The organism is Paenibacillus anseongensis (genome assembly GCF_009757995.1).
Classification (GTDB): Bacteria; Bacillota; Bacilli; order Paenibacillales; family NBRC-103111; genus Paenibacillus_E; species Paenibacillus_E chondroitinus.
The window spans coordinates 230,687-288,357 of sequence record NZ_WSEM01000039.1 but is presented as its reverse complement, the minus strand read 5'-3'; the positions used below and the strand labels follow the sequence as shown (position 1 = coordinate 288,357).

Here is a 57,671-nt window from a genome sequence, read left to right as displayed (position 1 = left end):
AATCATTATAGTTATTTTTTATTGGCGGACGATAAAAGTGAGTGATTTTGACAAGCTGCAACGACTCATGATACGTTACTTTTCAAGTCGATATATCTTATGGAAGCGGTGATTGTATCCCATGTATGAACAAAAGACGAAGGAAAACGATATAAGCGTTTTAGCGTTTATTGAGGATGTCGATAGTCCTAAGAAACGTGAAGACGCCTATAAGCTTCTGGATATCTTTACGGAAACATCCGGCTATCCGGCGAAGATGTGGGGGCCTAGCATCATTGGTTTTGGATCATATCATTACAAATATGCCAGCGGACATGAAGGCGATGCGCCGCTTGTTGGATTTTCGCCAAGGAAAGGCAAAATTAGTTTGTATTTCGCAACAGGTGACTCGCAGCGGGAATCACTTTTGCAGGATTTAGGGAAACATACGACCGGGAAAGCCTGCGTTTACATTCATAAAGTGGATGACATCCATGTAGATGTTTTAAGGTCGTTAATCAAGCAATCGATACAGTTCCTGAAAGAGACATATCCGGATTAAATAGGGGATGAAGCACGTTCTAGCGATGCTTCATCCTTTATTTATATTCATTAGAAATACGAGAATGATCGTTATAAAACAATTCTTTACTGATCGTTCTCAATATGCTAAGATACTTTCAGTAAGGACGACGTCATCCTGTTTCAAAAAAAAGAAACAGAGCGTGACTGTTTTTTTTGATAATTTAAGAATGATCATTCTTAAATAAATTATATGCTAAAGGAGAGATACAAGATGGGAAAATTGAATGGGAAAGTTGCTTTAATTACAGGTGGAAGCAGCGGAATTGGTTTTGAAACGGCGAGATTATATGTGGCCGAAGGTGCGAAAGTGGTTATTACCGGTCGTAATCAGGAAGCGTTGGACGCGGCAGTGGAGAGGCTTGGTGCATCTAACGTACTTGCCGTTCAGGCAGATGCGACTGATCCAACAAGTGCAGAAGAAGCTGTATCCAAAGCGGTCGAGACATTCGGTCGTCTAGATGTTGTTTTCGCAAATGCGGGTATTTCCGGTTATACGCCTGTTGGAGGGACTGAACTTACTCTTTTTGAGAAAATTATGCAAGTAAACGTGACTGGCGTATTTTTCACCGTTCAAGCTGCTTTGCCTCATCTGAAATCAGGAGCTTCCGTGATCTTAAACGGCTCCGTACTGGCTAAAGGAGGAAGCCCGGGTTATGCAGCTTATGCCGCAAGTAAAGGTGCAGTGACCAGTATGGCCAGAGTGTTTGTTTCAGAATTATCACCACACGGTATTCGAGTAAACACGATTGTCCCTGGAGCTACACGGACGCCAATTTGGGGTCAACCAGAGGGATTGTCAAAAGTTGAAGCCGCGTTAGCGCCTAAGATTCCAATGAATCGCTTAGGTGAACCTGTGGAGATCGCCAATGTGGCTTTGTTCCTGGCTTCTGATGATTCTTCCTTTGTTCAGGGGGCTGAAATTAGCGTAGATGGTGGCGCGGGATCATCCCCGATGGGCGCACCAGCTTATCGCCAGGCTTAATTGTATTGATTTTTAAAAATGAGTTTGTTATACTTTATTTAAATTTTCAGGAGTGGAGTTGAAGGCATAATGTAGGTTTTCTTGCTAACGGTAAAACATTAAAGCGATTTTTCGCATGTTTTATTTCGTATGCAAGAAAGTTACATTATCTTTCACTCAAACGATACAAGATATCCTTATTTAACTCCGTCCAGGGGTTAATTAACTGTATTTATTTGAGCTACAAGAATGTAACTTTCTTGTAGCTTTTATTTTTTTTATACAGGAGGATCTATCTATGTCATTAATAAACGTTACAAACTTGACGTTCGCTTACGAAGGAAGTTATGATAACATATTTGAAAACGTCAATTTCCAAATCGATACCGATTGGAAATTAGGCTTTACAGGAAGAAACGGAAGAGGGAAAACAACGTTTCTCAATCTGCTGCTTGGTAAACTTGAATACAGTGGATACATTTCCGCTAATGTAAGCTTCGAATATTTCCCGTTTCCCGTTGAGAACAAAAGCAATAATACGATAGATGTCATCAATGACATTTATCCCGACTATATTCACTGGCAGTTGATGCGCGAGCTTTCACTTCTAAAGGTTTCCGAGGATGTTTTGTATCGGCCATTTGACTCCTTATCCAACGGAGAGCAAACGAAAGTGCTGCTGGCTACGTTGTTCATCAAAGAGAACAGTTTTCTTTTAATTGATGAGCCGACCAACCATCTCGATATGAAAGCAAGAAAACTCGTTAGCGATTATCTCAAATCGAAAAGTGGATTTATCTTGGTATCCCATGACAGATCCTTTCTCGATAACTGTGTAGATCACATTTTATCCATCAATAAGACCAACATTGAAATTCAAAAAGGTAATTTTTCAAGCTGGTGGGAAAATAAGTCGCGGCAAGATCACTTCGAGCTGGCAGAGAACGAAAAACTTCGAAAAGACATCAAACGATTGTCAGATTCCGCCAAAAGAACGGGGAACTGGTCGCACGAAGTGGAAAAAACAAAAAACGGAACAAGAAATTCCGGTTCCAAGGTAGATAAAGGCTATATTGGCCATAAAGCTGCTAAAATGATGAAACGATCTAAAGCCATTGAGCAAAGACAGCATTCGGCTATCCAAGAGAAGTCGAAACTCCTCAAAAATATCGAGAGCTCAGAAAGCTTAGAGATTTCGCAGCTTGCTTTTCACAAAAACCAGCTGGTTGAGCTTGATCATGTTTCCATTTATTACGGCGAGAAGACCGTATGCTCAGATATAAGTTTCACGATTGATCAAGGTGAGCGTATTGCGCTTTCAGGTCAAAATGGCTCTGGAAAATCAAGTATCATCAAGCTAATTTGCGGCGAGGATATGAACTACACAGGCAATATTCGAAAGGACAGCCAGTTAAAAATATCCTACGTGTCGCAAGACACATCGCACCTTCATGGAAATCTATCTGACTATGCTGCCGAATGTGGGATTGATGAAAGTCTTTTTAAATCCATTCTAAGAAAGCTGGATTTTTCCAGAATTCAGTTTGACAAGGATATTTCATCGTATAGCGGCGGACAAAAGAAAAAAGTATTAATTGCAAAAAGTCTGAGTGAGCAGGTACATTTGCATATTTGGGATGAACCGCTTAATTTTATAGATGTCATTTCTCGGATGCAAATTGAAGACTTGCTGCTCGAATATTCACCGACGATTCTGTTTGTAGAGCATGACCGGGAATTTTGCCATAACGTTGCAACTAAAATTGTAGAGCTCTAGATCTTAAGCTGCCGTGCCTAGAAACGGCAGCTTTATTAGTTCAAATGCAATTCTCATTTGAAAAATGGGATGTCATCGAATTTTTGTGTGGCTCAAACCCATCATTCTATGTTATATATGAAATGACTCAAATTTGACGAATGGAGTGATAGGAATGAGAATCGCCGCGCAACTGTATACGCTTCGCAACTTTCTGAAAACACCCGCTGATATTAGCGAAAGCTTGAAAAAAGTTAAGCAATTGGGTTATAACGCTGTACAAGCTTCCGGTATTGGACCAATCGACATTCAAGAATTTAAAGCGCTTGCAGACCAAGAAGGATTGACGATCTGTGCCACTCATATCGGATATAACGACTTGTTGAATGATATGGACGGCGTCATTAAGAAGCATCAAGCATGGGATTGTAAATATGTCGGTTTAGGCGGACTCCCGCCAGAGTTTCGGGAGAACAGCCAAGGCTATGCCACATTCGCCAAACAAGCTTCGGAATTTGGCAAACAGTTGAAAGATGCCGGGCTGCAGTTTATCTATCACAATCATGATTTTGAGTTCGCCAAATATGATGGGAAGACAGGCATGGACATTTTGTTTGAAATGTCAGACCCTGATAGCGTCGATTTCGAATTGGATGTTTACTGGGTACAAGCAGGTGGGGCAGATCCCGTGGAGTGGATCCGTAAAATGGATGGACGTATGAAGGTCGTACATTTTAAAGATATGATTGTGACTCCGGATCGGAAACAGCGTTTCTCCGAGGTCGGTGAAGGCAATATGAATTTCAAAGGAATCATTCAAGCCTGTGAAGACATTGGCGTGGAGTGGGCAGCGGTTGAGCAGGATGATTGCTATGACCGGAATCCATTTGAAAGCTTAGAGATTAGTTTTGCTAATTTAGCTAAACTAGGGGCAAAAGCTTAGTAGTTAACTACAAAAAGAACGGCTGCTTTGCACAGCCGTTCTTTTTTATTTAAACGCTTAAACGGTACGTCCTTCTAGATGCTTTACTTGATTCGTTTGACTCAGCGTGCCAGCTTTTTGCCTTTTGTGATAATACATATAGGAACCCGCGATAATAATATAGCCTGGAAGAAAGCCTAAACCGGCCATAAAGCCATCCACAGCGATGGTTGAATACACAGCTCCGGTTAAATCGAAGATCAAACCGGCATATGCCCATTCTTTGATTCGAGGAAACCCGGGAATAAGGATAGCTATGACACCTAATATCTTGGCAATTCCAAGAAAGGGAAGCAGATAATCAGGGTATCCCAAATGCTTGAAAAGTTCTACCGCAGACGCTGCTTTTACCGTATCACCGATTGCGCCCATCCCCATAAATAACACAACTAAAGCAGTAAAAATCCAGTAAGGAATCGTAATTTTTTTCATTGCTTTCAGCCTCCTAGGATCGCATCCATTTGATTTATGTTATGAATATACCCTATAAGGAATATTCCTGTCAAGGAATATATTATGCAGGCATAGTGGAAAAGACTTATCTCTAAGACAGAAAAGGGCATTTCAACGAAGTTGAAATGCCCTTTTTCCTAGAGTGTGATGGGGGTGTCAGAATCACTCTACAATCTGTTCTCCACCGGAAGCCATCGGCTCAAACGAATGGCGGACGGAAGCTTCTTCAATGTCATGAACAGCCCAATGACTGTCGGGTACATCAGTCCATGGCGAGTGGACGATTCCATGAAGTGGTCCACGGCCGAGTACCCGATTGATCACGGTAACAGCTTCTGCTCGAGTGAGCGGATTAGCTGGTCCGAAGGAGCCATCTGCATAGCCGTTCAAGTACCCTGCAGCTTGTGCAGCTTTAATTGCGTCTTCGGCCCATAGACCGGACGTATCTGTAAAGCCTGCTCCGGATCCTGCGGGACCCACCGCAAACCGGGCGGCAAGAGCTGCCATTTCCGCCCTGGTGATCGGCTGGTCCGGTCTGAAGGTACCGTCTGCGTAACCTTGCATCAGACCCATGCGTGACACTTGGGCAATCGCATCATAAGACCAAAGTTCCGGTTTCACATCAACGTATTCGCTGCCGCTGGCTAGTGCCGGTTTGGCAGCAATACGCGAGAGAATCATTGCCATTTCTGCGCGGGTAATGCGATTGTCCGGACGGAACAAGTTGTTGTCGTAGCCTTGAATGTACGGCTCATGCGAGAAGGACAATGTCCGGCCATCGACTTTCAAAAGGGCAAATGTACTAAATTTGGTTGTCGTGAATTGGATCCCGCGGCCGCTTTGGAGCGTGGTCACAGTGCCTTTTTTAAACTCCTTAGTTCCGTCACTATGTTCGATATAGACACCGATTTGTTGCAGCTCCGTATCGCTCAAATCATCTGGAAGCGGGAGAACGAGGGTAACCTCTTGATCATGCAGGTTTGTCGTAATGTCTACCGGCCGGCCAACCAACGAAGTTTTTGCGCCTCCGGTAACGCCTAGTACAACTGTCGCCGCGTTCGCGCGACGTTCCAAGTCCTGGCCGGCAGCCGAAGCTTTCACTGGAATAAGATTGAAATAACTATCATCTTTCATGTTTTTGAGTGAATGGTTAGCCATCAGGACTTTTACGTTAGCCGTATCGAGAACAAGATCAAGACCGCTGTCGCCAAGCAAGTTGAGCGACTCTTTACTCAATTGCACAGTTGTCATGGATACGTCATCTTTGGCATCCGGTAAGGAGATAATAGCCGAATTGGCGTCAGCAGATTTGGACTTCTGAATCAACGTTTTCGCATTATCACCTGAGATCTTAACTTCTTCTTTGCTTGTTCCGTCAGTTTGAGTAGTACGCAAGACATTCCATGCGTTGGTGTTCACAATCGCGCCTCCATAACCTCCTCCATAGCCGCCTCCACCCATCTGGGGAGTGGAAGGTGTACCGCTATTCGCGGCAATTTCATATTTGAACGCGTCTACAAGCATGTAGCTGCCTGATTTTTTGACCGCTTTCAATGTATGAGTGCCTTTCGAAAGTGACGAGATGCGGTAAAGACTTTGACCGGCATTTCGAATGGCTGAATAGGCATTGATCGTTTGCTTCAACTCCCCGTCGATATAGATGTCGATGTCACCCAGTTCCGGACCCGTTGGTGCGAGGAGCTCGATCCCGGTTCCTGTGAACGAATAGAGGTAGGAGTCTCCATTCATGGAAGTGGCATGGACATCGTCTGCATAGTCACCTGCGAAAGAAAAGGTAAGCTTCAAGCTGCCGACAGGCTGAGCAGCAAGATATTCTTTTTTAATCGTCACTTGGTGCCCGGTGATGACATAATCAACAGGACTCACGAGCTTGCTCGCGCCGTTTGAAATGCTTTGCAGGCTGTCCGGGTTGCCCAAGAGGTTAACGCTCACATCGGCAGCCGTCGTTTTATTAAAATCAGCGGCAGAGATATCCATCATGTCGGGCTGCTGGACTTTAAGCGCATCAATCAGCATGAACTGCCCTGACTTTTTGACTGCTTTCAATGTATGAATACCAGGTGTCAATTGACTAACGGTATAGACTTCTTGCTGAGCTACGTTGTGCGAATTCGCTCCGAACGTATGAGCCGTTCCATGTAGTTGACCGTCGATATAGATGTCCACATCGCCTTGGCCTTGATCGACTTCTGTTATATAAGTAATGCCAGTGCCATTAAAGGTATAGGTGAAAAAATCGTTGTTTTGCTCGACATAATGAACGTCCTTGCCATAGTCGTTAAAAGGCCGGTTCGTGCTGCGGTTCCAAGCTCCGGTGTAGTGGATTTCCGAGTTGTCGTCATTGATATAGGTGAACCTTCCGGGAGAGGCGGAGTTGCTAATAGTAATGGCGAACGTTCTCGGATTGCCTGATAGGAAATTGAAGGTCAAATTCGTAAGACCAACAGGCTGTTGATTCAAGTAGGATTTTGAGATTTTCACAACATCATTCGTAACGGTATAGTCCTGACCAGGGGTTAAGCTGTCTGTGCCGTTCATAATGCCAGTCAAGCTATTTGCGCTACCTAGCGTAAGCGTTGTAAGGACGTCCGCTTGTGCGGATGTTTTTTTGTCAAAAGCAGCAGTTACAGGATTGAGGGACGTTCCAGTGATCGCGATAGACAGGGATTGCGAGTCGCCACCAGCAAAAGTGAACGCCAGTTGGACAGGTTGCCCCGATGGCTGCTGGAGGAGGAATTCTTTCTTAATCGTTACAAGATTGCCTCCGCTTATAGTGTAGTCCGTATTTGGCTGCAGGGAAACTGCGCCATTATTGATGCCTGTCAGCGAACTTGCGCCCAGGAGGAGATTCGTCGTGATGTCTGCTGGTTGATCTTTGTCAAAGCTGTTCGTAGAAGGTTGGCCAAGAAGCGTTTCCGTCGTCACCTTTAAAGCATCCAGGATGAAATAGTATTGGCCGGTGCCGTTTCTTAGCACTCTAAGCGTGTGCTGACCTTGCGGAAGATCGGCGATACGATAGACCGAGTATAAGCCGGATTGCTGAGGACCTTCGGCATCGACAGTGCCTTTCAGCTGTCCATCGATATAAACGTCCATCCGTCCATTGGATGTGCCCTGCTCAGAGAACAGTTCAATGCCAGTGCCCGTGAACGTGTAGCTGAATTCCGGCTGCGTCCCGTTGTCCGGCTCACCGTAATGAACATCATCCAGATAGTCCCCGAAAGGTCTTCCGCCGCTGTGACCCCACTTATTCGAATACTGAATGAGTGGATCCGTATCGTTAATATAGACCGAATGAGAGACTGTAGAGCCTAATGAATTCACTGGCTGCAATGCATGAGTTTCGATTTGACTAGCAGGAGAGGGGGAGGAGTCCGTAATCGCAATGGACAAATCCTGTGCATCGCGAACCAATTCTTTGCCGCCATTACGTGTCCAAGTTCCCGTGTATCGCACGCCTGTGTCGTCGTCATTGACGAAAGAAGTACCGCTTTGAGCTGTTACTTTGAATAGGCGAGAGGCGTGTGGCTCCAAGGAAACTGGGCCATAGCTTGACGAGTAAGTGCCAAGTTCGGTATGGCTCCACAGGTCGCGAACGGAAGCAGGGCCATTCAGGCCGATGTCGTTCCAGTTAACAGTGACAGGCGCTGCTTTGTTGCCCAGATTGAAAAGCGCAACCGTGTACGTACCGTCACCGTTATTCGCATACCATACTTGCTGATTGGTCGATGTTGAAACCGGATGAACGGGACGTCCAGCCTGATTAACCGCGATGACTTCGTCATTCGTCAGCAAGTCAAGACCATAAGCGTCGAGGTTGGACAGGTCGTCGCCTGTATAAAACTGCGCGGCCGAGGCGGCCCACAGCGTAGCTGCTGTTTGCCTTTTGTCCTTGGTCAAACCGGAGGTTGCGCCATTGCCGACATTCAAGGAGTCGAAATCATTCCAACCTCCCGGTCCGGCATCGCGCCACCACAGGGCTGCGTCAGGGAACAAACGTGCAATGTTAGCCCATTGCGTCATACCGACCTCACGGTCATAGGACTCCACGTCCCAATCGACCCGCCAGCCGTTCGCGTATTTTTTCCAATAGTCCACGTAGTTGTGGTCGAGAGCCCAAGATAACTCAAACCAAATATTGTGTCTGCTAAGCGCCGTTGACCAAGCTTTGACATCGTCACGCGCATCGATACTGACATCATTATGCCCGGAGCCTGGCGTTACGCTGTCGAATTTGACGAAATCTACGCCCCAGGAAGCGATGGCGTCCGCGACGGAATCGATATACTTTTGCGCGCAAGGATTGCTGAAATCAATTTTGTATCCGATGTTCCAATAATCCGCGAATTTGTAAGGTTTTACGACGATATCACCGATGTTACAGCCAGGGGCATTATAAATAGGTAAGTTCTGAGTGACCGCATCAGGCGAAACGCCGGGAATTAAATATAGGCCGACTTTTTGGCCGTTACCGTGGATGTAATCAACGAGATGCTGAAAACCTCCCGGATAAAGCGCAGCGCTGGGCACCGGTCTGCCGTATTCGTCCATGCTGCCGTTCCAGCCCGCATCGATATTGATATATTTGTATCCATGAGCCTGCAATTTCTCATGCATGGCGTCCGACATCTTCTTGATCTTGGCTTCGGAAATCCAGTTGCCGGACGGACCATCGTAGACCTGCATGCTGTAGCTGCTCCAGCCCATATACGGCTTCTGTGCCAAGCCATTGTCCGCGGCTTTGACCGTCCCTACTCCGGAAGGGATGTAGCCGATCTGCGCAATGACAACGATAGCGAGCAGCAATCCCAGCCATACCTTCCTTCGGCGTTGCAATCTGCTTTTCATCTTCACTTGTCTCCTTTGTCGTTGATATAACTACATTTATGTAAGCGCTACCGCACTCGCACATGTCCGATTATATAAGATCATTTCTGAATGAGGATAGGTACACTTCTGCCCGAAACCGTACCAAATGCCCGTTTTTTATTAGAAACGGGCCATCCCTTTTTGCACTTTACGAACCGTTGAGCAGTCCATACCTCGGAACCTCTCAGAGGGGATATAAAAAAGAAGCTGTCCCCTAGTAGCTATAACTACAGAGGCAGCCTCATGGATGTGTTTCGGTAAATTTTAATTTTCGATCAAACTGTGGAGAGGTACTTCTTGTTCTTGATCAGGTTGATCTAACGGATAAATTCTTGCCGTTTCATTCGCTTCATCGACATTTTGAATATAGATAGGAACACCGTTGCATGAAACGTTAGCCATAACCGGAGAAGCAGCGATTTGTGAGGCACGTAGTTTGTTCATGTCAATTAATCTCCTTCAGGTAGTATAAACACGAAACATATTGTTTCCTCTCTAGCGCTTAATTATTTGAGAGCATATAAAAAAGGAGCTAAGCACAACAAGTGGCTTAGCTCCTCATTCAATGGACTATTTAATCACACGTCGCGCTGTCATGTAGTGAGAATTCCAATAGGAATTAATCGTAGTGATTTTCACGCCGCCAGCACCGTAAGTATTAAGCATCTTGTTATTCCCAAGGTAAACGCCTACATGACCGACTCCTGATCTGCCAGGAACAGAGAAGAATAGCAGGTCGCCTTTCTTCCAATTGCTTTTTGAAACGAAACTACCAACTTTGGATTGCTGAGCAGCCGTTCGAGGCAATGTGATGCCGTATTTACCGAAAATGTATTTCGTCAGTGTCGAGCAGTCAAAGTTTTTCGTTTGCCCAACTGCTGCACCGAACTTATAAGGTGTGCCCAGATATCTTTTACCTAATGCAATAATTCTATCCGCTTTCGACGTACTTGTAATTGTAGCGTCAATAGTGGCAGTACCATTATCCGTAGCAGCTTGAGTAGGCTGTGGACTACTAATTACCCCTCCTGAGATAGCAACGGTCGCTCCAATTGTCATAATAGCCAATCGCTTGCTCCATTTATGATGTAATTTCATAGTTATTGTCCTCCTCCTTGTTGTGAGCGCTAATTTCTTAGCTGAGCCTAGTATAGCAGACTGGAAGTCTCCTATAATTTGCTAGGAGAGGGGAAAACCGTGGGCTGGCAAGGGTCAAGCCTGCTTTATTAGAAAACCATGAGAATCTTCTAAAAAAATTATTCTTGACTAGCTAAATCATTATGAAACCCTGTTAAATCAACAGTTTTGCCATGCAAAACAATGATTTTTCTATTCAGAATTGGTTTAATTGTTCATAAAAAAAAGAGCAGTTTAAACTAAGTGCTAGTTTAAATTGCTCTTTATGATTGATTTGATCATTGCGTAGGCAAGCCATTCGGAACATAGTACGGTGGAATCTTAATCCAGCCGCGTTTCCGCATTAAGGTTTTTAATGAAGCTCCATACTTCAACTTCTCCGCCTGAAAACCGGCAAACATGAACCCTACATCATTGCGCACGGATTGAACGGCACCGGTTGCACACATCATGTAATTGGCGACAACTTTAATGGAAAGCGCATTGGCAATCTCATCATCCGTTAATTTGACACCCATTGGGATGGTCTGTGGGTCGGACTGGGGCTTTTTTTCGGATACCGGAGGGAGACTTACGCCTTCTCGCAGCATAAAATCCCTAATTAAATTTGATTGCGCGGTTGCTATCTCCATAGATCCATGAAGGGCGTCTAACAATTCGATATCAGTTGTCGTATTGAGTCCAATTTGTACGCTTGCTATTTCTTCTTCGAGCATGGTTAAGTACGTCCAACAAGTCATGGCTTCGCCTATATGTAAAGGTGGTTTTGGTTCGTTATCAACGAGTGTTTTCATCACATCAAGTACTGTTTCAAGTATGTTTGTCAATCTAATATCATCCTTTGTTTTATTTGTTAGTTTGTTTAATCGTACAAAAATTATTCGGATTTGCTTTTTTCTATTCCATATAACTCGTTCATATGCGCTGCATGAGACATTCCCCAATCGTTTATTGCTTGTAAAAGAGGTATCATTTTTTTGCCATATTTGGTTAAGGAGTATTCCACTTTTGGAGGGATTTGAAGAATGATTTCACGGTGCACGATATCATGAAATGCTAACTCTCTTAATTGCGCGGCCAGCATTTTTTTCGTTATATCCGGGATTGCTTTATGAAGTTCACTAAATCTCATCGTTTCATGCTTAAAAAGGTGTAAGAGAATAACGGGTTTCCATTTGCCGACCAGAATTTCAAAAGCAGCTTCGACACTAGAACCATCAGGCAATTGATGTCCTCCTTTTATAACGCGAATTTCATTTGCCGTATATGTTAATAGATGATTCTAAATTAAAAACCAGAACAAGGCGGCCGAATAAGGTTGCTTTTTTTGTGCTGCAGCGTTATGAGTTGCCATAGGTGTGAGTACGTGATACAATATCCTGACGAACGTTCGGAAGGGAGAGGTAATATGACTGCTGATCGAATTAAAGAGATTGCCCTTAAGCATTTTGCCAGTAATGGATACGAAGGTGCCTCACTCGCGGATATTGCAACGGATGTAGGGATCAAGAAACAATCGATATATACACACTTCAAAGGGAAGGATGAACTTTTCCTTGCACTACTTGACGATGTGTTGGGCCGGGAATTGGCGTTTGTTCTTGATTATCTAGAAAGCCACAAAGATCTTGCCATTGACCAGCTGCTTTACGGTTTCCTTATTCAATATCAGGATTGCTATGAAAAGGATGATAATACGAAGTTTTTCTTGCGTGTAGCCTTTTTCCCGCCGACTCATCTCTATGAGGTCATTGTCAAGAAGGGTTATCACTATTTAGATACCTTGGACACGATGTTAATCCCGCTATTTGAGCAAGCCATTGCAAATGGAACCATAAGCAAAGAAGTCAGCAGTAGCGCGGCGACCGTTGCTTTTTTAGCGGTGCTGGATGGCATGTTCGTAGAATTGCTGTTTGGCGGAGTTGAAAGATCGATGAAAAGAATAGAAGCTTCTTGGTTTGTCTATTGGCGCGGCATCAAGAAGTAAAACAACAAGAGGAGGTTCACACACCATGAATCGCAATTGGATTTATATTTTTATAGGGGCCTTTTTTGAAGTTTTATGGGTCACAGGTTTAAAACATTCGCATACAACGATGATGTGGATAGGCACAATCATTGCGATGTATATCTCGTTTCATTTGGTTATTAGCGCATCTACGAAACTGCCGGTGGGTACCGTCTATGCGGTCTTTACGGGAATGGGGACTGCAGGCACAGTTTTGGTAGAAATGCTGGTCTTTGGAGAACCGTTCAGGTTTCTCAAAGTATTTCTCATTCTCCTGCTTTTATCCGGTGTATTCGGACTGAAATTTGTCACAAAGGAGAATGATAAGAAAGGAGCTGCCGTCTAATGGGTTGGATTTTTCTGATGTTTGCCGGTATTTTCGAAGTTGTAGGCGTTGTGGGCATGAACCAGATTAATAAGTCGAAAAATATTCGCTCGTTTAGTCTTTTCATCGTTGGTATTGTTATGAGTTTCTCGCTTTTGAGCTTGGCAATGAAAAGTTTGCCGATGGGCACTTCTTATGCCGTCTGGACAGGGATCGGTACAGTGGGCGGAGCCATCGTCGGTATGCTTTTTTATGGTGAGTCGAGGGATTGGAAACGTTTGATGTTCATTGCGATGGTATTGGCTGCGGCCGTTGGTTTGAAATTAATTGCATAACCACATAGACATCGATTTACAAAAAAATTGCATGAATAAGACGCTATCGTTCGTGAAGAACCGTTTCCTAAAAAGAAATCCTATGTAATAATAGACATAAAAAAGTAAGAGGTAAAGGAGTACATCTTCAATGAAAATCAATTATCATGGTCATGCCTGTATTCAAATTCAAACGGGGGATAAATCTCTCATTATCGATCCATTCTTAAGTGGTAATCCTACGGCCAAAATTAAGCCAGAGGACATTAAGGTGGATGCCGTGCTGCTAACGCATGCTCATATGGACCATATTCTCGACGCAGCACCTATTGCGAGCGCTAATAACGACGCACCGGTTGTTTCTATTGTCGAGCTTGCGTCCTATATGTCTTGGCAGGGTGTAAAAAATACCGTCGGCATGAACATGGGAGGCACATGCGATTTGGGCTTCGCTAAGGCGAAAATGGTTCAAGCGTTCCATAGCTCAGGCATCGTTATTGAAGAAACGAAACAAATTCTGTACGCGGGCATGCCTGCCGGGTTCCTTGTGTTCGCAGAAGGCTTAACGATCTTGCACGCGGGAGACACCTCCTTATTCAGCGATATGAAAATGATTGGCGAGCGCCATCCGATCGACGTTGTTTTCTTGCCGATTGGAGACTTCTACACCATGGGACCGGAAGATGCCCTTCAAGCCGCGGAATGGTACAACGCGAAACTGACCGTGCCGATTCACCACAGTACATTCCCAGGTATCAAGCAAGACGCGGAGAATTTCGTGAAACAGCTTGAAGCACGAGGGTTGAAAGGCAAGGTCATGGCCCCTGGCGATGAGATTGAGATAGCGAGTCGCTAAGATGGGTCTAAGGTAGGATATATTGATGATTTTGTCGAAAGTATAACTGAGACTTCAAGCATTTCGAAAAACCGCGAGGGTTATATGCTCCGCGGTTTTTTTGTTTTTTTATTGATAAAATATTTCACAATTTGTAGTGGTGGTCATGGTATAATCGAACTATTATTCGACAACATGAGCGTATTTTTTCAAATAATAGAGAATGGTATGGATTTATTGTAGCTAAAGGGGGGGCTTAGTTGTGAGTGAACATACATCCGCAAGTCGGACAACTAGCAGCCAAACATCTGCTCATGCTCAACCGGTCAGGTCCGAGACGGAAGTTCCAAGCACATTGGATACTCGTCAAATGACACCTGCAAGTATTATGCAAATGCAGAGAACGCTGGGGAACAGGGCGGTTCAGGGTATGGTTCAAAGGATGGGGAATACGCATCCCGTTATTCAAAGAGCGGGAGGAGCGAGTGCAACCCCAGCTCCTGCCATTTCTCAAGAGCAGCAGCAGCGAAATGCTGATCTAGTAACTGCGCGTGACGCGAAAGTTACGACACTTGTTGATAGTTCTTATACGGAAATAAGCGAGAAACTGAAGCGAACGATCGATACATACCTGACTTCAGATTCCCAAGCGGATCCGATTCGAAAAAATGTGAAAGAAAAAGTGAAATCAGAAATTCGAGCAAGCATGGGGTCAACGGGTACAGCAGAACAGAGAGAAGATGCCTATAAGTTCGCACAAGCAAAAGCAGATGGTATTATGATAACCAAACTTAAAGAATATGCTATTGAAGTAGCGGATAGCGAGTTTGCCGTTAGCAAAAAAACAGCCATGAAGGATGAAGCGAACAAAGCCTATCTGATTACGCCAAATCTAAACAATGCCACATACGAAAAACAGAAAACAAAAGCAGCAGGGGATGCAAAGAAAAGGCTGGATACATATTCCAAAACCTTATTCACTAATTCGGTTACGGCATCTAAAAGAGCCATTGCCTTGAAGTTCGCTCCCCCAACTGCAGCTGGAGGTACCTCTGGTTTTGATTCCATCAGTGTTGGAAGGGCAGGAACGGATGAGTTAACCAAGCGAATTGGACTTGAAAGTCAACTGGTCGACTTGGACGTTGTGAGGCAAGAAACTATTGACGGGACGACTAGAGACATTAAAGATATGGAAGAAATTTATCTAAACATCCTTTTCGCTCCTATGAAATCAGCGGTTTTATCCAAATTAGGTGTAGGCCGAAGGGCGTTCAGAAGATCGGCGGAGTTGAATGCGTATCGTGAAGATCTTAAAAAAGCAGCGCGAACCAAAGTTAACGCACAGATCAATAACGAGATTGATAATCCATCAAGTACTTCAACCCCAACTAACTCTGCCCCTACAGGAACTACTCCGACAAGTGGGACACCGACTGGCGCAACCCAGTCCTCAACAAGCACTTCGACTCCGGGGCCCATGCAAAAAGAATATCTGAAAACGGCTACGAAGGCTGTTGCCTACAAGGAATCCAAAGTCCTAGTAGACGATGTGATGAGGGATGAAGCTAATCTCATTCTGGAAAGGGTCATTCCTAAAGCCCTTACCATTGAAGAAATGACAAAAGTAGCAAAAAGCTCAGCATATGAAGTGGCTAGATTACCTGCAGCACAGGCGGATAAGATTCGTGCCGCAAGCGTCAAGGCGGCAGAAGAACACGCTGCTAAATTACTGAAGCTGAACAAAGATAAAGCTGTACTTGAAGCTAGGAAGCTCACAAAAGGAACAAAAGCGGAAGGCACTACTGCAGCGACATTACCGGATGCAGCTAAAACCACGCAAATTAAAGAAGCTGTTCAAAATGATGAAAAAACGAAGAAACTTGCCAAAACGATTGTCAGGTCCGTAGAAGCAAGTGATTTATCTTCCGGTTTAACGAAAGTCGGCCATCTAATCGATATTTCAACACCTAATCCAGGGGATTCAAGTTCATTAGAATTAGAGCTGAAAATTCCAGTTGCCTCCGCAGCAGGCGGCGGTAATGCCTACTTCCTTTTCGGTTTCGCTGGGGAGGCGGAGCGTGAAGCGGATGAATTAAGTGTGAATTCCCAACTAACTTTTGGAGCAGGATTTACGACCTTTGGTTTTGATGCAAACGCACGTTTTGGGCTTTTCCTTGAAGGGAAAGGTAAAGATACAGCTACTGTCATGAATTTACTTTCCTATGGGTTATACAGACAGATGCCGGAAAGCGCACAGGCATACTTCTGGGGCAAAGGCGGTAAATCCGGCGAGTCAAGCTTGATTGAGGCTGAGAAGTGGGCCATGATGATCGAGGAAATGCATATGGGTGATGACGAAGCCGAGGTTAATGTTGGTTTCCTTACGAAATTAGCAATGGAAGCTAATGTAGGTGTCGCATCATTTTCTGCTGAGCTGGCTTTCAAACGCCTCAGTAAATATAACAAAGAGATTATTGAAGCGAAGGGCAAGGATGCAGCTGGTAATGTGATGTCTGCGGCAGAGCGTTTAACGGCTGAGAAGTCCGGTAAAGGCATTGGCAAAGGCGAAGTCAATACAACCGTAGAAGCGGGAACTGAAATAGAAATCGAGTTCGGTAAAGACAAGGTTGCGTTTGGTCTTGAAGGTTCTGCAACTTTCTTAAACGGGGACGAAACCAAGCTCAAAGAATTGAATCTGCAGCTATCGGCAAGTATCCCTTCGCAATTCGGAGAAGAGGGTGGAGATTTCACCAAGTATGCATCCAAAATTGTCACTGCTGCGATTGGCGGAGGTAAAAACCTTACTGCACTGTTCAAGAAGGGGATGGCTTCCAAGACAGATAAAGCAAAACAAGTGACTGGATCTTTAGTTGATGCTGGAACCGATGCGTTATATACGGGAAATTACTTCGATGATATTGGAGCAAGCTTTGCAAGTAAAATCCAAGGCGATGAAACGGTTAACGATACCATGCGATCCTGGCTGCCTGGCCAAGATTCAGAGGCATCCGATATTGAAACGGTTGATAAAATTGGATTATCCAATGCGCTTAAACTGGAAATTGGTTTCCAAAGGGAATATGATGGAAGAAGCGTACCAACCTCACCTTGGGTAATCGCAATTTCAGCTTCTCAAGTAAAATCGCTGGAAGTTGACGCAGAAATTGTTAAGGTTGCTGTAGAGAAGTCCAAGCGACTAGGGCAATTAGAATTCCGGAATGATAAAACCATGAAGTATGAGTTTATCGGTTTTGAGGGCGGTGGCCAAGACCGACCGGCGCCGACGCCATCTACAAGCACGGCCACGGCAGGAACGACCGGTGCAACGGGAGCGACAGGAGCGACAAGTACGGGAAGTACAACGAGTACAGGAAGTACGTCGAGTACTCAAACAGCACCGGTTCAAACTCCATCGCCGAGTACAGCTAGTACACCTACTCAAGTACCCGTGGTCACGCCATAAAATAGATGTGTAGAAACAACATGATTTAAAGGAGGTATGTAGATGGTTGATCTGAGAGCTAATGGCGACGAAGCGAAGTCAAGTTTGGATTTTGACATCGAAATCGTATTTCTGACCCTCGTTGGTGACGCATTGAAGGCTAATGCGAAGCGAATAACCCTTACTGAATCTGAGGAGAAGTCGCATTGTGTGCTTTATCTTGAAGTGGAATGGGGCGTATATCAGCAATTGTTAGCCGGCGAATGGATGGGGCTGTTCGCACAAGGAAGCAATCGAGATTTAGAAGTAAAATTCGATGAGCATCAACCTGTCGAGCTTCAAGTGATGTTAAAACAAAGCCTTATGAAAACTGCACTTCGCAAAGGTTCAGAGATCGAAAATGTGCTGCAATCCTTCGTTGAGGACTCGGAAGAATCGCGACCTCTGCGCCAAAGCGAAAGCTGGCTGATCACTGAAGTGAAGCAGCAAATGAGTTTGCCGGATGGACTAGATGGGGGTACTTTGAGAGTTGGCTACCGTACCCAATGGGCCGAGCCTGCGGTTTCAAAGGGAGCGTCCACCATCGTTAAATCTACTTTAAATGAGGTCGTGGACGACTATCTGAAACGGATGGAATTACCATTTGAATGGGTGGATGAAACCATTGCCCGTTTATCATTCTCAGGAGAGAATGGCGAATGGATCGTGTTGGTTCGTACAGATGAAGAGAAGCAAATTTGTATTGTATTTTCCATTTACCCAGCGTTAGTCCCCGAAGAGCAGCGGACGGAAGTGGCGAAATTCCTTTTCGAAGAGAATTATGACTTGGTGATCGGTAACTTCGAGATGGATGCAACAGATGGGGAGCTGCGGTATCGAACAAGCATCGATGTAGAGAACGACCGATTGACGATGGAGCTTTTCAACCAGCTTTTTACTACCAATGTCGTGATTATGGATCATTACTATCATGTGATTGATGACAGCATTCAGAACGTATAGTTTCAACAAAGTCCGCTAAATAGCGGGCTTTTTTTTCTGAGTAAATTGAAAGAAATTGGAGTTTACTATTATAGTAATGCCTATCGTTTGTTTCTATAATAAACTAAAAACACAACGAGGTGAGCTAGATGGAAACAACAATTGTAACCTCAACAACCAAACGTCGGTCTACAAAAGTAAAACGATGGGATTCCTTTATTACCGGGCATTTGTTTATCTCGCCTTGGTTAATTGGATTCTTATTGTTAACGCTTTATCCGATGATTCAATCCCTTTATTATTCATTTACCGATTTTTCGTTACTTGAAGAGGCGAATTGGGTAGGGGTCAGGAATTACGAGAAAATATTCACGGTAGACACTAGATTCTATCAATCTGTCAAAGTAACTTTCCTCTATGTGCTTGGTTCCGTTCCTTTAAGACTGATTGCTGCATTATTCATTGCTATGCTCCTTGCCAAGAGCCTTAGAGGGATATCGGCCTATCGAACGATGATTTACTTCCCTTCATTAATTGGAGGAAGCATTGCCGTATCGCTATTATGGAAAAATATTTTTGGCAGAGACGGGTATATCAACGAAGTTCTTGGTTTATTCGGTATCCAAGGCATAGGCTGGATCAACAATCCAGACACCGCTTTGAGCACATTGGTTCTGCTCGTCGTTTGGCAATTCGGCTCAGCAATGGTTATCTTTCTGGCAGGATTGAAACAAATCCCACAAGACCTGTATGAAGCTTCCTCTGCGGATGGAGCAGGGAAGGTTAGACAGTTTTTTAACATCACTTTACCGATGCTTTCCCCAACTATCTATTTCAATATTATTATGGGAATCATTGGTGCCTTTCAAATGTTCACGCCGGCAATGATCATCACACAGGGTGGACCAATGAATTCTACGTATGTGTACGCTTTATATTTATATGAGCGCGCTTTCAGTCAACTGCAAATGGGATACGCCTCCAGCCTTGCTTGGATTATGTTGATCATTATTGCACTTTCGACTTCCGTCATCTTTCTTTCGTCCAAGTATTGGGTTTTCTATGAATCTGAAAAGGAGGAACAGAAATGAGTACCTCTTTACAACGTAGACATATATTTACTCACGTCATTCTAATATGCTTGAGCGTAGCCATGATATATCCAGTCCTGTGGTGGGTCGGAGCTTCCTTAAAGTCCAATCAAGAGCTGAGCATGCCCGGACTGTTCCCGGCACATCCATTATGGAGCAATTTCTCGAAAGGTTGGAACGCCATTCCCGGCCATTCGTTTACTGATTTTTACATCAACAACTTTGAACTCATCATTGGACTTCTGTTTACGACGGTCATTTCTTGCAGCTTGGTTGCTTTTGGGTTTGCTAGATTGCAGTTTCGGCTGCGAAATTTCTGGTTTGCAATCTTAATGCTTACCTTGATGCTGCCAGGCCAAGTAACGATCATTCCACAATATTCGCTGTTTCATCATCTCGGCTGGGTCAATACCTATTTACCATTCATTGTACCTCACTCTTTGGCTGGGGGAGCAGGAGGAACCTTCTTCGTCTTCTTGCTTGTCCAATTCATTCGGGGGATTCCTAGAGAACTGGATGAATCAGCGAAAATGGATGGATGCAGCTGGTTCGGCATCTATTGGCGCATCGTGATGCCACTCACGAAACCCGCTCTTCTAACAGTTATTATCTATTGTTTTTTATGGAATTGGGACGACTTTTTTGGTCATCTGCTCTACATCAATTCGGTCGATAAGTATACCGTAGGACTGGCCTTAAGAATGCTCAATGATTCGCAGTCCGCTCAGCAGTGGGGACAACTATTGGCGATGGGGCTTGTTTCCATCATCCCGTCGGTGATCATTTTTACATTTGCGCAGAAATATTTCGTCGAAGGAATCGCCACAACAGGGATTAAAGGTTGAGCGAATCTTAGGAGAATTTTGAAACAAATCGTTGGGTACTATCATAGGCATGATGATTTGATAGAGCTATAGTTAGTAAAGATAGAAAATTCAAACTACTATATTACGAAGGGGTTATGACGAATGGCTACAATGAGAAAAAGACTAACAATCGCCATGTTAACAACAGCAATCGGATTATCGTTAGTAGGATGCGGTGCGGCAGAATCATCGCCTAAAGCAGCCGAGAGCAAGAGCCCAGGCAGTACAACGAATGCTACAACAAGCAATAAACCTGTTAAGCTGCGCATTATGTGGTGGGGATCTCAGCCACGTCATGATGCGACACTAAAAATGTTGGAGCTTTATACGAAAAATAATCCAAATGTCACGTTCGAACCGGAGTACTCAGGGTTTGACGGTTATATCGATAAACTGACTACCCAAGCCGCAGCGAAGAATGCTCCGGATATTATTCAGATGGACGCAGCGTGGCTGGCAGATTGGAACGCGAGAGGCCAGTTGGCGGATATCAGCAGTATCAATGAAAAGGATGTAGATCCTAAACTGGTTGAAGCTGGGAAATACAAAGATAAGCAAACGGCAGTTCCGCTTGGCGGGAATGCTTGGGGTCTCATTTACGACAAAGGGTCACTGGATAAACTCGGAATCAAGCTTCCGGCAGAAGGGATTACCTGGGATGCATTTTTCAGCCTAGCGAAAGACATTAAGTCCAAGTTGGACAAGGATCATTACGTCATTGGGGATTTTGCGAGAAATCGTGATATGTATACGTCCTATCAATTAAGTAAAGGAAAAGGTTACCCCGTTACACCGGATGGAAAGTTTAATTTTGATAAGGACACATGGTTGGAATGGATGAAGATGGCCGAAGATTTCCGCAATGCGGGTATTATTCCACCAGCTGATGTATCGGTTAGCGACGTTGATTTGGATCCAAAGCAAGACTTGATGCTTACTGGCAAAATTATCTTCAAAGCAGCGCATGCGGCACAAGCTTCTTCCTGGGATAGCTTGAAACCTGGCAGTATCGGTGTCTATGCGATGCCGAAGGACAAGCAGGGCGGAAGTTGGTTGAAGGCAACGTTCTTCTTCAGCGTTAGCCAAGATTCTCAGCATAAAGAAGAAGCCAAAAAGTTCATTGACTGGTTTATTAACAATCCGGAAGCAGGAGAAATTTCGGGAACAACACGCGGTGTGCCTGTTTCAAGTAAAATTCTCGCCCAATTACAACCGAAATTCAGTAGCGCCGATAAATTGACAATCGATATGATCAACATGGCTACACAAGGAGCTCAACAATTTAATCCGGGTGCAAAAGGCTGGAACAATTTCGATACGAAGGATTACAAAACGATCACTGAATCGATTATGTTTGGAAAAATGAAGATTGAGCAAGGATTTGACGAGCTGAAGAAAAAATCGGCTGAATATGAAAAATAAGTAGTTGTAAGCACCCCTTAGTTAACATAGAAACCCTAATTAGGTTATTCTGATGTTATAATTAAGGGGTGCTTTGACATGACACCCGTTTTTATAGGAGGCAACGAGATGTGGAAGGTTGCAATCATTGATGATGATCGGCAGGTACTCAAAGGAATGAAACAAGTGATTCCCTGGGAAGAAATCGGAGCCGAGTTAGTAGGAGAGGGTCTGAATGGAGAGCGCGGATTAGAACTGATTCGGGAGAAAAAGCCCGATATCGTCATAACAGACATTTATATGCCTGTTATGGGTGGAATGAAAATGATAGAAACATTACGCAATGAGAGTTTTGAAGGAAAAATTCTTATTCATAGCGGTTACGCCGATTTTGAAGTAGCTCGTCAAGCGCTGAGACTTCAAGTTGAGGATTACTTATCAAAGCCAGTCTCTAGAAACACAATCACGGAAGTGCTGCTGCGAACCATTTCGTACATCGAACTTGAAAATCAATCAAAGATTGAGCAGGAGAAACTACGAGACCAAATTGATGAATATGAGCCGTTCGTTCGGAAAGAACAGTTAAAGACAGTCGTGACGGGAACAGCTAGCAATTGGAATGAAATGACACTTCTATGCAACATGAGAGAGGATCAAAGCCATATCGTCCTTGGACTAGAAATTCTAAGAACGTCGAGAATTTCCGATGTCCGCACGCAAGATCGATTGTTATTTCGGTTTGCCATCAAAAACATTATGAAAGAAATTCTCCAAGCCGAAAAAAGATCTTATGATTATGTTGAATTGCATGGTTATCATGCCGCTTTGATTCTTCATTTTGAAAAGAACGCGGTGTATTCGGAGCATATCGATCATATAAGAACTATTGCGAAGAAAATCATAGAATGTGTACAAGCTTATCTCGATATTACAATTCGGATTGGTATCGGCAGATTCACCGAGAATTGGTCCAATCTATCGGATTCGTTGGAAGAGGCTTTTCAACCACTGGTCCCGGATGCCAGAGTGCTTCAATCAACCGGCGTGTTTGAATATGTGAATACGGAGCGTTTCCCCGCCAGTCACATCCAAACGACGGCTAAACCGATTAAGTTTTATCAGCAAATTATTGAGGATATTAAAACAACGCAAGGCAAGAATGCCGAGAAGATGATTGAAAGTTATATGGCTACCTTAAGGGTAAGCGCAACCCCTCCTCCATTCAGCTTGCTTGGGGCGCAATTTTGGGCTATTTTCAGCTTTGCACTAGCGGATGAGGATATCCGATTGACGGAGATCTTTCAGGATCACAGTATGGAAAGCGAATTGAATAAAGTGAATACGTTTGACCAGTACGCAGCATGGCTGCACAGCATTATTCAGCGTATCTGTACGAATCAGCCTTGGCAAGAAAGCTTCAAGCATAAGATGGCCATTGATTTTATCAAACAATATGTCCGTGAGAATTATGCCAACGATATCACGATTGCCGAACTTGCCGATAAAGTGTATATCTCTCGTAATTATTTAAGTCAAATCTTCAAGAACGCAACAGGAGAGACAATCAACAACTATATTATCAGTGTGAAGATGGAAGAGGCTAAACGGCTTATTTTAGAAAGAAAATATAGAATCTATGAGGTCGCAAATAAAGTTGGCTACAATAATATCCCTTATTTTAGTACCACTTTCAGAAAGCACTTTGGAATTACACCAGCGGAATTACTCACATAAGGGCGGAATGGCGAATGAAGAAGATGTTTAAAAGATACCGGATCGATTATCTGCTTTTTGGAGGTTTAACAAGTTTTGTCCTCATCTTGCTCACGATTGTCATTTTGCTAACCTACACACTTTCAACAAAAGAACTGGTGCGGGTAACCACCTATTATCAAAAAGAAAATTTGAATGAATTATATAACAAAATTGAAATTCAAATGCGTGCAATTGAGCAAATTTCTCTAGCTGCGACCAGGAACATTGTGACAACGGAATATCCGGACATGACCAATGATTCCTACGTCAATTATCAGAAACGTGAAGAACTAGAAACATTTTTGAGTAATATCGCTTATTCTACACCAATTATTCAGTCCATTGAATTATATACGGGGAATGCGTTTCCATCGAAATCACAAAGTCTTGTTTCATTTATTGACATGAATCAAGCCAAAGACCAAAGCTGGTATGAAGCTGTTGAGAATGCAGACTTCGCATGGATTGGCGAACATACCATTACTTCCAATCAAGGCCGAATAGAAGTCATCAGCTTCGCCCGCAAAATCTATTCGAATAGCGGGAAATACCAAGGGTTCATGATGCTCAACTTGAAAGCGTCATCAATTCAAAGTCAGATCAGCGGTGAAATCCCGACTTCTAATCGGATACTGCTGGATTCAGGGGGCAGAGTGATAACTTACATCGGTGATCCCTCCTTACCGACGAAGATAAAGTCCTATTTGTTGGACATGAATAATGAAAGCGGTTATATGAAAGTGGGGCTTCCCGAAAGTAACGATTCGGCAAGCTCTCAAAAGAATACCTTAATGGTATGGGCCATGCATTATAACTCCAGTTGTATGCTTGTTCAGCTCACGCCATTGAACCAAGTTACAAAAGGCAGTGTTCACATCTCCGCTGTTTTGTCTCTTGTGGGTGTTTCGGCGATTCTGATTGCTTTATTGTTTACCTTATATTTTTCGAATCTATTCATTACACCTTTACGTCAGCTGCTCCACGAAATGGGGAGATACACAGCTAACACGAATAAAGTGAATCTGCCAGAAGATTATCAGAATGAATTCGGTGTGTTATTCTCCGGTTATCGGAAATTAATGGATCGCATCAAGTCGCTATATGTTTCATTGGAGAATCAATATAAGGAGCAAAAGAAAGCAGAAATCAAAGCGCTGCAAGCGATGATAAACCCACATTTTCTGTATAACACGTTAGATCAATTAAATTGGATGGCGCTGACTGCCGGACATGATAAATTAAGTCAAATTCTTGAGCTGATGGGGAAAATGTTTAGAATCGGACTGTCCAACGGCGAAAGCCTTATCACGATTCGCGAAGAGTTTACCCACGCGCTGTGTTATGTGCAAATCCAACAGCTGCGCTGGGAGGAGGGGTTGACTGTCTCCATCGATTTGGCAGAGCATTTACAGGATTGGTATATCCCCAAAATGACGTTACAACCGTTCATAGAAAATGCGATTATGCATGGATTTAATGAACGATTAACCGGAAATATTACCATTAGCGCCAAAGAAGACCAAGGAGACATTATTATTCAAATCACGGATGACGGCGTCGGGCTGAAAAAAAACTGGAATGCCCAGCGGGAAGGAAATACGGGTGGTTATGGGATACGGAATGTAAAAGAACGTTTCGAAGCTTTTTTCGGGACCCGTTATCGAGTCGACATTGAAAATAATCCGCAAGCTAGTGGAACGAGGGTAACGGTGCAATTTCCAGTGCTAAAATACAAGCAAGAAGAGATGAATGTCAGCCTCGGAGCAAGTATCCCATAATCATCTTGGGATTGGCGTAACCTACAGAGGAGAGGTGAAAGAAGATGCGTGAGCCTAAGCCTTATTGGCGTGATGTACCCCTTACCTTGAGGAAGCAAGTGGAAGAGCAGATGGCAAGCTCGATTCGAACGGCAACTCGTGTGTTCGGAGGATATGGTCCGACGGCAACGTTTCGTATTTTTTTAGAAGATGGAAGAACATTGTTTGCCAAGGGAGCAGGACAGGGATCACTACCAGAGAATTGGCGAGTACTTCCGTTAGAAGAAGCCGTATATCGGGAGATTCGTGCGATTTCACCAATTTCCCCACGTTATTATGGGTCAGTCAGTACCCAAGGATGGCATCTATTATTACTGGAGGATTTAAAGGGCAGTAAGAAAGTGCCCGCTTGGACCGAAGCATTAGCGGTTCAGGCGATGCGCGATCTAGCTCAATTTCACGTGCAGGGAATCACCGAGGCTGATAAGGTGGAAGTAATGTCATCTCGAGGTGTAACGGAGAACTGGCTTTCCATGAAACAGAGCAGCGAAGAGCGAAATTATTTTCTAGACTTGTTTCACGAGAATAGGGAAGAAACGGAGGCTTGGCTGGATGCGGTACTTGATGTTTTGATTCCCCTTGAAACGGATCTTATGCGTCAAGACCAACCCTGGGGTTTGATCCATAAAGATATACGCTCGGATAATCTTCGTTTCAGAGACGGCAGATTAGTGTTATTTGATTGGGCATTGGCTTGTAGAGGCCCTTTGCTATTTGATATTGGTTTTTTCTTTCCTAGCCTGGAAGGGGAAGGAGGGCCGACCGCAGAACAATTATTGCCTATTTACAAAAAGGAAATGGCTGAACACGGCATTGAATTCCCCGAATTCGCCGAACGAGCTGTTGCCGTTTGTGTGGCAGGATTCTTTGCTACAAGAGCGGGGAAACCGCCAATCCCTCAACTCCCGCGGCTTCGATATATTCAGTGGTTACAGCTGGGACCTGCGGTGCGTTGGACATGCAATCTGTTAGGTCTGCCTCAACCGCCTAGATTATCGCCACTTAAAGATGAGTAATGTTAACCTATTCAATACATTGGAGGAATGGTATGAATCCTATTCAGAATAAAATCGGTGGCGTCTTCCTTCCAGTCAGCAACATAGAACAGGCTCGTGACTGGTATTGCGATATTTTAGGCTTACCGACGGATGGAGAAGTTTTGTTTGGGCATATTTATGTTTTGCCGATGGAAGGACCTAGTCTTGTGTTGGACAGCAAGATATATGCACCTGATCACGTTTATAAAGTGCCAGCCTTTCAATTTCGCACCGTTGATATCGTTCAAGCCTTTGAATTTATGAAAGCAAAACATGTTCAATTATTAACTGAAATCGAGAATGATCACTGGTTTAATTTTAAGGACCCTGATGGTAATGTTCTAATGATTTGTAGGTAATGTTTAAGCTAAACTCCCTAATCTTAGGATTAGGGAGTTTTTTTATGTCAAATCTACAAAAAGACATGATCATTTCATAGAAAGTCATCATCAGTGTGTATGCCAATTTAGGCGAGAAAGTCGTAAGCTATTCCTAAGAAAGGAGGCGGTTGATATGTTGACAAGTCAGGTTTTTGCGGGAAGTGTGTTCCTTGCAGGATTGCTTTCTTTTTTCTCACCGTGTATTTTGCCGTTGCTGCCTGTCTTTATTGCTCAACTCAGTGGAGCTACGCCAGACAGAGATGCGCAAGCCGTCAAAATAGGCAGGATGCAGCTTCGTCCTCATTTAATTGGGAATACGTTATTTTTTATCCTAGGCATCTCATTCGTTTTTGTCTTACTTGGTTTTGGAGCAGGTGCGATCGGTAATATCATTAACACCTCTTGGTTTATTATCATTTGCGGAGCTATCGTTGTCTTATTCGGAATCTTTCAAACAGGTGTATTTCAAGTGCTATTCATGCAGCGTGAGAAAAAAATGTCCATCGATTTGAATGGGAAAAAGGGTTTCACAGCGGCCTTTTTACTCGGCTTTACATTCAGCTTCGGTTGGTCGCCATGCATCGGCCCGATATTAGCGGCTGTGCTCAGCTTGTCTGCAAGTGAAGGATCATCCCTGCAAGGTGGCGGTTATATGCTCATTTATGCGCTAGGTTTGGCTATTCCTTTTCTTATTCTTTCCTTCTTTTCGGATTTGCTTGCAGGACGGTTAAGAGCACTTAACAAACATTTGCCTAAAGTAAAAGTGATTTCCGGCATTCTGCTCATCGTGATGGGCGTGCTGCTTATGACGAATAATCTAAACGCAATTGCATCTTTATTCTAATGGTGGACAGGAGGAGTTTTAAGATGAAGAAAGTAAAATGGTTGCTTGCCAGTGTGATTGTGCTTTCACTGTTCGTTCTTGCGGCTTGTGGGGATAAAACCGCCACGAAGGCTGCTCAAGCTTCATTAAATTCAGGGCAGCCCGCCCCCATGTTTGAGCTGAAGGATCTGAAGGGGAATCAAGTTGATTTGGCTAGTTATGCCGGAGAAAAAGTGTACGTCAAGTACTGGGCTTCTTGGTGTTCGATTTGCTTGGCAGGGCTTGATGAAGTGAACGAATTGGCCGGTCAAGATAACGGCTTTAAAGTGATTACAATTGTCAGCCCAAATTATAAAGGAGAACAATCGACCAAAGCATTTACAGAGTGGTTTAACGGACTGCAAGAGGAGCAAAAAAGCAACTTAACGGTGCTGCTCGATGAAGACGGTAAATGGGCGCAAAAATTTGGGGTAAGAGGGTATCCGTCTTCTTATTACATTGGTTCTGACGGTATTCTGGCAAAGTCAGCGCCAGGCCATAACTTTAATGAGGCCATTATTGATAATTTCAAGAAAATTTCTTGATTTTATATTTGTTGAATAGGAGGAAACGACATGAAAAGAATTCTGTATGTGAGTTCTCTGCTGCTGCTATTATTGGTTACGGCTTGTGCCAATTCGATTGGGGTTAGCGGTAGTTCGAAAGCCGCGGGGGCATCATCAGCGATGTTAGCGAAAAATGAACCTACAACCACCAGATCCGCAAATCCTAATGATAAGATTGATTATTCCAATAGTAAGCTGCAAACCATTTATCTGGCAGGCGGCTGCTTCTGGGGAGTGGAAGCTTTCATTTCCCGAATTCCAGGCGTACAGGATGTAATTTCCGGTTATGCTAATGGAATAGGGGAAAATCCGACATACAAGGATGTTGTTCGTGAAGACCGCAAATTTGCGGAGACAGTAGAGGTTAAATATGATCCGGCACGAATCGAATTGTCCGATCTATTGAACCGTTTCTTTAAAATCATCAATCCGACAAGTGTGAATAAGCAAGGAAATGATGTTGGCATCAGCTATCGATCAGGCATTTATTATGTCAATGAGAGTGACGCCGCTGTGATCAACGAAGTAGTGGCAAAAGAGCAAATGAAATATGATAAAAAGATCGTGACGGAAGTACTACCTCTGACGAACTTTTATGTAGCTGAGGAAGAGCATCAGGATTACTTGGAGAAACACCCGGATGGTTACTGTCACGTTGATTTAACGATTCTGGATGAGCCAGTTAAAGTTGACCCTACGAAGTATATCAGACCAAGCAATGAAGAGCTGAAGGCGAAATTAACCGATCTTCAATATAACGTAACGGTACTCGGAGGCGAGGAGAGAGCTTATTCCAATGAATACTGGGATACGTATGATCCAGGTATTTATGTTGATATCACCACAGGCGAGCCCCTTTTCTCCAGTCGTGACAAATATGATTCCGGCTGCGGCTGGCCAAGTTTTACGAGACCAATTGATCCTGATGTGGTAACTTATGAGAAGGACACAAGGTACAATATGGTTCGTATGGCAGTCAAAAGCCGCGTAGGCGGCATTCATCTGGGTCATGTCTTCGATGATGGACCTGCTGAATCGACAGGGAAAAGATTCTGTATCGATAGCGCCTCCATCCGGTTTGTTCCACTGGACGACATGCAAAAGGAAGGCTACGGATATTTGCGTACAAGTGTTGAATAAAGCAGGAGGTAAAACACGATGTACAAATTATTGCTCGTGGAGGATGAAGAGCTGATCCGAAATGGAATCAGGCGGCTGGTTCCTTTTGAGAAATTTCACATCACAGAAATTATTGAAGCGGGGAACGGTGAGGAAGCGTATAAGCTATTCCTTGCTCATCGTCCCGATATCGTCCTGTTGGATATTAATATTCCCAAAATGAACGGGCTTGATTTTGCCAGAAAAGCCAAAGAGATGAAGCAAAATGTCAAGATTGCGGTGATAACCGGGTATGACTATTACGATTACGCGGTTACTTCTTTGAAAATCGGCATTGATGATTACGTGCTTAAGCCGGTTTCTAAGGAAGACGTGTACGAGGTACTGCAAAAGTTGGTGAGTAAGCTTCAAAGTGAACAGCAGCAATCCGAGCTGCAAAGCCTTGTAAGCGATTATAAAACGACGCTGCAAGCAAAAGATGAATCCGATAACAAATCATCTATTGCCAAAATTATCGACGACAATATCGCTAACCCCGATTTCTCCTTAGCCATTCTGGCAGATCAGCAAGGGTTTAGCACCGGGTACATGAGCGTTCTTTTCAAAAGACTATTTAACGTCTCCTTTCAGGATTACTTAATCGCTGTCCGACTAGAACGTTCTAAGCTTCAGCTTCTGGTGTCGGATTTGAAAATATATGAAATCTCAACGGCGGTCGGATTTGATAACCCGAATTATTTCAGTGCCGCTTTTAAAAAGAAATTCGGGGTCTCCCCCCTGCAATACAGGGAAAGGATTAAATATTCGTGATGAGATTTCCCCGGTCGCTGCAATCTCGCATTTCGTTCGTGTATATGTTAATCAGTCTCGTAACCATAGGAATTATCGGCACCGCTTTATATGTGGGCATTTCCAGAGTAGTCATGAATGATTCCATTCAGTCGTCGCAGATGGCTATTTCAAAAAGCGGGGCTTTCGTAGGAGCGTATATAGATCGGTTGTTGGTCTTGTCCAATGTGCTTGCAAACAATCCCCAAACCATCAAGACCCTGGCCTCTCCAACCAAAGAAGGGGAGAAGGATGAGATGCAGCTTATCCGAACTGTGCTGATGTCCGATTCCTATATTAAGTCTGTTGTGGTTATCGGAAAAGACGGCTATATGTTGTCAAATGAAACGAAGCTGAACATGCAGCGATCATCCAATATGATGACAGAGCCTTGGTACGTAGAAGCAATTAAAGGGAAAGCACCGGCCCTTTCTTCGGCCCGCATGCAGGAATTTGTGATGGACAAGGACAAATGGGTCATCTCGATGAGCCAAGAAGTGAGAGATGAGAACAATCAGAACCTTGGCGTTATCCTATTGGATATCGAATACAATGGCATCGATGATTATTTGAAGGATCTGGATCTGGGAAGTAAAGGTTTTGCATTTATCATTAATAGCCAAGGCGGGATTGTTTATCACAAAGACCCGACATTTTTTGTTGATCCAGTGAAGAAAGAGCAATTAAGGAACATTAGCATGTCAGCTAGCGGTTACGATCGGACGCAAAATGTCCTTATTCAAAAAACACCAATAGCAAACTCCGATTGGACATTGGTCGGCGTTAGTTCGCTGGATGGTTTACTGCAAATTCGCAGCCAAATGATTCGATCTTTTGTTATTGTCGGTTTAGGACTGTTAATCCTTATCATTACGGTGTCATTAATCATTGCCAGAAGCATCACGCGGCCGGTTCATCGATTAGAGCAGGCTATGCAAAAAGTAAGAGAGGGTACGTTGGAAGTAAGTGTGCCTGAATCCGGCGTGACGGAAGTACAGGGCCTTGCTCAACATTTTAACTTGATGGTTTCCGAAGTTCGCAGATTGCTCGAGGAAATTGAAACGAAGGAAAAAGCGCTGCACACCTATGAACTAAAAGTGCTGCATAGCCAGATCAATCCGCATTTTCTATATAATACGTTGGATACGATCGTCTGGATGGCCGAATTTAATGAAAGCGATCGGGTCATATCTACAACCAAAGCGTTGGCCAAATTTTTTCAATTGTCACTAAGCGGAGGAAGCGAGATGACGACGATTGAAAATGAAATGAACCATGTCGCTCAATATTTATTTATTCAGAAGGAGCGATATGGAGATAAACTTCATTATCAGTTGGACTTCGACCCAGCTTTAGCGGTCAAGGTCATTCCTAAAATCATTTTGCAGCCTATTGTGGAAAATGCGATTTATCACGGCATCCGGGAAAAAGAAGGATCTGGATTCGTGGAAATTACCTGCGACTATACGGATGATGGACATGTGCAGTTCATGGTAAGGGATGATGGTGTGGGCTTCGACCCGACTTCTCATAGCTTCAATAAAGACGTTGAGTCACTAGCTTCCCAGCCTAAATTAGGCGGAGTTGGCATCAACAACGTAGATGAACGCTTAAAACTTTACTATGGCAAAGAATATGGGGTTCAGATCCAATCTCGTTCGGGAGAAGGAACAACAGTAACCATCATCATACCGTGAGAATTCCGAAAATGACTCATCAGGAAGGGAATCGATTCTTGTGAACAAATCTAAATTAATGGTAAATTTTATAGTAGTTGTGCTGTTAGTCGCCCTATTAGGAACCGTGTACACGGAAATAGATGCTTGTTTTTTGAATAATTAACTGAACTTGGTCCAATGGCTCGAACACATTGGTGTGCTTTATGAAGCTAAAACTGTGGACAACTATATCATCGAATTTCATGCTGCATATAATTCATAACATTAATTAAGAAGAGGCCCTCCCTTAAGTCATTTAATGACCGTGGAAGAGCCTCTTTTTTGTACATCCGTTAGCAATTAAATAGCGACAAATCTAAGAATTTGAAGAAGGAAAAGTCTTCTAAGAACGACGATACCACGATTATTCATAAATCGAAGAACAATGGAGTTACGATTTCTGGAGACCACACGACCGTTAAAAACGGTAATGAACCCATTGGCACTGCGGTAAACAATACCATAAAAGTGGTTGATTAATAAAGTCATTTCTATCATTCCTTTCTAGCGAGGATACTTTAGGATATGCTGGAATGACTTGTCTGTGAGGGCTCATTTAATAGATTAGTATGGAATTATGAATTGTTTCTGAAAATTTACATCACGGCAGATCACCTACTTCATATCCCCATTGGCATATGTTATGGTTAAAGAAAATTGAAATAGATCCGTGCAACTCGCAATACATTGAAACTGTAGGAACAGTTATTTATATCCGTTTATTAAAGTTTGTGATGAAAGGTGGTATTTCAACGATGCCTTTTAATCCTCGCATCTTAATTCTTACGGCTAGTTATGGTAATGGACATATTCAAGCTTCTAAAGCGCTGCAGCAGCAGTTCTTCAAACAGGGTATAGAGCAAGTGAAAATTGTTAATCTCATGAAGGAAGGCCATCCGTGGATCTACTCAATAACTTCTTCGCTAATCAGTAAAAGTACAAAAAGCTCTAAATTAGGGCTCGACTACTATGGTTGGAGCTATTATTTAACACGTGAAACGAAAGAGACCGCGCTATTTCAGAAATCAATGACATATTTGGGTCAAAAGAAACTGAGAGAACTCATTCAAAAAGAACGTCCGGATGTTGTGGTCAACACGTTTCCCTTCGGCGCCGCTCCAATCGTTTGTAGTGCAATGGGGGTCAAAAATTTTACAGTACTCACAGATTACGCGTTACATGCAACTTGGCTGCATCCAAAAGTCGATCGGTATTACGTGGCAACGGAAGATTTGAAGCAACAAATTATTTTTAAAGGATATAACAAGGACTGTATAGAAGTCAGCGGCATTCCGCTGAAACAAGAGTTCGCAGCAGCGAGCATTCGTGCGCAATCGCAATCTCTGCGAAAGAAAATTATCCTTATCATGGCTACGGAAAGTGGAGTAACCAGTTATCTGGATGAAATGTTGGATTCGCTGCTGCTTCTTGAAGACTGTCAATTAGTTGTCATCTGTGGCCATAACGAGAAGTTGAAAGATCGACTTGAGGCAGATTTTGCTGCGTACCCGGGGATCACCATTTTAGGCTTTGTAGATAATGTTCACGAGTGGATGTCAAGAGCCATGTGTATTGTAACGAAAGCAGGCGGCTTAACGTTGACAGAGGCTATAGCTTTGCGACTTCCGGTTTTTGTATATAAGCCAAACGGCGGTCAGGAGAAAGAAAATGCCTTGTATTTATCCAGGCTCGGTGTAGCTTCAATTGCCAATAAGATGGAGGACTTTTACATAAATATTGAGCAATTCATGCGCCATCCCACTAAAAGCGATGAAATGAGAGCTCGTATGGCCTCGTTGCAGCGCCATCATGCTGCGGCGCACATTGTAAATGATATGATGATGGTTTTGGATAATCCAATTATGTCCGCTTTAATTTGAGTTAGGGATGGATCAAGGAGTCTGCTGCGAAGCAGCTCCTTTTTTTGTTGAAGAATTTGAACGAGTTAGGTTGGAAAAGAGAGAAAAAAGAGAAGCATTTGCAGAAATACTGCTCCTAACATACATTCAATGACAAGATGTGTCTAATAACGAGCGAGTTGTTCGGAAAATAGAAGAAAATATTATTTCTAAGGAAATATCCAAGATAGCTCTAACTGGTGTTTCTAGCATTAAGTTTTGATAAAGTCACAGGAGAATAGAAATTCTTATCGAAATGAAAAACACAATAAATGTGTAGGTAGAAAGCATGTTGATTTCTTAGAGTGAATATTTAAATAATAGCTCGATCTTATCGAGCTTTAAATAGATGTTGGAGGTAAAATTAATTGTTAAAACTAGAAGAGATAAATGAGTACCTATTCTATGAGTTTGCTTATGATGTCACATTTAGTAAATCTGCTGTGTCTGAAACATGGCCATTTAAATTTAAATATCTGGAAACATTTCAACTAGATCATGAAATATTAAGAATCTATGAGTTTTCAGATGAGGGTGACGAGTATTTCTTTCTGGATGGTCCAATACCTACCTACTTTAAGAAAGAGCAGATGACTATTAAGGAATTATACAATCAATTAGTAGGTTCAAGATGGATATCAAGTCAAGATCCTGTAGAGTTGAATAGATCGATTATTGGAGACGAATCGGTACCATCTGTAAAAGAACGTAGAAATACCTTGAATTTAATTGCAAAAGATCAAACTGGATTGGAAAATTTTAAAATTATTGAAGGACTTTATTTTAAGAAAAATGGTTGTTATTTAGGTGTTATCTTAAGCGAAGATGATGGTAGAAGGTTTATAATTAGTAATGGAATTATAAAAGATTCTATCTTAGTGCAACAAAATTATAGCAGTTGGAGGGCTTTGTCCATATATATCGGCGGAATAATCAATGACTAGACAAACATCAAAACATCAAAAGTGGAAGAAATAGAGACAAAAAACAGATATAGGTATGTGATGAAAAATGAAACCAAAACATTTTGTGCTTTCTTCATTAGTAACGTTAATCATCTGTCCAACAATACTTCAGTTAGTAATCCTTGTATTTATTGCTAAAGCAGCTATTACTTTTGAAAGCTTATTAGGAATAGTTGTTTTCATGATATTTACGTTATTTCCGTTAGTAGTGATTGGAATTCCCTCTTCAATTTGTATTAATCTGATACTAAAAAGAGTTATAAGAGCAAGATTAATAATTGAAACCTTATTTTACATTGTGTTTTCGTTAATTGGAGTTATAGTAACGATCTATGCATTAAGTAAAAACAGGACTGATGGCTTGTTCATATTCGATAAAGATAATTTATTAATTTATTCATATGGGATATTGTGTGCAATAACATTTCAAATTTCGCTACGTTTAATATCTCGAAAGAAAACATGATGATATAGATTAATAAAAATATCCGTATTAATTCCAGGGAGTCTGCAACATTGCAGCTCTTTTTTTATTCGACAAAACGAATCGAAATATGCCGATATTCGGCAGGGAACTAGTTCATTAGACATATTTTGAGCGGCGCATAGAGGGGAAAGGTCTCATAGGTAGAAAAAGGTAATTGACAACCTTTTTTACACCTAATGATGGAGGTGAAGCACGGTGCTGCGACGCCCTGTACCCATTTTTGTCCAGTTGCTCGCGGGGATGTTCTTGATTGCCGCATTGGCGATCGCGCTTACAAATTTGCTGAATTACCGCATGACGTCACAGATTGTGCTCAACCGCACCGCAAGCTATACCCAAGAATCCGTGGAACAATTGTCGGCCAAAATTGATGTGTTGCTGCGTCAATACGATCAGGCTACGCAAATGGTTGCCTTCGATGAGAAAGTGCTGGCTGCGTTGAAAGCGGATGTTCCCCCACAAGGTGCCGAACCCCAAATTTCCATGGACCTAAATCGGTATTTGGCGGAAAAAATACGCTACATTGCCGGGGATATGCTGCTTCATTTATTCGACCGCAATGGTAACGCCTACGCCTCGAATGAATCCCTGCAGTTATTCTGGCGAATGGCGGACGATGTAGCTGCTGTAAGCTGGTACAGCAAAATGCAAACACTTGACGGACACATGCTTTGGGTATACGGGCCTGCCTGGCGGGATGGCGAAATCCCGGCGATCATCGGAGCCCGCAAGCTGAAGGACCCGTCAAGCCTGACACCGCTCGGGGACGAGTTTATTGTCTTTCCGGTAGATAAAATCAACCGGATTATTGGCGAAACAGGACAACGGATTGAGCGAAAGGTGCAGGTGATGGATTCCATCGGCAACATCGTGTATTCTACGGTGCCACGAGAAATCGGTACGGCTGCGGATGTAGGATTGTTCAGTAAATTTGGAAGAAATGCGCAACCCTTCTTCGAATGGAAGACAAGGGAGGATCAGCGACAAGTGCTGGTGTCTTATGCAAAATCTTCGTACAGCGGTTGGACGACAATCGCCTATTTCAAACCTGAGGCCGTCAACAGCGAGGCTTCTCAAATTTGGGCTCATGCCTTGCTCACGATGGGTGCAGGCATCCTCATTGCTTTAGTGTTTGTGACATATTTTACATGGACACTTACCAAACCAATTCGGCTGCTAGCCGATGGCATGAATCGACTGCGTAAGGAAGGGGTCAAGCCGATTGACAAACCCTTTGCGAGTCGAGAAATCACTAGACTTTATGCCAATTACAATGCCTTAGTGGAAGAGTTGGAGGACGTTGTAGAGAGGCTCTCGGAGCAGCAAATTACGGTCCAGTGGGCGCAGCTGGTCGCACTTAAGGCACAATTCAGGCCTCACTTTTTGTACAATTCGCTTAATCTGATTTACTGGACCATCGAAGATGAACGGCCGGATCAGGCGCAAGCTATGACGCTCGCGCTAAGTGAACTCCTCCGTTATAGTGTCCACCCATCGACGGATCTCGTAACATTAGGTGAAGATATGGAACAGCTGAATCGTTATTTGCTTTTGCAGCGAGCAAGATACGGAGAGAAGTTTCAGGTTAGCATAGATGTTGAGGAGGGACTAGAACAACAACGCGTTATACGACTCGTACTCCAGCCTCTAGTCGAGAATGCATTTCATCATGGCCTGGAGCAGCAAGATGAGGGCGATTGGCAAATCCGAGTGCGGATCTACCGACAAGACGGCATGGTGAAGTGCTCTGTAGAGGACAATGGCGTAGGAATGACGCAAGAGGCATTGCAGTTGTTGGAGGTATCCATCCATCAAGAGCAAAGCTTCGAGAAGCAGGGACGAGGTATCGGACTGAGCAACCTTCACAAGCAGCTGCAAGCGTTCTTCGGGCCTAGCAGCGGGATTAGCCTCTCCAAGAGTCCGCTAGGCGGGCTGCAGGTTATGCTGTCATTGCCGCTTCATACTTCGGAAATGGTTACGGTGCCACCTTTACTGTCCAAGAAAGGGGGGACTGGCGCTGCTTAATGATCGAAAAGGAAATCAATCTTCCATATGGCTCATTGTTTGCCTGGTGAGTTTCCTATTCTTGACTTCCTGTGAACCACAAGCAGCTTTACCGAGTGTGAACGGAAACGCGTCGCAAGTCGTAAAGCTTCGGATTTGGCTATGGCCGGGAAGCGGGCTTGAACGGCTTGTTAAGAAATATATGGCCGATCATCCCGGAGTGGATGTGGAGATTGTCAGCTTTCAGTTTGACGATGTTTTGCCGGGGCTGATGACGTCCCTTGCTACGAAAGCAGATACGCCGGATCTCGTTCTGCTTGAGGCTTCTCAACTAAATCAAGTAAAGCGTTTTCAAAATGAATTTTTTAATCTCTACGATTACGGCGATGAGAGGGTGCACTACTTGGATTGGAAGTGGCGCCAAGCTGAAAGCAAGGATGGCGGCTTTCTATTTGCGATGCCAGTGGACATCGGACCTGTTGCATTAGCGTACCGTCGGGATTTGTTTCAGATGGCAGGGCTGCCGGTCGAACGGGAGGAAGTGGCCGATTCTCTAACCAATTGGGAGCAATTGGAGCAGGCTGGCTTGGAAATCAAGAAGAAAACAGGCGCTTATCTTATCGATAATTTGGCCAACGTATTTATGAGCTATTTGAACCAGTTCGACGGTCATTACTTGACGCCGATGGATCACGAACTTGATCCGCATGTGAAAGAAGCTTGGGATCAAGCTATACGCTTCCATAAGCTCGGGTTAAATGCGGGCCTTCCGTCGCAATCTTCCGCCTGGGCTTCAGCTGCCGTAAACGGCAAGTTCGCCGTTGTCTTGGCACCCTCCTGGCTTCATGGAGCTTTCAAGAAAGTTGCCCCCTCTACCGCAGGTGTCTGGGATCTGGCCCGAGCTCCCGGACTTCCCTCGAATTGGTCAGGGACATGTCTGGCTGTTCCACGAACGAGCCGAAATCCTCATGCGGCTTATGAACTCGCTCAGTGGCTAACGGCTCCAGCACAGCAACTGGACAGCTTTATTGGCAGTGGTAATTTCCCTCCCACACCGGAGTCTTATTCGACCCGGGAGTTTCTAGAGGTGCGGGACGCTTTTTTTCATGATGCACCCGTCGGTCAGATCTACTCCTACACGGCACTTCGTTACAAAGCGGCTTACAATGATTTTGAATATGAAGGGATTGAACGAATGATAAAAGAGGGTTTGCGCCGAGTGGAATCAGAGGGTGCGGATCCAGAACATACCTGGGAGGATATCATCCGCCGATTCAAGCAGATAAATACGGGAGGTTGATCGTGATGTTTACAATTCTTGTCGTCGATGATGAAGCAAATGTGCGCCACCCGGTGTGCAGAACCCTTTCACGCTTAGATGGCGTTGGAGAAGTGCTGGATGCAGCGAATGGACTTGAGGCAATGGCTATGTTAAAGAAGCAGAAAGTCCATCTCCTTATTACGGATATCCGTATGCCTGCAGCAGATGGTCTACAGTTAGCGGAGTTTGCTCGAGAGCATTCGCCTGGAACCGATGTATACGTGCTCACGGGGCATGCAGAGTTCGATTATGCACAGAAGGCAATGGAGCACGGGGTACATGCCTATTTGCTCAAGCCATTGTCCAAGGAAAAGCTTAGAGAGGTATTTCTCGCATCGTATGAGAAGCATCGTCGCAGACAGGAATCTCAACAAGTTAATGTCATTAGAGAACGTGCGCTGCTGGAAAAGCGCCTTCATGATTTACTCCAAGGGGTACCGGTTCCAACCTTCGATGAAGGCTTGATTCCATTACACAAGAAAATCATGCTCGTTTCCTTTTCAACCAAAGACTTAAGGTCATTAGGGGAAGCTTCGGTTCGTTATTTTATAAGGGAGTGCGCGTATGAGGCATTTAGCCGTCTGGGCACAGCAGCCGTATGTCTGGAGGACCGGCTCGTCACGGTCGTGCTGTTTGCCAATCAATGCGATCAAGAGGCTTGGGAGAGGGAAGTGCAAGAGACGTCAAAGTGGATGGCGGCTAAGTTACGAATTGAGGTGAAGACAGGGTATGGGGGTGCGACGAAGGAGATCGGGGATCTAAGCTTGATGTACATACGCAGCATGATCAGTCTTGGATTTACAGAGATAACGCGTAAAGAAAGTGGCGGAGAGTCGTTCCCACCGATCATCCGAGCGCTTCTAGGATATATTCACAAAGAGTATGCGGGTGCGGCGAACTTATCCGACTTTGCCCAGCAATACCAAGTAAACCCTAATTATTTGAGCAACTTATTTCACCAGGAGACGGGGATGACTTATACGCACTATTTAACGCAACACCGTTTGACTGAGGCTAAAAAATGGTTAAGGGATACGAATTTGAAAATTTATGAAGTCTGTGAAAAAGTAGGCTACAAGGATCCCGCTTATTTCAGCCGAATCTTCAAAACGTTCGAGGGGATAGCTCCGGGGGCTTATCGGACGGTGGACGGAACTTTCCTAACTTAAGTCCAAGAAATCGAAGATGCGTTACCTATACGGGTTGTCCCCCCCTGTTTATACTAAATGTAAGGGCTTTCTTAATAGGCTCGAAATTTGAAGGGAGCGTTAATCGATGAAAAACGTGTCGAAGGGTAAGGCCTTAGGTTTGCTAATGGCTTCCGTCCTCCTTCTTAGTGCTTGCAGCAGTGGTGGAGGAGCGCCGGAAGCAGTAAAAACGGATGCGAAAGCAAGCGATGGCAAGAAAGTTCAATTGCAAATGTGGTTTTGGCAGGGGGCTTCATTCGAGAAAATCATTCCTGAGTTTAACCGCACCCATCCTAACATCGAGATCATTCCGCAAATTTACAAATGGGAAGATGCGCACAAAAAGCTTTTAACGGCGATGTCTGCCGGGTCTGGAGCTCCGGATATCGCAATGATTGATATTTCCCAGTTGGATCAGTTTCTGAAATACCCTGACAAATTTAACGACCTTAATTCCTTTGGCGCCAAGGATATGGCAAAAGACTACCTCGATTGGAAGTGGAAACAGTCCACGGTGGGCGAGAAACAGCTTGGTCTTCCTACGGACATCGGTCCGATGGTGCTCTATTATCGGCAGGATTTGTTCCAACAAGCTGGATTACCGTCCGAACCGAACGACGTTGCAGCCAAAATCAAGACATGGGATGATTTCCTAGCTGCGGGTAAAACGCTTAAAGAGAAAACGGGTGCCGATATTTTATCCAATCCAAACGAACTTTTCGGTGCTATTCGTGACCAAGGGGATGAATTGTACTTCGATAAGGATGATCAGCTCATCATTGAAAAAAATCCGCAAGTGAAGAAGGCTTTGGACTATTTTAAAAAGGCTCGTGATATGGGGATTGCTGGTAGTTACGATCAAAAGAATGCTCTTCAAGAGTATTCAGCAGCTCTCAACTCTGGCAAAATTGCCACGTACATTTCAGCCGCATGGGGCCGAGGGCATGTCGAAACCCGTGCTCCGGATACGAAAGGTAAATGGCGTGCAGCGAAAATTCCGGAAGGCACTGGCAACATGGGCGGATCTTTCCTGACCATTCCTAAGGAGTCCAAATATGCTAAGGAAGCTTACACCGCTATCAGTTGGTTGATTTCTCCTCAGCAGCAGCTCGAAGTCTTTAAACTATCCGGCAACTTCCCTTCAACTCCATCCGTATATGGGGACAAGGCTTTCACGGAAACGGGCTATGAGTTTTGGGGCAATCAGAAGCTAGGTGTGTTGTACTCTGAAGTTGCTAAGGACGTCAAAGTGCAGCGTAAAGGGCCGAACTATCAAACGGTTGCGGATATCATTGGTGACGGCATGCAGGCTGTAGCGGTAGATAAAACGAAAGACCCTGATAAAGAGTTCTGGTCACTCGTCGAGAAAGCCAAAACGAAATTGAAGAATAAATAAAGGCCAATGGGGGGCAATCTCGATTCACTAGCCCATAGCGGTGATGGAAGCGAATTGCTCCTTGTAGGTATATCTTATGAGGATAGGATGTGGAGCCGATGAAAGGGTTCAAAGCCCATCTGGCGCCCTACGTAATGATTTCTCCATTTTACATTCTCTTTATCGCTTTCAGCCTGTTTCCCATTCTGTTCTCGCTGTATCTGGCGTTTCATTCCTGGGATGGGCTTGGCCCCATGGAGTTTGTAGGGCTTCGCAATTTTCGTAATTTGTTGACGGACGATCCGGAATTTTGGACTTCTGTTGCCAACACGTTTGTCATTTGGTTTCTGTCCACCGTGCCTCAGTTGTTCGCTGCGCTCGTGATTGCCTTTTTACTTAATGCAGCCTTTATGCGGTTCAAGGATTTTTACCGGGCGGTTTATTTTCTGCCAAACATTACTTCGATTGTAGCAGTCGCTATCATCTTCGGATCGTTTTTTGGCAGCCAATTCGGTCTCATTAACGGCCTGCTGCAGGCAATAGGACTTCCTCGCATTGAATGGATCAATGATCCGTTTTGGGTGAAAGTTGCCATCTCACTTATGGTCATTTGGCGATGGTCCGGTTATAACGCAATCATCTATTTGGCGGGACTTCAGAGTATCCCGCATGATTTGTACGAAGCTGCAACCATTGACGGAGCCAGCCGCAAGCAGCAGTTCTTCAGCATTACGCTGCCGCTTCTGAAGCCAATTATTCTCTTTACCGTTATTCTCTCGACGATTGGCGGCATGCAGCTGTTTACGGAACCGCTCATTCTGGTTGGCAATACCGGAGGAGCGACGAAAGGCGGACTGACGCTGGTGTTATATCTGTATAATCAGGCGTTTGGCAACCAAATGTTCGGTTATGCTTCTGCCGTTGCATGGATGCTGTTTCTGATTATCGGCATCTTTTCGTTTGTGAATTGGAAATTCGTCTCGAGAGGGGAGGGAGTTTGATGGTGCCATCATCTTCCAAGGTTTCCTTCGGACGAGTAATTACCGCTGTTGCTGTAAAAAAGACAAGAGCGCCAGGCACCCTCTGGCTTCATGTTGTTATGATCACCGGGGCGATCCTATCCTTGTTTCCTTTCTACTGGCTGCTTGTCATGTCGACTGCGACGACGGCGGATATGTTCCGATTTCCACCTCGGCTTCTGCCTGGGGACCAACTGCTTGTCAATATTGGAAAAGTGCTTGATCATGTCGGCTTTTTCCGATCATTTGGCAATAACCTTCTTGTTGCAGGTACGCATACGGCGTTGGTGTTGTTTTTCTGTTCTCTAGCAGGATTTGCTTTTGCAAAATTCCAATTTCCAGCGAAGGCGCCGTTATTCTTCTTTTTATTAGCGACCATGATGGTGCCTCAACAGCTAGGGCTAATTCCACAATTTATTATTATGCAAAAGCTTGGCTGGATCAATGATCTCAAAGCGCTCATTGTACCAGGTGCGGCTAGCGCGTTCGGTATATTCTGGATGCGGCAGTATACGACTTCCGTCGTGCATGACGAGCTTATTAATGCAGGCCGAATAGACGGCTGTAACTCGTTTGACCTTTATTGGAGAGTCGCGCTTCCAGTACTGCGTCCAGCCCTTGCAACACTGGGAATCATTACATTTCTAGGGTCGTGGAATGATTACTTGTGGCCGCTTGTCGTCATTTCGGTGCAGGAAAAGTTTACAATTCAGATGTTAATCGCCTCTATGAATGGGGTATACAGTACCGACTACTCTATGGTTATGGCGGCTACATTAATGGCTACCGTGCCGCTCATCATTGTATTTTCGCTATTTAGCCGCCAATTTATTGCCGGTCTTATGCAAGGGTCTGTGAAAGATTAATAGTTAACAGAGTTAAACGTTCACTCTAGGAGTGGGCGTTTTTTTGTGCAGATGGTATGCCTTCAATCGTGTACAATGAGAAAAAGACAGGCAGGATGATAAGCATCCTTTTCAAAAAAATAATGAGGTGAGCATAATGAATGAGTCTGCTTCACAATTTTATGATGAACTTGCAGAAGACTACCATTTAATTTTCCAAGAATGGAGACAAGCCGTTATTTCGCAAGGGGAAACATTAAGCAGAATCATCCGTTCAAAATTCACGACTTCGGTTACAGAAGAAATCACATTGTTGGACTGTTCTTGCGGGATTGGCACACAGGCAATAGGCTTGGCATTAAACGGATTTAAAGTGACTGCGACAGATTTAAGTCCAGTGTCCGTAGAAAGAGCGAAAAAAGAGGCTATGTCTTTTGGAGTAGAATTAAGTGGAGGAGTAGCTGATTTTCGAACGTTGGACAAAGACGTTTCCGGAATGTTTCATATCGTTCTGTCGGCCGATAACGCGATCCCTCACCTTCTTGCGGATGAAGATCTGCTTAAAGCTGCTAGTAATATGTATAATAAAATGGAAAATAATGGATTAATCCTGATTACAATAAGAGATTATGATGAATTAGTAAAATCGAAGCCAAAAGCTACGGAACCCCGTATCTTTGATCAGGGAAAGCGCATTGTTTTTCAAGTGTGGGACTGGGAAGAGGATTCAGCTACTTATTTGACTAATCACTTTATTATGCAAGAAATTGACGGCGTGTGGAAAACTAAGCATAATAAAACGAGATACAGAGCTTTGCTGCGAGAGGAATTTAGTCGTATTTTGACGCAAGCGGGATTCTCTTCCATCGAATGGCTGATGCCAGCCGAAACAGGGTATTACCAGCCGATTGTCACTGCGCGAAAAAAATAAAAGAGTAAAAGGATGGTGCAGATGTCTCAACCACTAGTCTATGTTCGGTTCCCTGAAGAAGCGGACATTGCACAGATTATTGCAATGAACAAGCGCAACAGGGAGTTTTTCGAGCAATTTTCTCCAAGCAATTCAGATGACTATTACACGGAGGAGCACATGCTCCAATCGATGAATAAAAGCAGGATCGATCGCATGGAGGATCGGAAATATTCCTTCGTGATATGCCAAACGGAAGATGATAAGATCGTCGGTACCATCGGACTCACGTATGTCGTGCGGGGACCACTGCAAAGCTGCATGATTGGCTACAATTTGGACCAGGCGGCTAACGGCAAGGGTTATATGACGGAAGCAGTAAAACAAGTGGTACGTTATGCGTTCGAGGAATTGAGGATTCACCGGATTATTGGCGAAGCTTCTCCTAAGAATCCTGGTTCAATTCGCGTGCTAGAGAAGGCCGGGTTCCACAAGGAAGGGATCTCACGCAGCAATGTGAAGATCAATGGCGTGTGGGAGGATCATCAAGTTCTGGCTATTATTAATCCCAATCCGGATATTTAGATTATTATATATGAAGTTCAGACCCATGCTGTGGGTCTTTTTTTGCTCTTTATCTTATGGCCAGATATGCGGGAAAATAGGGGGTTGACTTGGAGTTAACTCCAAGGGGTAGACTAGTTTTGTAGAAGATGATATGAATTTGAAAGTGAGGAACAATCAAATGGACTATGTGAAACTTGGGAATACGGGTTTGGATGTGTCACGGATTTGTCTAGGGTGTATGAGCTTTGGTGTTGCAGAGCGGTGGGTTCATCCCTGGGTGCTTGATGAAGAGCGGAGCCGTCCTATTATCAAAAGGGCGTTGGAGCATGGTATTAACTTTTTTGATACGGCGAATGTGTATTCAGATGGTACCAGCGAGGAAATCGTTGGACGCGCACTGAAGGATTATGCCAATCGGGATGAAATTGTTCTTGCGACGAAGGTTCATTTCCGTATGCATCAAGGTCCGAATGGTGCCGGTCTTTCCCGTAAAGCGATCATGAGTGAAATCGATAAGAGTCTTAAGCGATTAGGAACAGATTATGTAGATCTGTATCAAATTCATCGCTGGGATTACAACACACCAATTGAAGAAACGATGGAAGCCCTGCATGATATCGTTAAGGCTGGAAAGGCAAGATACATTGGCGCTTCCGCGATGTACGCCTGGCAGTTCCTGAAGGCATTACACACGGCTGAGAAAAATGGATGGACCCGATTTGTATCGATGCAAAATCATTTGAACCTCATATACCGTGAAGAGGAGAGGGAGATGCTGCCGCTTTGCAGGGAAGAGAAAATCGGCGTCATTCCATATAGTCCCCTTGCTTCAGGACGATTGACACGTGACTGGTCGGAAGCGACGCATCGTTCCGAAACCGATCAAGTTCAGAAATCAAAATATGATGCTACGGCAAATACGGATAAACTCATTGTTGAGCGTGTTGCGGCAATCGCCGAGCAGCATGGTGTCCCAAGGGCGCAAATCGCGCTTGCCTGGTTGTTGCAGAAAGAGCCAGTAACAGCGCCTATTATTGGCGCAACGAAAATGTCAAATCTTGAAGACGCTGTAGCGGCGCTTTCCATTTCGCTAACACGTGAAGAAGTTGCTTCACTCGAAGAGCCGTATGTTCCTCATCGGGTCATTGGTGCAGTTTGATTAATCTAAAGACCGAGAAAGGGGGGCGAGCAAGATGTTAATAGCCGAAGCAAGTGAAAAATTTGACTTGTCACAAGATACACTTCGTTACTATGAACGAGTCGGACTTATTCCGAGAGTGAATCGGACTAAAAGCGGAATCAGGGATTATACGGAAGAAGATTGCAGATGGGTTGAATTTATTAAATGTATGCGAGGTGTAGGTCTTCCAGTTGAAGTTTTGATCGAGTACGTAGCGTTGTTTCAACAGGGAGATGAGACGAAAGAAGCTAGAAAAGAGCTCCTCGTTGAGCAGCGTAAGCAGCTCAGAACAAGGATGGAAGATATGAAAAATGTGTTGGAACGCCTGGATGATAAAATTACGAGATATGAACAAACCATTGCGGCAAGAGAAAGAACACTAAATAGAGCGTTAGACTAGTCTTGCATCTATGAGAAACCACATGCGACAACTTTCTATTCTTACTATATAATAGTAGTTGAAAACGTTTCCGAGAGGGGCTGTAGCTGTGGGTAGAAACGATCGATTAGGCGAGCGGTTGACTCCGCTGTTGAAAAGCTTTAAGGAGAAAGGGCCAGTTGGCTGTGCCTGCACGGTCGTACACCGGGGAGAAGTGATCTACCAGGAAACCCTGGGGTATGCGGATTTGGACAAAAAGCAAGAGATCAATCTTAACACCGTTTACCGTATTTATTCCATGACCAAAGTAGTGACCTGTGTTGCAGCACTCATGCTTTATGAGAAAGGCCTTTACTTGCTAAACGATCCGCTAGGTGATTACTTGCCAGAATTTCAAAACCCACAGGTGTACAAGTACAATGATTTCGGTGTGAAGACATTGGTCCCGGCGGGAGCTCCAATCCGGATCAAGGATCTGTTTATGATGACTTCCGGAATTACATATGGCGGAGACGGCAACGAAACGGAACGCCAAACGCGTGCGAAATTAGAAAAAGCGGCTGAGACCATGGATACTCGAACGGCGGTCAAAGCGATCGCCTCCGTACCGCTCGCTTTTGAGCCCGGTACCCGTTGGAAATACGGCATGAGCCACGATGTTCTTGCCGCATTGATTGAAGTGCTGTCAGGCCAAAAGTTCGGTGAATTTCTGGAGAAGGAAATTTTCGAGCCACTCGGCATGAAGGATACTTCCTTCCATATTCGAGAGGATCAGCGTGACCGACTATGCACGATGTATGATTGTGCTGCAGATGGCACAATGACGCCAAACACTAGACTGGATGCCTGCTATCAGCCGGATTGTCAGTTGGAGAGCGGAGGAGCAGGGCTGCTTTCGACAATTGGCGATTACAGCAAATTTGCGCAAGTACTTGCAAATGGCGGCGCATTAGATGGAGTTCGAATCTTAAGCCCAAAAACCGTTCAATTAATGGCCACGAATCATTTGAATGCTCAACAGCTGCGAGATTTCGACTGGACGCAAATGAGCGGCTATGGCTATGGCCTCGGCGTCCGCGTCTTGCTGGATCCTGCGGCTGGCGGAAACAACGGTTCAATCGGTGAATTCGGTTGGGCAGGTATGGCAGGATCCTATTTGCTAATCGATCCCAAAGAAGAGCTTTCTATTGTCTATATGCAGCAGTTGCTTCCGAGCCGCGAGCCTTTTATTCATCCGCGGATACGGTCTGTTGTTTATGGGGCGATGGAGTGAGGATTCTCAGCGTGTAAAAAAGAGGCGACCCAAGGTCATTACAATGACCGAAGGATTGCCTCTTTTTATTAGGCAAACTTATTCGACAATATTGATCGTCACTTCGATGTTGCCTCTCGTTGCTTTGGAGTAAGGGCATATTTGATGAGCCGCTTCGGCAAGCTCTCTGGCCACTTGTTGGTCAACCCCGTCAACGGTTACATCGAGTTCTGCGGATAACTGAAATCCGCCATCGTCCGTTTTGTTAATTGTAATATGGGCCGTTACTTGTGTGCCCTCTACTTTGATGCCTTTTTGGCGAATCGCCAGATTCAGTGCGCCATCGAAACAAGCGGAATAACCTGCCGCAAAAAGTTGCTCCGGGTTCGTGCCATGGCCGCCTGGTCCCCCGAGCCCTGTTGGCGTTTTGAGTTCAAGGGAGATGACTTGGTCGGAAGAGACCACTTTGCCGCTTCTTCCTCCGACGGCTGTTACGGTTGCTGTGTAGAGGCTTTGCATGTTGATTTGCTCCTTATGTACATGATTAATGTAAGTCCCCTATACATTTCCCGAAAAAAGTGGATATTATGAGAAAATTTTCTTCATTTTTAACCTATGTTTGTTTGCCTTGTAGATATGGTAATTACGGCCAATTGTGACTTAAAACACAGCTGGTTGGCGAATAAACTATACGTATAAGGAGGAAATCGTCCATGAATAACCTTGCAAACCTTGCAAATCGATATAGGATCGTTCAACCGCTTAAGCAAATGACGAATGGACAGATCGTAAGAGGGAAGGATGTAACCTCTGAGCGGGATGTTCTTTTATATATATTTCAAGAAAGTGATGCATTAGCGCACGAGGAAGTTTTACGTTGGATGAGAAAAGCGTCGCAGATCTCCAACGAGTTTTTCATGCAGATGCTGGACTTCGGTTCGGAAGAGGGAACGTTATATGCTGTACTTCGAGCGGAGTCGGGAAGTTTATTATCCGATCGGCTGAACGATGTGGAGATAACCGGGAACAAAGCACTTACGTATGTACACGAGTTGGCTATCGCTATTCGAGAAGCACAACTGAAACAGCAGTTGGCTTATTCGGTTGATGTGAATAATCTCTGGATTACAGATCACGGTAAACTGCGGATCATGAATCGCTGGACGGAGGGGAGCAACGGGAGGCGCGGTGCACCGGGTCTGGGTTTGCTGCTTTATCAGCTGGCTGCGAAAAGCGATATTCCAACGTCCTCAATGAGTGCTTACTCATTTGAGATGGGTTTGTTATTTGCTGACATGGCAGAAGCAAAACGGGAACGTGCCGTTGCATTAGCCTGTAAGGCGTACGAAGGCTTGTGCACGCTTGAAGATTTTCGGCTGGAGCTGGAGATAATCCTTGGTATTTCTGGCGAGAAGCGAGAACTTCATGATCAATCCTATGCCAAACCTTCCACATTTAGTGAGAAAAAGGCTATTCGCAAATGGCCATTGATCGCGTTCGCCGGAGTCTGTGTACTTGTTTTGGTCCTCTTTTTATCGATGCGTCCGCACGAGGACTATGCGAACGATGCGAAGAAGCCGACGACTGCTATGACCGATCCCGCATCGGTATCGACAAGTGTGGAAGATTCGTCGAAATCATCTGCAGCGCCAACACCCGATCGTACTCTCACACCGTCGGCTAAGCCAGTAGATGCCCAAAATCAGCCGAGTCCTGCTGGCGATAGCGCGGAACAAGATGATCACGGCGTCGTTCCGGATTTGGTCAATCGAACGAAGGAGGAGGCAGAGAAGATGGCTTTGGACGCAGGTCTTCGTTACGAGTTTTTCTTGGAGTCGAGCAGCGCAGCCCAGGGAACCGTATTCAAGCAAGACATCCCACCAGGAACTGCGATTCATAATGGTGACCGTATTACGTTTTGGGTCAGCAAGGGGTTGTAACGGGAACTTAATTGTACTCGTAAACTTCTAACATTTATTTCCGCAACCCTTCTTTCCTAATTTCGGAAGGGTTTTTTCCTCTTACTTTTTTGAACTGCCTGCTGAAGAAAGACAAGTCCTTGTATCCCAACGCTTCGGCGACTTCAGAAGCATTCATCCCGTTATAGCGCAGCAAGTGTTCGGCCCGTTCAATGCGCGTTTGGATGATATATTGTTCCAGCGATATTCCCATAATTTCTTTGAATTTGAGCGAAAAATAGCGCGGGGATAAGTTGGCATTCTCCGCCAATGATTCCATCGAATGTGGAATGCCCGGTGTCTGACGAATACGGTGAGCAAGCATCCGAATGAGCGAAGTTGTATGATCGGCTGGATGCAAGGCCGGCTGCTCTTCTTCGCGTTTTAACTGCATCAGCATCAAGGTTAACAATAGTTTTCCCTCTTTGGCGGAATCTTTCGTGTTCTCCAACATGGCTTCAACATAACGATTGAGATAAGTTTCGAAGACGAATCGATCCTTCACAGTATGAGTACCAGATGGCATTGACGGCAGTAATTGTTGATAGTCAGCCAAAGAAAAATGAATATAAGTGACGGTTAATGGCTGCTGCGGATCATGGCTAGCTGCTGTTCGGTCCCCCGGTCTGAATACGAAACATGTTCCGCCTATGATGGATGATGTCAATCCGTTTCGCAGCATCGTGCCCGAACCGCTCCAGGCATACCAGAGATCGAAATCCTCCAAAGGCTGCTGCCGAGTATCCCATTTCCAAGTCCGTTCGCATGTGACTTTGCCGAAGTTGCTGTTTAAGCCGAATTGTGAGGTGAATTCCACGTTCAAGTTTCTCCTTTAAGTAGAAAAGTACAAAGATTTCAACCTGTAGTGAATTCATTTTACACTGATTTCTAAGTAATATGAAGTTATTCAAGGTATCTATAGTACAAACATTTGAAGGAGATGTTTTAATATGCTGCATCCGTTTATGGGGATCGAACAGTGGGATCGAATTGGATTATCCGTTGAGGAGTCGGCTAAGCGTCTTCAGCGCATTGCATACGTTGATCGGCGTTGTATGAATCTCGAAGCGGGACACATGACGGCACGGCCTGAATATGAGGTAAAAGGAGCATTAGCTCGGTTCACCTGGCAGGATGCCGAATTTTATAACCAGTTCCGCAACCGCTGCAAGCAGCTTCGAATGGGCGTGAGAGCATTTGAGAAGTGCCCGGATGATGCATTAGATCTGTTGATGACGACAATTTTGGAATCGTCCAATACGCTAAACTTGCTGGTCGCTTTATTTGAGGTGCTGAAGCCAGCATCAATCAATGCGGTGAACAGGTATCTATCTGAAGCTCAACCCCTCGTGGATGAACCGACGATCCATCTTTTGCAGCATCAGCTCAGCGACCGCAAAGGGCAAATGGTTTGGGGCGAGCAGGCGATTGCTCACTTTATGGCATCCGCCAGCGGGGATGAGGTAGAGAGTGCAGAGCGCTGGAAGCAGTATATTCAAGCGCTGCTGCAAGCAGCTGGGGGCATTGATGGATGCGAGGATCGGATACCGGTGAATCCGAGCTTGATTGTGGAGTCGGAACCTTTTCAGCTCCCTATTGCGAGCACTAGAGATGATCGGTTTCAAACGTCAGTCGTCAAAATGAAGGGCATGACATTAGAAGACAATGATGAAGGGCGTTTTCTTCAAATGATGCTTTCCCGTTACTTCGAGATGTCGCCTGCCGAAGGTGTCGCTTATGTGCACTTTTCTACGGAAGGGAAGCCGTGGTCGTTTTACTACGACACCGCTAGACATTGTTGGGACGAGGTCAGGCACTGCTGGTTCGGAGAAGCGGCTCTGCGGAGTAAGGGCTACGATGTCCATGCCATCCCGAATTGGACGGGCTGGTATGATATGACCAGTCAATTGTTCAATAGGGATGAAGCATATACGCATTTAACCATTGCCATAGAAAAAGCGGCGATGAAATATCCACCGGGAAAAAGAGAAGAGTGGGAATTCTGCCGGGATGTCGTGCAGGACCCGTTAATGACGACTTTCCAGGACTTCGATTGGGCCGATGAGGTGGTTCATGCCGGGTTCGGGCAGAAATGGATAATTGATGAACTGTTTCAGGGCGACAACGTGAAAGCCTTGGATGCAGCAGAGGTTACTGTGGCGAAACGAGCCGTTTACATGGACAACTTCGATAAAGATGGGAATGTGCCGCCGCCGAGCCGCTTTGCCGGCAATTATTAAGGAGCAATCGAGGCTGTCGATCGACGTCGAGAAGGGTTCCCTTCTGATAAAATCGGCAGCCTTTATCTTTGATATTCCTTGGGAGTGAAGCCGGTCATCTGTTTAAAAATTCGGCTGAAGTAAAACTGATCGAGGTAACCGACACGTTCGCCAACTTCTTTAATCGTTAAATTGCGATAATGCGTTAACAGATATTTGGCCTCATTAATGCGCAGTGTCATCAGGTAGCGGGAGGGAGGTTCGGAGGTGTATTTAATAAAAATTTTGCTTAGATACGAAGCTGTGAAATTGAAATGCCGTGCAATTTGCTCAAGGCTTAGCTCTTTGGTGAAGTTTTCGCGCATAAACTCACGGATAAGTTGAACGATATCCTCTGGATTTTGTGTTGTTTGCATGTTCAAACCTTTTAAATGGTCCTGAAACTGAGCTCTCTCATTCTCAATAAGCGAAATGTTCCGTGAGAGCACGCGCTGCAACTCCTCCGTTGAAACGGGTTTGAGCAGATAATCTTTGACATTATACTGCATAGCCTCCTTGGCGTAGGCGAAATCGGCATAGCCGCTGGCAATGATTTTGCGAATGCGAGGAAAGTAGCTGTCTAGCGACTTGATAAGCTCTAGCCCATCCATAACGGGCATGCGAATATCCGTCACGATAAGATCAGGCTGATCTTGACGCACCAGCTCAAGCGCTTCTTTGCCGTCTTGCGCAGCCCCTATGACTTTTACCGTACCGCAAAGGTTCTCAATTCGCTTAACAAGATTATTACGAATCAAATCCTCATCTTCGACGACAATGACCTTAACTGACAGCCGTTCCTCCATGACCATGATGTTCGTTGATACCTCCTTGCGAAAGTGTTCCGCCAATCATGACGGTCGCGCCTTGCCCGTCGTTTACAATCCTGAAAATAGTATCGTTACCGTACATCAGTTTCATGCGGATATAAATATTTAAAAGTCCCATCCCGTTTAGTTGGAGTAAAGGAAGTACATTTGTTTTATCAATCTCTTTGATTTTTCCATGAAGAACATGCAAGCTTTCCTCACTAAAACCTTCTCCCGTATCGGCAACTTCAACTTGCCAATGGTTACCTGAGATTGTCCCTCTCACATGGATCGTCCATGGCGGCTGATGTTTGGTTGCAAATTTGAGCGCATTTTCCACTAATGGTTGGATAATAAGCTTTGGTATTCGCAGTTCTGTAAGCTGCTCATCGATGTCAAATTCGAAATGAAGCTTACGCCCGAAGCGGATTTGATTGATTTCCAAATATTTTCGGGTATGCAGAACTTCCTCCTTGAGAGCGACCAGGGAACCGTCTGCCGAGAAATAACGAAGAAAGTCGGACATATTTTCTGTCATGGCAACGATTTCCGCGTTCATATTTTCCTGCGCCATAACCTGGATTGTCGTTAGGGTATTATACAGAAAATGCGGATTCATCTGCGTCTGCAGAGCAATCAGTTTCGCTTGCAGTTCTTGGTGCTGCGACATTAGCAATTCATCCATGGATTGCTTTAGCCGCGTACTCATCTTCATGAACGACCAATACAACTGGTCCAGTTCGTTTAATCCGCTATTTAACTGAGGTACAGCAACACGTTCACTGCCTAGGTCTTCCAGTCGCATGGTTCGCATGGAACGATGAATTTTTTGAATCGGCATTGTAATCCGCTTTGCCGCAAGAAAGGATAGTAAAATAGCCAACAGCAGAATGACAAGGGCTACTAGCACCGTGCGCTTAGCAAAGGTAAAAAGAGGCGACAGCAACTTGCTTTCAGATACGATAATGACCGTACTGAGCCCAGTGAAGTCGGAGTAATGCAGTGATAACAGCGCTTTTTCCCCCGTATCCTGATTGTAAAAGATTTGGTCTTTGGCTGTACCATCCGCTCCCTTATATTGCATATAGGGCAAATATCGTTCTTTATCTGCATTGGTGGGATAGATGATTTCGTTAGCATTATTGTAAACGAGGACTTTAGCTTGGTAGGGATTGCGTTCAGTAAAATCAATAGCGCTTTTGAAAATGCGATTAAAGTACTGCTTAACTTCGATAATCCCCATTGGCGTATTGTAGTTATCGTAGAAAAGACGGAACAAGGAGATCGAAAATTGCTTCTCTTGAGAGGAGATGAAACGTGACATTTCCTCGTCGGGGACAGGAAGAGCAATGTATTTTCCAGCTGCGTTATTTATCACTGTGTTAAACCAAGGCTTATCTTGGGGGACATAGCTTCGTTCTCCATTATCAAAGCCGTTGCCATATACTTTGCTTTTGAAATCATACAAATACAGCTGTTCAACAGGCCGAGATGGACCGATTGCAGCCGTGAGGATGTCAGTCAATTCTTTGGCATTTTGCACAGATTTCTCAGCGCTGGTTGCACTAACGTTCTCTCGTTGCTTCGCTCCCGAGTTGGTTGTGAGGGAAAGATAGCTTTGAAAATGATTTTTCACGAGATTGGAGTACATCACATTCAGCGAAACATCATTTAATTTATGAAACTCGGAATCAATGTTGTCTTGCATGGACTGTCCCATGCTTTCCAAGGTATCTGTCGCATTCTTCCGCAGCAGATCGGAAGCCCATAGATAGAACCAGGCAACCAAAACGGTGAACACGATAACGATAATGAACGAGTAGGTGGAGAAAAGAATCGAGCGTATGTTGCGGTGTTTAGTCCACATAACCTGCCTCCAAGCGGGCGGTGTGCCTTTGTTGTTTTCATTTTCCATCGGGCCGACCGTTTTGTCAAAGCTTTTCTTGGAAGCGCATGCAAGTCAAATTTGTGCATAAAAGGAGTCGGATTTCTCCATGTTAGATAACGGGCAAGGCATCTATAATGAGGGCATATCCGAAATGTAAGCGGATTTATGAGGGTCATAAACCAAGGGGAGTGGTGTTGTGAAAAAGCCGTTATGGATGTTGGCCGTATCTGTAGTTACCGTGGCATTGGTTGGAGGATGCAGCAGTGGATCTGCGCCAAGTGCGACTAGTAGTGCTGCAACGCCCGCAGGAAAAAGCGAAACATCTGCAACTGAGAGCAAAACTCCCGCTAAGAAAGATGTGACGCTAACGTATATTGCAAGCCAAGGTTGGATTAAGGATACGGAGATGCAGCTGGCCAAAAAGTTTGAGAGCGAAACCGGCATCCGTATTGACTATCAAATTATTCCAGCCGACCAATACTTTAATGTGCTGAAAACGAAGCTGAATGCCAAGGAAGGTCCGGACCTATTCGGCGGACAAAGCGGCAAAAGTGAAATAAGTTTAAATTACAACGTAGAGAAAAATGCCGTTGATCTGAGCGATCAAGAGTGGACCAAGCGGGAGGATAAGCTTTCATTGGAGCAGCTTTCACTAAATGGAAAAGTGTATGCGCTTACGATTTGGGATACCGGCAACAGCTTTGTCGTTGTATACAACAAGAAGATTTATGAGAAGCTCGGGATCAACGTGCCAAAAACGTATGATGAGTTCAAGCAAGCTTCCTTGAAAATTAAGCAAGCCGGCATTACGCCGATCTATGAACCTATTGCAGACGGTTGGCACCATGTGCTTTGGTTTGCAGAACCGGGACCTCGTTATGATGAAGTTACGCCTAATCTGTACAACGATCTGAACGCAAATAAAAAGAAATTTGTTGATGATGCAAGCATGAAAACCTCCTTGACTCAGCTGAAGGAAATGTATGATCTCGGATTTTTTGGCGATAACACGTTCTCTGACACCGGTTCGGATACAGCGAACAAACTGGCTAGCGGTAAATTTGCCATGTCCCTGTCGACGCAAAGCACACCTGGTGATGTCACCAAAATTAATCCCGAGCTGAAAACCGAAGATTTCGGATTCTTCCCGATTCCGCTTGCCGACAATCAATTTTATTACATCAATCCGGGCGGTCCGAGTAAGTTTGTTTATTCCGGCTCGAAACATATCGAAGAGGCGAAGCAGTATTTAGCCTTTTTAGCCAAATCGGAAAATCTGCAATATATGGTCGATAACGACAAGACGGTCTCGAATCTAAACTTCGCAGGACTTAAGGATAAATATACCGATGAGCAGAAAAAGCTGTTTGCGGCTTATCCAAAGCGAGGCACTGACCTGCAGGATTATGTCAACTATGTTAATCCGCAATGGATGGATATGGGGAAAGATATGGTTGCGATGTTCAGCAAGGCCATGGAGCCAATTGATGTGCTGAAAAGTATTGATAAGCGAAGAGCTGACATGGCAGGAGTGGCCAAAGACCCGGCCTGGGCCAAATAAAAGAGATTAGCATTCTATTCGGAGTGGGGAGCTTACCGCTATGAACAATAAGATTTATCCTTCTTATTTCAGTTGGGCGACACTCGGGTTATATCTGGTTTTTTTTATCATACCGGGATTAATGGGCTTCTATTACTCATTCACCGATTGGAACATGTATTCCAGCGACATTCAATTCATCGGTTTTGATAACTTTAGCTCGCTTTTCTCAGCCGATGAGAAATACATGAAATTTATTATGAATACGCTCAATTTTACGATATCGACGGTGATTCTGAAGACGTTGCTCGGACTTGCATTTGCCATTGCTCTTAATGAGGGCGTTCGAATGAAAGGGTTTCACCGTGTGATGATTTTCATGCCTTCGATCGTTCCGATGCTCGTAGTCGGCCTTATTTTCAAATCCGTGCTTAATCCTGCTACCGGCCTTCTGAATGAATCACTGCGAGCAATCGGCTTGGATGTCCTGACGCAAAAATGGCTCGTTGACGTGAATTGGGCGTTCAAATCGATTATTGCCGTCGATACATGGAAGGGTGTAGGCTACATCATGATCATCCTGCTCGCCGGCTTGCAATCGATCTCGAAAACCTATTATGAAGCCGCACAGATCGATGGAGCTAATAGCTGGCAAAAGTTCAAATATGTTACGGTACCACTTCTGATGCCTGCTCTTGTCGTTACCACCGTGCTTAATTTACTGCATGGTCTCAAAGTCTTTGAGGTTGTGTACGTTCTGACGAACGGGGGTCCGGGCTATGCGACGGATGTGTTGTATACGACGATTTTTAAGGAATTTTCGCAAGGAAGATACGGCGTAGGAACAGCTTTGTCAACCGTTCTGTTCTTGTTTATGACCATTGTCGGCTACTTCGTGATTCGGTTGATGGCCAAAGAAGAGGAGATAAGCGCATGAGAATGAACCCCGTTGTCTCCTTGCTTCGGAACGTGTTTGCTTGGGCACTTAGCTTGCTCATGTTCATTCCATTGCTGCTGATCGTCATCAATTCTTTGAAAACGCAGCTGGAAGCAAACACAATGAGTATGAACCTGCCGAAAAGCTTGGCATGGAGCAATTATGCCGTAGTTATTGAACAAGGGAAACTAATCCAATCATTTTTTAACAGCCTGCTTTACGCCAGTGTATCAACCGTGCTGGGAATTGCGCTTGCTTCGATTGCGGCTTATGTATTTTCCAGAAATCGAACGCGCATGAATCGGATTCTTTATTTGTTCGTGATTATGGGCATTGCGATGCCCGTTAACTTTGTTACCTTGACCAAAGTCATGCAAATGACGCATCTCATTAATACGCAGCTTGGCATCATTATTTTGCTGGCTGTCGGCTCGATCCCGTTCAGTGTATTTCTCATCTACGAATTCGTAGCCTCTGTACCAAAAGAGTTAGACGAGGCAGGGATTGTGGATGGATGTCCTCCATTCAAGCTATTTTACGCGATTGTTCTTCCTCTTTTAGTACCTGTCATTGTGACAGTCGCTATTTTGAACTTTATGGGCGCTTGGAACGATTTCGTACTTCCTTTATATTATTTGAACTCTTCGACGAAGTGGCCGATGACGTTAGCCGTTTACAACTTTTATGGACGTTTTCAGGTCAATTGGAACTTAGTTTCAGCGGATATTGTACTTACAACACTGCCGGTCATCGTCATCTATCTCATTGGCCAAAAATTTATCATTTCCGGGATGACATCCGGTT

At 44.4% G+C, this 57,671-nt stretch carries 50 protein-coding genes (1 of these 50 cut by a window edge); 40 read left to right on the top strand and 10 right to left on the bottom strand.

Annotated elements, in window-relative coordinates:
* The first annotated feature begins 121 nt into the window (after positions 1 to 121).
* The 4 genes from GON05_RS36525 (at position 122) to GON05_RS36510 (ending at position 4,224) form a co-directional block, all read left to right on the top strand.
* Positions 122 to 541 (top strand): DUF1801 domain-containing protein, encoded by a 420-nt coding sequence (locus tag GON05_RS36525; RefSeq protein ID WP_157326388.1) that lies wholly within the window; start codon positions 122 to 124, stop codon positions 539 to 541.
* A 234-nt stretch (positions 542 to 775) separates the two neighbouring features.
* Positions 776 to 1,546: an SDR family NAD(P)-dependent oxidoreductase gene (locus tag GON05_RS36520; protein WP_157326387.1), complete on the top strand. Its 771-nt coding sequence runs from the start codon at positions 776 to 778 to the stop codon at positions 1,544 to 1,546.
* A 277-nt stretch (positions 1,547 to 1,823) separates the two neighbouring features.
* On the top strand, positions 1,824 to 3,302 hold the full coding sequence (locus GON05_RS36515) for an Lsa family ABC-F type ribosomal protection protein (protein WP_157326386.1): 1,479 nt from the start codon (positions 1,824 to 1,826) through the stop codon (positions 3,300 to 3,302).
* 154 nt (positions 3,303 to 3,456) lie between these two features.
* On the top strand, positions 3,457 to 4,224 hold the full coding sequence (locus tag GON05_RS36510; RefSeq protein WP_157326385.1) for a sugar phosphate isomerase/epimerase family protein: 768 nt from the start codon (positions 3,457 to 3,459) through the stop codon (positions 4,222 to 4,224).
* A gap of 57 nt (positions 4,225 to 4,281) precedes the next feature.
* On the opposite strand, the gene GON05_RS36505 is transcribed toward GON05_RS36510, so the two are convergent.
* From GON05_RS36505 to GON05_RS36480, 6 genes are all read right to left on the bottom strand, one after another.
* Positions 4,282 to 4,695, bottom strand: coding sequence for a DoxX family protein (locus tag GON05_RS36505; protein ID WP_157326384.1), 414 nt, complete (start codon positions 4,693 to 4,695; stop codon positions 4,282 to 4,284).
* A 183-nt stretch (positions 4,696 to 4,878) separates the two neighbouring features.
* Positions 4,879 to 9,585, bottom strand: coding sequence for a X2-like carbohydrate binding domain-containing protein (locus GON05_RS36500; RefSeq protein ID WP_157326383.1), 4,707 nt, complete (start codon positions 9,583 to 9,585; stop codon positions 4,879 to 4,881).
* A 285-nt stretch (positions 9,586 to 9,870) separates the two neighbouring features.
* A complete protein-coding gene (locus GON05_RS36495; RefSeq protein ID WP_157326382.1) occupies positions 9,871 to 10,050 on the bottom strand; it encodes an H-type small acid-soluble spore protein in 180 nt (59 codons plus the stop codon).
* 126 nt (positions 10,051 to 10,176) lie between these two features.
* A complete protein-coding gene (locus GON05_RS36490) occupies positions 10,177 to 10,704 on the bottom strand; it encodes a C40 family peptidase (protein WP_157326381.1) in 528 nt (175 codons plus the stop codon).
* A gap of 317 nt (positions 10,705 to 11,021) precedes the next feature.
* A complete protein-coding gene (locus tag GON05_RS36485) occupies positions 11,022 to 11,570 on the bottom strand; it encodes a DUF3231 family protein (RefSeq protein ID WP_157326380.1) in 549 nt (182 codons plus the stop codon).
* A 50-nt stretch (positions 11,571 to 11,620) separates the two neighbouring features.
* Positions 11,621 to 11,968: a winged helix-turn-helix transcriptional regulator gene (locus GON05_RS36480; protein WP_157326379.1), complete on the bottom strand. Its 348-nt coding sequence runs from the start codon at positions 11,966 to 11,968 to the stop codon at positions 11,621 to 11,623.
* A gap of 183 nt (positions 11,969 to 12,151) precedes the next feature.
* On the opposite strand from GON05_RS36480, the gene GON05_RS36475 reads away from it, so the two are divergent.
* The 31 genes from GON05_RS36475 to GON05_RS36325 all read left to right on the top strand — a co-directional run bounded on the left by GON05_RS36475 (position 12,152) and on the right by GON05_RS36325 (position 47,498).
* Complete coding sequence (locus tag GON05_RS36475; protein WP_157326378.1) at positions 12,152 to 12,730, top strand: TetR/AcrR family transcriptional regulator; 579 nt, start codon at positions 12,152 to 12,154, stop codon at positions 12,728 to 12,730.
* A 25-nt stretch (positions 12,731 to 12,755) separates the two neighbouring features.
* A complete protein-coding gene (locus GON05_RS36470; protein WP_157326377.1) occupies positions 12,756 to 13,097 on the top strand; it encodes a DMT family transporter in 342 nt (113 codons plus the stop codon).
* A complete protein-coding gene (locus tag GON05_RS36465) occupies positions 13,097 to 13,411 on the top strand; it encodes a DMT family transporter (RefSeq protein WP_157326376.1) in 315 nt (104 codons plus the stop codon). Before GON05_RS36470 ends, GON05_RS36465 begins: the two co-directional genes overlap by 1 nt.
* Positions 13,412 to 13,541: 130 nt before the next feature.
* Positions 13,542 to 14,246, top strand: coding sequence for a metal-dependent hydrolase (locus tag GON05_RS36460; RefSeq protein WP_157326375.1), 705 nt, complete (start codon positions 13,542 to 13,544; stop codon positions 14,244 to 14,246).
* Between the two features lie 241 nt (positions 14,247 to 14,487).
* A complete protein-coding gene (locus GON05_RS36455; RefSeq protein WP_157326374.1) occupies positions 14,488 to 17,688 on the top strand; it encodes a hypothetical protein in 3,201 nt (1,066 codons plus the stop codon).
* 42 nt (positions 17,689 to 17,730) lie between these two features.
* A complete protein-coding gene (locus tag GON05_RS36450) occupies positions 17,731 to 18,669 on the top strand; it encodes a YbjN domain-containing protein (RefSeq protein ID WP_157326373.1) in 939 nt (312 codons plus the stop codon).
* 128 nt (positions 18,670 to 18,797) lie between these two features.
* Positions 18,798 to 19,739: a carbohydrate ABC transporter permease gene (locus GON05_RS36445; protein ID WP_157326372.1), complete on the top strand. Its 942-nt coding sequence runs from the start codon at positions 18,798 to 18,800 to the stop codon at positions 19,737 to 19,739.
* A complete protein-coding gene (locus tag GON05_RS36440) occupies positions 19,736 to 20,584 on the top strand; it encodes a carbohydrate ABC transporter permease (protein WP_157326371.1) in 849 nt (282 codons plus the stop codon). Before GON05_RS36445 ends, GON05_RS36440 begins: the two co-directional genes overlap by 4 nt.
* Positions 20,585 to 20,707: 123 nt before the next feature.
* Positions 20,708 to 22,027 carry an ABC transporter substrate-binding protein gene (locus GON05_RS36435; protein WP_127454312.1) on the top strand — a complete coding sequence of 440 codons (1,320 nt, stop codon included), beginning with the start codon at positions 20,708 to 20,710 and terminating at the stop codon, positions 22,025 to 22,027.
* A 108-nt stretch (positions 22,028 to 22,135) separates the two neighbouring features.
* Positions 22,136 to 23,740 carry a response regulator transcription factor gene (locus tag GON05_RS36430; protein WP_181646464.1) on the top strand — a complete coding sequence of 535 codons (1,605 nt, stop codon included), beginning with the start codon at positions 22,136 to 22,138 and terminating at the stop codon, positions 23,738 to 23,740.
* 14 nt (positions 23,741 to 23,754) lie between these two features.
* Complete coding sequence (locus GON05_RS36425) at positions 23,755 to 25,539, top strand: cache domain-containing sensor histidine kinase (protein WP_157326368.1); 1,785 nt, start codon at positions 23,755 to 23,757, stop codon at positions 25,537 to 25,539.
* A gap of 44 nt (positions 25,540 to 25,583) precedes the next feature.
* Positions 25,584 to 26,594 (top strand): phosphotransferase, encoded by a 1,011-nt coding sequence (locus GON05_RS36420; RefSeq protein WP_157326367.1) that lies wholly within the window; start codon positions 25,584 to 25,586, stop codon positions 26,592 to 26,594.
* A gap of 32 nt (positions 26,595 to 26,626) precedes the next feature.
* Positions 26,627 to 26,974 carry a VOC family protein gene (locus GON05_RS36415; RefSeq protein WP_157326366.1) on the top strand — a complete coding sequence of 116 codons (348 nt, stop codon included), beginning with the start codon at positions 26,627 to 26,629 and terminating at the stop codon, positions 26,972 to 26,974.
* A 154-nt stretch (positions 26,975 to 27,128) separates the two neighbouring features.
* On the top strand, positions 27,129 to 27,839 hold the full coding sequence (locus GON05_RS36410) for a cytochrome c biogenesis CcdA family protein (RefSeq protein ID WP_157326365.1): 711 nt from the start codon (positions 27,129 to 27,131) through the stop codon (positions 27,837 to 27,839).
* Positions 27,840 to 27,862: 23 nt separating this feature from the next.
* Positions 27,863 to 28,402: a redoxin family protein gene (locus GON05_RS36405; protein ID WP_157326364.1), complete on the top strand. Its 540-nt coding sequence runs from the start codon at positions 27,863 to 27,865 to the stop codon at positions 28,400 to 28,402.
* Positions 28,403 to 28,432: 30 nt separating this feature from the next.
* Positions 28,433 to 29,563 (top strand): peptide-methionine (R)-S-oxide reductase MsrB, encoded by a 1,131-nt coding sequence (msrB, locus tag GON05_RS36400; RefSeq protein WP_157326363.1) that lies wholly within the window; start codon positions 28,433 to 28,435, stop codon positions 29,561 to 29,563.
* 18 nt (positions 29,564 to 29,581) lie between these two features.
* Positions 29,582 to 30,352 (top strand): response regulator transcription factor, encoded by a 771-nt coding sequence (locus GON05_RS36395; protein ID WP_157326362.1) that lies wholly within the window; start codon positions 29,582 to 29,584, stop codon positions 30,350 to 30,352.
* A complete protein-coding gene (locus GON05_RS36390) occupies positions 30,352 to 32,067 on the top strand; it encodes a cache domain-containing sensor histidine kinase (RefSeq protein ID WP_246239793.1) in 1,716 nt (571 codons plus the stop codon). The genes GON05_RS36395 and GON05_RS36390 overlap by 1 nt, the downstream gene beginning before the upstream one ends.
* A gap of 776 nt (positions 32,068 to 32,843) precedes the next feature.
* Positions 32,844 to 33,968, top strand: a complete 1,125-nt coding sequence (locus tag GON05_RS36385) for an MGDG synthase family glycosyltransferase (RefSeq protein ID WP_181646463.1) — start codon at positions 32,844 to 32,846, stop codon at positions 33,966 to 33,968.
* 386 nt (positions 33,969 to 34,354) lie between these two features.
* The gene (locus GON05_RS36380) at positions 34,355 to 34,930 is read left to right on the top strand and encodes a hypothetical protein (RefSeq protein ID WP_157326359.1); all 576 of its coding nucleotides are present in this window, start codon (positions 34,355 to 34,357) and stop codon (positions 34,928 to 34,930) included.
* A gap of 703 nt (positions 34,931 to 35,633) precedes the next feature.
* Positions 35,634 to 37,463 (top strand): cache domain-containing sensor histidine kinase, encoded by a 1,830-nt coding sequence (locus GON05_RS36375; RefSeq protein ID WP_309492015.1) that lies wholly within the window; start codon positions 35,634 to 35,636, stop codon positions 37,461 to 37,463.
* A gap of 97 nt (positions 37,464 to 37,560) precedes the next feature.
* The gene (locus GON05_RS36370) at positions 37,561 to 38,742 is read left to right on the top strand and encodes an ABC transporter substrate-binding protein (RefSeq protein WP_338114255.1); all 1,182 of its coding nucleotides are present in this window, start codon (positions 37,561 to 37,563) and stop codon (positions 38,740 to 38,742) included.
* 5 nt (positions 38,743 to 38,747) lie between these two features.
* Positions 38,748 to 39,932 carry a response regulator transcription factor gene (locus GON05_RS36365; protein WP_157326358.1) on the top strand — a complete coding sequence of 395 codons (1,185 nt, stop codon included), beginning with the start codon at positions 38,748 to 38,750 and terminating at the stop codon, positions 39,930 to 39,932.
* A 106-nt stretch (positions 39,933 to 40,038) separates the two neighbouring features.
* Positions 40,039 to 41,346 carry an ABC transporter substrate-binding protein gene (locus tag GON05_RS36360; protein WP_157326357.1) on the top strand — a complete coding sequence of 436 codons (1,308 nt, stop codon included), beginning with the start codon at positions 40,039 to 40,041 and terminating at the stop codon, positions 41,344 to 41,346.
* A gap of 98 nt (positions 41,347 to 41,444) precedes the next feature.
* Complete coding sequence (locus GON05_RS36355) at positions 41,445 to 42,326, top strand: carbohydrate ABC transporter permease (protein ID WP_157326356.1); 882 nt, start codon at positions 41,445 to 41,447, stop codon at positions 42,324 to 42,326.
* 98 nt (positions 42,327 to 42,424) lie between these two features.
* The gene (locus GON05_RS36350) at positions 42,425 to 43,210 is read left to right on the top strand and encodes a carbohydrate ABC transporter permease (protein WP_246239790.1); all 786 of its coding nucleotides are present in this window, start codon (positions 42,425 to 42,427) and stop codon (positions 43,208 to 43,210) included.
* A gap of 136 nt (positions 43,211 to 43,346) precedes the next feature.
* On the top strand, positions 43,347 to 44,120 hold the full coding sequence (locus GON05_RS36345) for a class I SAM-dependent methyltransferase (RefSeq protein ID WP_157326354.1): 774 nt from the start codon (positions 43,347 to 43,349) through the stop codon (positions 44,118 to 44,120).
* A gap of 21 nt (positions 44,121 to 44,141) precedes the next feature.
* The gene (locus tag GON05_RS36340) at positions 44,142 to 44,684 is read left to right on the top strand and encodes a GNAT family N-acetyltransferase (RefSeq protein WP_157326353.1); all 543 of its coding nucleotides are present in this window, start codon (positions 44,142 to 44,144) and stop codon (positions 44,682 to 44,684) included.
* Positions 44,685 to 44,844: 160 nt separating this feature from the next.
* Entirely contained in the window at positions 44,845 to 45,825 is a 981-nt protein-coding gene (locus GON05_RS36335) for an aldo/keto reductase (RefSeq protein ID WP_157326352.1), read from the top strand.
* Positions 45,826 to 45,859: 34 nt separating this feature from the next.
* Complete coding sequence (locus tag GON05_RS36330) at positions 45,860 to 46,246, top strand: MerR family transcriptional regulator (protein WP_157326351.1); 387 nt, start codon at positions 45,860 to 45,862, stop codon at positions 46,244 to 46,246.
* An 88-nt stretch (positions 46,247 to 46,334) separates the two neighbouring features.
* Entirely contained in the window at positions 46,335 to 47,498 is a 1,164-nt protein-coding gene (locus GON05_RS36325) for a serine hydrolase domain-containing protein (protein WP_181646462.1), read from the top strand.
* 78 nt (positions 47,499 to 47,576) lie between these two features.
* Here GON05_RS36325 and GON05_RS36320 read toward each other — a convergent pair whose 3' ends face one another.
* Positions 47,577 to 47,996 carry an organic hydroperoxide resistance protein gene (locus tag GON05_RS36320; RefSeq protein ID WP_157326349.1) on the bottom strand — a complete coding sequence of 140 codons (420 nt, stop codon included), beginning with the start codon at positions 47,994 to 47,996 and terminating at the stop codon, positions 47,577 to 47,579.
* 194 nt (positions 47,997 to 48,190) lie between these two features.
* Between GON05_RS36320 and GON05_RS36315 the strand changes: the two genes are divergently transcribed.
* Positions 48,191 to 49,417: a PASTA domain-containing protein gene (locus GON05_RS36315; protein ID WP_157326348.1), complete on the top strand. Its 1,227-nt coding sequence runs from the start codon at positions 48,191 to 48,193 to the stop codon at positions 49,415 to 49,417.
* Positions 49,418 to 49,451: 34 nt separating this feature from the next.
* Here the strand turns inward: GON05_RS36315 and GON05_RS36310 are convergent, their stop codons facing one another.
* Positions 49,452 to 50,252 (bottom strand): helix-turn-helix domain-containing protein, encoded by an 801-nt coding sequence (locus GON05_RS36310; protein WP_309492012.1) that lies wholly within the window; start codon positions 50,250 to 50,252, stop codon positions 49,452 to 49,454.
* A gap of 133 nt (positions 50,253 to 50,385) precedes the next feature.
* On the opposite strand from GON05_RS36310, the gene GON05_RS36305 reads away from it, so the two are divergent.
* Entirely contained in the window at positions 50,386 to 51,675 is a 1,290-nt protein-coding gene (locus GON05_RS36305; RefSeq protein WP_157326346.1) for a hypothetical protein, read from the top strand.
* 62 nt (positions 51,676 to 51,737) lie between these two features.
* Here the strand turns inward: GON05_RS36305 and GON05_RS36300 are convergent, their stop codons facing one another.
* Together GON05_RS36300 and GON05_RS36295 are read right to left on the bottom strand one after the other, a co-directional pair.
* Positions 51,738 to 52,505: a response regulator transcription factor gene (locus tag GON05_RS36300; RefSeq protein WP_157326345.1), complete on the bottom strand. Its 768-nt coding sequence runs from the start codon at positions 52,503 to 52,505 to the stop codon at positions 51,738 to 51,740.
* Positions 52,477 to 54,369, bottom strand: a complete 1,893-nt coding sequence (locus GON05_RS36295; protein ID WP_181646461.1) for a sensor histidine kinase — start codon at positions 54,367 to 54,369, stop codon at positions 52,477 to 52,479. The genes GON05_RS36300 and GON05_RS36295 overlap by 29 nt, the downstream gene beginning before the upstream one ends.
* A 217-nt stretch (positions 54,370 to 54,586) precedes the next feature.
* On the opposite strand from GON05_RS36295, the gene GON05_RS36290 reads away from it, so the two are divergent.
* The 3 genes in view from GON05_RS36290 to GON05_RS36280 are tightly spaced (at most 40 nt apart) and all read left to right on the top strand, a layout consistent with a single transcriptional unit that may run on beyond the window.
* Positions 54,587 to 55,951, top strand: coding sequence for an extracellular solute-binding protein (locus tag GON05_RS36290; RefSeq protein WP_157326343.1), 1,365 nt, complete (start codon positions 54,587 to 54,589; stop codon positions 55,949 to 55,951).
* 40 nt (positions 55,952 to 55,991) lie between these two features.
* Positions 55,992 to 56,867 carry a carbohydrate ABC transporter permease gene (locus GON05_RS36285; RefSeq protein ID WP_157326342.1) on the top strand — a complete coding sequence of 292 codons (876 nt, stop codon included), beginning with the start codon at positions 55,992 to 55,994 and terminating at the stop codon, positions 56,865 to 56,867.
* A protein-coding gene (locus GON05_RS36280; RefSeq protein ID WP_157326341.1) for a carbohydrate ABC transporter permease crosses the window boundary here: on the top strand, positions 56,864 to 57,671 show its 5' portion. Its footprint extends 14 nt past the window's final position; 808 of the gene's 822 nt are visible here — the first part of the coding sequence; its start codon is at positions 56,864 to 56,866; its stop codon lies beyond the right edge, outside the window. Before GON05_RS36285 ends, GON05_RS36280 begins: the two co-directional genes overlap by 4 nt.

Excerpts from the sequence above, each read along its gene's own strand:
- GON05_RS36525 (WP_157326388.1), top strand. The coding sequence starts at position 122 with ATGTATGAACAAAAGACGAAGGAAAACGATATAAGCGTTTTAGCGTTT.
- GON05_RS36520 (WP_157326387.1), top strand. The coding sequence starts at position 776 with ATGGGAAAATTGAATGGGAAAGTTGCTTTAATTACAGGTGGAAGCAGC.
- GON05_RS36515 (WP_157326386.1), top strand. The coding sequence starts at position 1,824 with ATGTCATTAATAAACGTTACAAACTTGACGTTCGCTTACGAAGGAAGT.
- GON05_RS36510 (WP_157326385.1), top strand. The coding sequence starts at position 3,457 with ATGAGAATCGCCGCGCAACTGTATACGCTTCGCAACTTTCTGAAAACA.
- GON05_RS36505 (WP_157326384.1), bottom strand. The coding sequence starts at position 4,695 with ATGAAAAAAATTACGATTCCTTACTGGATTTTTACTGCTTTAGTTGTG.
- GON05_RS36500 (WP_157326383.1), bottom strand. The coding sequence starts at position 9,585 with ATGAAAAGCAGATTGCAACGCCGAAGGAAGGTATGGCTGGGATTGCTG.
- GON05_RS36495 (WP_157326382.1), bottom strand. The coding sequence starts at position 10,050 with ATGAACAAACTACGTGCCTCACAAATCGCTGCTTCTCCGGTTATGGCT.
- GON05_RS36490 (WP_157326381.1), bottom strand. The coding sequence starts at position 10,704 with ATGAAATTACATCATAAATGGAGCAAGCGATTGGCTATTATGACAATT.
- GON05_RS36475 (WP_157326378.1), top strand. The coding sequence starts at position 12,152 with ATGACTGCTGATCGAATTAAAGAGATTGCCCTTAAGCATTTTGCCAGT.
- GON05_RS36470 (WP_157326377.1), top strand. The coding sequence starts at position 12,756 with ATGAATCGCAATTGGATTTATATTTTTATAGGGGCCTTTTTTGAAGTT.
- GON05_RS36465 (WP_157326376.1), top strand. The coding sequence starts at position 13,097 with ATGGGTTGGATTTTTCTGATGTTTGCCGGTATTTTCGAAGTTGTAGGC.
- GON05_RS36460 (WP_157326375.1), top strand. The coding sequence starts at position 13,542 with ATGAAAATCAATTATCATGGTCATGCCTGTATTCAAATTCAAACGGGG.
- GON05_RS36450 (WP_157326373.1), top strand. The coding sequence starts at position 17,731 with ATGGTTGATCTGAGAGCTAATGGCGACGAAGCGAAGTCAAGTTTGGAT.
- GON05_RS36445 (WP_157326372.1), top strand. The coding sequence starts at position 18,798 with ATGGAAACAACAATTGTAACCTCAACAACCAAACGTCGGTCTACAAAA.
- GON05_RS36440 (WP_157326371.1), top strand. The coding sequence starts at position 19,736 with ATGAGTACCTCTTTACAACGTAGACATATATTTACTCACGTCATTCTA.
- GON05_RS36435 (WP_127454312.1), top strand. The coding sequence starts at position 20,708 with ATGGCTACAATGAGAAAAAGACTAACAATCGCCATGTTAACAACAGCA.
- GON05_RS36430 (WP_181646464.1), top strand. The coding sequence starts at position 22,136 with ATGTGGAAGGTTGCAATCATTGATGATGATCGGCAGGTACTCAAAGGA.
- GON05_RS36425 (WP_157326368.1), top strand. The coding sequence starts at position 23,755 with ATGAAGAAGATGTTTAAAAGATACCGGATCGATTATCTGCTTTTTGGA.
- GON05_RS36420 (WP_157326367.1), top strand. The coding sequence starts at position 25,584 with ATGCGTGAGCCTAAGCCTTATTGGCGTGATGTACCCCTTACCTTGAGG.
- GON05_RS36415 (WP_157326366.1), top strand. The coding sequence starts at position 26,627 with ATGAATCCTATTCAGAATAAAATCGGTGGCGTCTTCCTTCCAGTCAGC.
- GON05_RS36410 (WP_157326365.1), top strand. The coding sequence starts at position 27,129 with ATGTTGACAAGTCAGGTTTTTGCGGGAAGTGTGTTCCTTGCAGGATTG.
- GON05_RS36405 (WP_157326364.1), top strand. The coding sequence starts at position 27,863 with ATGAAGAAAGTAAAATGGTTGCTTGCCAGTGTGATTGTGCTTTCACTG.
- msrB (WP_157326363.1), top strand. The coding sequence starts at position 28,433 with ATGAAAAGAATTCTGTATGTGAGTTCTCTGCTGCTGCTATTATTGGTT.
- GON05_RS36395 (WP_157326362.1), top strand. The coding sequence starts at position 29,582 with ATGTACAAATTATTGCTCGTGGAGGATGAAGAGCTGATCCGAAATGGA.
- GON05_RS36390 (WP_246239793.1), top strand. The coding sequence starts at position 30,352 with ATGAGATTTCCCCGGTCGCTGCAATCTCGCATTTCGTTCGTGTATATG.
- GON05_RS36385 (WP_181646463.1), top strand. The coding sequence starts at position 32,844 with ATGCCTTTTAATCCTCGCATCTTAATTCTTACGGCTAGTTATGGTAAT.
- GON05_RS36365 (WP_157326358.1), top strand. The coding sequence starts at position 38,748 with ATGTTTACAATTCTTGTCGTCGATGATGAAGCAAATGTGCGCCACCCG.
- GON05_RS36360 (WP_157326357.1), top strand. The coding sequence starts at position 40,039 with ATGAAAAACGTGTCGAAGGGTAAGGCCTTAGGTTTGCTAATGGCTTCC.
- GON05_RS36355 (WP_157326356.1), top strand. The coding sequence starts at position 41,445 with ATGAAAGGGTTCAAAGCCCATCTGGCGCCCTACGTAATGATTTCTCCA.
- GON05_RS36350 (WP_246239790.1), top strand. The coding sequence starts at position 42,425 with ATGATCACCGGGGCGATCCTATCCTTGTTTCCTTTCTACTGGCTGCTT.
- GON05_RS36345 (WP_157326354.1), top strand. The coding sequence starts at position 43,347 with ATGAATGAGTCTGCTTCACAATTTTATGATGAACTTGCAGAAGACTAC.
- GON05_RS36340 (WP_157326353.1), top strand. The coding sequence starts at position 44,142 with ATGTCTCAACCACTAGTCTATGTTCGGTTCCCTGAAGAAGCGGACATT.
- GON05_RS36335 (WP_157326352.1), top strand. The coding sequence starts at position 44,845 with ATGGACTATGTGAAACTTGGGAATACGGGTTTGGATGTGTCACGGATT.
- GON05_RS36330 (WP_157326351.1), top strand. The coding sequence starts at position 45,860 with ATGTTAATAGCCGAAGCAAGTGAAAAATTTGACTTGTCACAAGATACA.
- GON05_RS36320 (WP_157326349.1), bottom strand. The coding sequence starts at position 47,996 with ATGCAAAGCCTCTACACAGCAACCGTAACAGCCGTCGGAGGAAGAAGC.
- GON05_RS36315 (WP_157326348.1), top strand. The coding sequence starts at position 48,191 with ATGAATAACCTTGCAAACCTTGCAAATCGATATAGGATCGTTCAACCG.
- GON05_RS36305 (WP_157326346.1), top strand. The coding sequence starts at position 50,386 with ATGCTGCATCCGTTTATGGGGATCGAACAGTGGGATCGAATTGGATTA.
- GON05_RS36300 (WP_157326345.1), bottom strand. The coding sequence starts at position 52,505 with ATGGTCATGGAGGAACGGCTGTCAGTTAAGGTCATTGTCGTCGAAGAT.
- GON05_RS36295 (WP_181646461.1), bottom strand. The coding sequence starts at position 54,369 with ATGTGGACTAAACACCGCAACATACGCTCGATTCTTTTCTCCACCTAC.
- GON05_RS36285 (WP_157326342.1), top strand. The coding sequence starts at position 55,992 with ATGAACAATAAGATTTATCCTTCTTATTTCAGTTGGGCGACACTCGGG.